The sequence below is a fragment of the Mesorhizobium sp. B2-3-6 genome, from assembly GCF_006442305.1.
In the GTDB taxonomy this organism is placed as follows: Bacteria; Pseudomonadota; Alphaproteobacteria; order Rhizobiales; family Rhizobiaceae; genus Mesorhizobium.
The window spans coordinates 166,172-222,874 of the sequence record NZ_VFVW01000007.1 but is presented as its reverse complement, the minus strand read 5'-3'; the positions used below and the strand labels follow the sequence as shown (position 1 = coordinate 222,874).

The following is a 56,703-nucleotide window of genomic DNA, read 5'->3' as shown; positions in this document are numbered from 1 at the left end:
CACCATGGGCTATTCCGGCATCCTCGTGGCGCCCTCGGCGATCGGCTTCGTCGCCGAGCATTCCAGCTTCGGCCCGATCTTCATCGCCATGTCGGGTCTGCTGATCGTCGTCCTGCTGATGGCCGGATTAGCTCATCGCGCCGAATTCGCTCCCGACGCGGCGCCGGCCGAATAGCGTTTCAGTTCCTCGTGAAGGAAATCCGCCACGCGTCGGATGCGCACGCTGGTGCGCACGTCGCGATGCATGGCCAGCCACACCGGCAGCTTGGGCAGCGGCAGGCCCGGCAGCACATCCTCCACCAGGGGGTCCCGCTTGGCCAGCGGCTCCTGGCCGAGGCCGATGCCGATTCCCGCCCGCACCGCCTCCCAAAGCACGATCTGGTTGTCGGCCCGGAAGCGAAAACTGTTCCGCGTGACCGATATGCCGAAATGCGTAAAGCCTCGGATCATCTCGTCGCTCCGGTCGAAGCCGATCAGCGCGTGGTCGAGCAGGTCGGCCGGCTCGCGCGGGCGGCCGCACCGGTCGAGATAGGCTAGGGAAGCACAGGCGCAGAGCGCGATATCGCAGACCTTGCGCGCCACCAACTCGTTCTGTGTCGGCTTGACCATGCGGACGGCGATGTCGGCATCCCGGCGCAGCAGGTTCTCGACCTGGTTGGAAGCGACGATCTCGACCTCGATGCCGGGCTCCTCGATGCCGAGCCGCGCCATCATGTCGGGCAGCACATAGGCCGCCACCACCTCGCTGGCGGCGATGCGCACCGTCCCTTCGATCGCTTCGACCGAACCCAGCGCCAGCCGTGAAAAAGCGCTCGCCTGCTCGCTCACCGCCTTGCCGCGCTCTAACAGAGTGGCCCCGGCTTCCGTCAGCGCGTAGCCGCTTCGCCCGCGCCGGAAAAGGATGACGCCGAGCGCCTGTTCTAGTTCCGAGATGTGGCGGCCAAGCGTCGGCTGACTTGCCGACAGCTTTCTCGCCGCGGCCGACAGGCTGCCGGTCTCAGCGACCGTGACGAAGCTTTTGATCAGGTTCCAGTCGATATCAGCCATTCACAACTGAATATCAGAACTGCACACATGGTCAATTTCAATTCATTGGTGAGGCAATCATATTCGGCCTGCAAACATCGATACGCCCTGCAACAAGCCAATCAGGAGTAACCCAAATGACCAAGATTGCACTCACCGCCGCTTCCCTCCTCATCGTCGCCAACGCTGCTTTCGCAAGCAGCGACAAGTTCGGCTCGAACAATGCCAGCCAGACGCCTGTCGCCAGCAAAGACAAGACGATCACCACATCGATCGAGAAGTCGAATGCAATCATCCGGAAGCCGGTCGTCCAGGGCAGCAACCGCGACCTCTTCGGCAACCGCTGAACAGACGCCGAGATATCCCCAAGGCGGTGGGCTTGTCCCGTCGCTTCACAGCAAACAGGAGACGAAGAATGACCAAGATTGCAATCCTCGGCGCCAATGGCCGGCTCGGCCGCGTGGTCGCCAAGGCCTTCATCGACGCGGGCTATGATGTCCGCGCCATCACCCGCACCGGCAAGGTGCCGGCTGAGCTTGCAGGCGCGACGGCCGTCGCCGGCGATGCGCTGGACGGCGAGTCTCTGATCCGCGCGACGCAGGGCGTCGACATCATTTTCAACGGCCTGAACCCGATCTACACCGACTGGGGCAAGTGCCTGCCGATGGCCGAGAATGTCATGACCGCCTGCCGAGCCAACGGCACGCTGCATCTCTTCCCCGGCACCGTCTACAATTATGGCTCGCCGATGCCGGCGGTGATCACGGAAGACACGCCGTTCCATCCGGCGACCGAGAAAGGGCGGATCCGCTGCGCCATGGAGGAGCTGTTCCGCCGTGAAGCTGAGGCGGGTCGGGTGCGCACGATCATTCTGCGCGCCGGCGATTTCTTCGGCGGCACCGGCAACGGCTCCTGGTTCGACCTCGTCGTCGCCGCCAAGATGAGCAAGGGCATCTACACTGCGCCCGGCCCGGCCGATCTGGTGCATGAATGGGCCTATCTGCCGGATTTCGCTGTCGGTTTCGTCGCACTGGCGCGCAATCTCGACAAGCTCGGCTCTTACGAGGCGCTGAATTTTCCGGGCCATGCCGTCACCGACATCGAGATCAAGACGGCCGCCGAAAAGGCGCTCGGACGCAAGCTTAAACTAAGCTTCATGCCCTGGTGGGTGCTGCGCGCCGGCAGCCCGTTCGTGGCGATGTGGCGCGAGATCGTCTCGATGTCCTATCTGCGTTTCGAGGCGCACCGGCTGGCCTCGGCGCGGCTGAACGAGATCATCGGTGAAATCCCGCACACCCCTCTGAACCAGGCGGTGCACGAAGCCTTGCAGGATATCGGCGTCGCCGTCGCGCCGGCCTGGCACCAAGCAGCGTGATTGCCGAGCGTGCCGAAAAGATGAGAAGGCGGGCCCGGCCGCAAATCGTTGCCGGTCAGATCCGGCCCATCAGAAGCAGGATAAGCACCACGACGAGCACGACGCCGACGATGCCCGACGGCCCGTAGCCCCAGGAGCGCGAATGCGGCCATGCCGGCACCGCGCCGATCAGGATCAGGATCAGGATGATGATGAGAATCGTGCTGATCGTCATTTTAGAGCCCTCGCCGTCTGGTTGAATCCGAGGGAACAATGCAAAAGGCCGCCCGGTAGTTCCCGGGCGGCCTTTTGACCTGGCTTGCGAAACCGCTCTATTCGGCGGCCTTCGGGAAGGCGACTGCCGGCTCGGCGTCGCCATCGGCCGCTGGCTCCTGCGGCGAGATCTCTCCCTTGCCGCGTCGCAACAGCCGGCTGAACCACCCTCGCCGCGCGCCGGGCTTGACCTTGGCGCGGGTGAACACCATCAGCATCGACGGCGTCACCACCAGCGTCAGCACGGTGGCGAAGGACAGGCCGAACACGATCGCCGAGGACAGCGAAATCCACCATTGCGTCGAAGGCGCGTTGATCGTCGTCTCATGATGGAAGATTTCGAGGCCGAGGCCGAAGGCGATCGGCAGCACGCCGAGGATAGCCGAAACCGCCGTCAGCACCACCGGGCGGGCACGCTCGCGGCAGGTCTGCAGCACAGCTTCCATCTTGTCCCAGCCCTCCTCGCGCAGCCGGTCATAGGTGTCGATCAGCACGATGTTGTTGTTGACCACCACGCCGGCCAGCGCGATGACGCCGATGCCCGACATGACGATGCCGAACGCCTCGCCTGTCAGAAGCAGGCCCAGGAACACGCCGATCGTCGCCATGACCACGCAGGACAGCACCAGCCAGACGCTGGTGAACTTGTTGAACTGCGCCAGCAGCACCAGGAAGATCAGGAAGATCGCCGCGCCGAAGGCCTTGCTGAGGAAGGCGCTCGCTTCCGCGCTGTCCTCGTTCGAGCCGGCGAGCTTCCAGCGGATGCCGCTGCCGAGATCCATGTCCGAGACCGCCTTGGTCACCTGCTCCTGTACGGCGGCGACCTGCGCGCCGGCGGCGACGTTGGCCTGCACCACCACGGTGCGCGCGCCGTCGATGCGGTTGAGGATGCCGACCGTCGGCTCGGGCTTGCGCACGACGAAGTTCGAGATCGGCACCGACCCTTGCGACGTCTGTACCCTGAGTTCGTCGAGCGTCGACAGCGTGCGCCGATCTTCCGGAAGGCGCAGGCGGATGTCGACGGCATCGTCCGCGCCCGCCGGCCGGTATTCCGACAGCTTCAAGCCGTTGGTCACCAGCTGCACCACGGTGCCGACCGAGGTCGGGCTGATGCCGTATTGGGCGGCCTTGGCGCGGTCGACCTCGAGCGCCCAGTCGACGCCGGGCGGCGGCAGGCCGTCCGAAATGTCGATGACGTTGGGCACCTTGGCGATCCGCGCCGCCACTTCGCGCGCCTTGTCGTCGAGCCCGGCGGGATCGGCGGCCGAAAGCCTGATCTGGATCGGCTTGCCGGTCGGCGGGCCGGCCTCCGGCACGCGCACCTCGACGTCGACGCCGGGAATGCCGGCCATGACGCCGCGCAGGTCGCTGAGGATCTGGTTGGCGGATTTGCGCTCGCGCCAGTCGACGAACTCGTACTGGATCACGCCGACGACGTCCTCGGGAATGTCCTGGCCGCCGCCCTGAGTCTTGCCGGCGCGTGTATAGACCGATTTTACGCCCGGCCAGCCGAGCAGCCTGTTCTCCGCCGTCCTGGTGGCGGCATCCATCTCGGCCAGCGAAAGATTGCCGCGCGCATGCACGTAGAGCAGGCCGTAGTCCGGCTCGACGCTGGGGAAGAACTCGACGCCGGCGCCGTATTTCGAATAGGCGTAGCCGACGCCGAACAGCAGCGCCACGGTGAGCACCAGGACGGTGATCGGGAAGCGCACCGCCTGCTTGACGATGGCCATGTACCAGCCGTCGCGGTTGTCGTCCTCGTGATGCTTCGGCGCCTTGGCGAAGATCGCGCCCAGCGTCGGCGCGAACACCAGCGCATAGAGCATCGAGGCCGACAGCGTGACGATCAGCGTGATCGGCATGTATTTCATGAAGTCGCCGATGATGCCGGGCCAGAACAGCAGCGGCGAGAACGCGGCGATGCGCGTCATCGTCGCCGCGATGACCGGGCCGGCCATGCGCTTGGCGGCGAGCGCGAAGGCATCCGCCTTCGGCATGCCTTCGCTCATGCGCCGCTCGGCGAACTCGGTGACGATGATGGCGTCGTCGACCAGCATGCCGACAGCCAGGATGAGGCTGAACAGCACGATCATGTTGATCGTGTAGCCCATCATGGCAAGCAGCAATATGCCGATCAGGAAGGACGATGGTATGGCCAGCCCGATGAGCAGCGAGGCGCGGCCCGACAGCGCGTAGAGAATGACGATGAACACCAGGATCACGGCGATCATGACGTGGTTCTGGAGGTCACCCAAGAGCTGGTTGACGAAGACCGACTTGTCCTGCGTGTAGGTGACATGCATGCCTTCGGGCATCGTCTTGATGAAGGTGTCGGACACCTCCCTGACATGGTTCAGCGTGTCGATCAGGTTGGCGCCGATGCGCTTCTTCACCTCGATGGCGATGGCCGGCTTGCCGTCGAGGCGAGTGACCGTCTCGGCGTCCTTGAAGGTCGAGCGTATGGTGGCGATGTCCTTGGCCTGCACCACGGCGTTGGGTGTGGCGACGACCGGCAGGTTGGCCACGTCCTCGGGCGTCTCGATCAGCGACGGCACCTTGACCGCGTATTTGCCTTCCGAGCCTTCGAGATTGCCGGCGGCGACCAGGCTGTTGGAGGCGCCGACGCCTTGCATCAGCTGGTCGAGCTGCAGCCCGTAGGAGGACAGCTTCACCGGATCGATGACCACTTCGACCAGATCGTCGCGCGCGCCCTGCAGCGAGCCTTCCAGCACGCCCGGTACCTCTTCGATACGGTCGCGCAGTTCGCGCGCAGCCGCCGTCAGCACGCGCTCCGGCACGTCGCCCGACAGAGTGACGACGAGGACCGGAAACTCGGAAACGTTGACCTCGTTGACCGTCGGCTCCTCGGCCGCCTGCGGCAGGTCGGCCTTGGCATCCTGCACCTTGCTGCGCGTGTCCTGGAGCGCCGTGGCCAGATTGGTCTGCGGCTGGAACTCGACCAGCACGTAGCCGCCGCCCTGGAAGGCGGCCGAGCGCATCTCCTTGAGGCCCTTCAGGCTCTTCAGCTTGCTTTCCATCGGCCGCAGGAGAAGGCGTTCCGAATCCTCCGGCGAAATGCCCTGGTAGATCAGGCTGATATACATCATCGGGATCGGAACGTCGGGTTCCGCTTCCTTGGGCGTCGACTGATAGGCGACCCAGCCCGCCGCCAGCAGGAACAGCAGGGCGGATATTGTGAGGCGGGCGTTGTGGATTGCGAGTCTGACGATATCCATGACTTGATGCCTGCTGTTTCTTCGGAAGCGGCGAACTGGCGGGAGGCGCCGGAGATCCCGACGCCGGGCTTTGCGCTACTGCGTACCGGCGGTGGCTTCGCCGACCAGCTTGTTGATGGTCGCCTGGTCGGCCTCGACGGGCTTGACGATATCGCCTTCCTTCACCAGTTCCTGGCCGGCGACAATGATGCGCGCATCTTTCGGAATTCCGCCGAGCACGAGACCGTTCGGCGTGTCGTCCACCAGGTCGATCGGGTAGAAGGCCACCTTGTCGTCGCTGCCGACGGCGCGGATGCCGAGATCGCCCTTGTCACCCAGCGTCACCACCGAACGCGGCAGCAGAACCGCGTCGGTCGGCTCGGCGCTGAGCGTGATCTCGGCCGTCATACCGGCGGGGATGCTGCCATCCGCATTTGGGATCGCCACTTCGACACGGAAGGTGCGGGTCTGGGAGGAGGCGTCGCGGCTGATATACCGCACGGTGCCGGTGACCTTCTGGTCGTTGACCAGGCGCACATTGGCCTCTTCGCCGATCTTGATGTAGCGCAGGTCGCGTTCGCTGATTTCGCCGCGGGCGATCACCGGATCGAGCTTGAGGATGGTCGCCACCTCGCCGCCTTGCATGACCGAGCTGCCGAGTTCCACCGGCACCCTGTCGATGACGCCGTCGAACGGCGCCTTGACCTCGTTGCGGTCGAGCTCAGCCTGCGCGGTCTCCAGCATCGATTGCGCCGAGGTCAAATTCGAGCGCGCCGTGTCGAGCTGCAGCTTCGGCAGATTGCCGGTCTTGGCCAGCCGTTCGGCGGCGTCGAGCTCGGCCTTGCGTTGCGCCAGCAACTGCTTGGCGTTGTCGACATTCGAGATTTTCTCTTCGGCCGCCAGCATCAGAACCAGATCGCCCGTCTTGACGTGCTGGCCTTGGCTGACCGGCAGTTTGTCGATGACACCGGCTACGCGCGTTGCTAGCACCGCCCGCTTGTCGGCCTCGGTCAACCCCGAAATGCGGATAGCGCGCGCATAGGTCTTGCGCGGCGGCGTCACCACCGCGACGGTGCGCGGCGCGGCTTTCGGCTCGGCTTGCGCCGTGTTCGGCTTGCCGGCCTCCGGCGTCTTGGCCTTTTCGGCCTCTGCCGCCCTCTGGGCGTCGGCGGCGGCACTGCCAACGGATGAAAACTCGCCCGTCGCCATCCAGGCGGCGAAACCGATGAGCACAACAATGGCAGCAAGCTTGTGAAACCTGATTTTCGGCATCGTCGTTTTTTCCACTGCGGGGTTTGGCCGGGACTGCGTCCTCCTCGAGGAGCGCGTCGCCGATATGGGTGCGCGCCAGGCCGTGTTCAAATTGCCGTGATCGGCGAAGCGCGCTTCTACATCAAGTTTGCAACGCAATATAGTCGGAAAGTTGCAGCAGCATTGCGAAGCTGGACAGAGTATAGCCGTCGCGAAGCATTTTTTTGCCCAAATAGGGTGCGGCTTTAGCGGGGCTCGTTGGCGACCGATGATCGGCCGTTGAAGGCCCGGTGCCGCCGGGCCTGCGTCTGCTCTCGGAGGCACGACGCCGGCGCGAGGCGATTTTCAACCCCACGCGGGTTTCGAGCACGATGATAACCTCGGCCTGACGGACCATCCCGGCGTGCGACATTTCACGCAACACACTGGAATTGCTTGAAGAACGGACCGTTCAACTCTGATCCAGAGCGTCGTTCCCTGGTCAAGCCGGATGCTCCAGGAGCGAGGACGGGTCGCCTCGATGCGTCTGCTCCATTGCGTTCCGCCGTCTAGGCTTGAGACATGATATAGCCTCGAACAAAACGCCTGCTGGTGCTGTTCGTGGCAGTATTCCTCGCCCGCCAGTCACCGTTCCGGATACGGTCGAGGGATGGCGCCCAACAGCGGCGCCCGCACGACACTGGCAGCAGGCGTCAGCATGATGATGCGCGCCTCACACGCGATGGTTGTTGCTGGCGCCGGAAGGAACTTGCTGGCACCGCGCGGCAGATCACGCCCGTGTGACGGATGCGGGTTCAGGCCCGGCGACGCTCCGCTTCGGGGTTCTTGCGCGCGGCCAGGAATTCCTTCACCCGTCGGCCAGGTGCCGGACCCCGCACCGGCTTGAAGCCGTCGTCGAGCTCGCCGGAGAGGTCGAGCGTCGGCCGCTTGCCGACGGCATCGTAGTTCTCCTCCAGCCAGTCGCTGGCGGCGGTGCGGCCAAGATCGCGCAGATAGGCCAGGAATGCCCATTCGGCATTGACCTTCGATGATGCCGACAGGTCCTTGAAGGCCTCATCGGCGTCGATGCGGTGCATGCGGATGTCCCGGTACTCGCCCCGCGGCAGGCGGCCGGCGGCGATCAGTTCCTTGACGAAGGCGATCGAACGGAATTCGCGCAGCAGCCCGGCGTTGAAGGTGATCTCGTCGATGCGGTTCTGGATCTCATTGGCGCTTTTGGGCGTTCCCTCGCGCACGACCGGATTGATCTGCACCAAAAGCACGTCCTCGGTGGCAGCCGTCTTGAAGAACGGATAGAGCGCCGGATTGCCGCCATAACCGCCATCCCAATAGGGCACGCCCTTGATCTCGACGGCGCGGAACAGTTGCGGCAGGCAGGCCGAGGCCATCACTGTGTCGAGGTCGATCTCGCCATCGGAAAACACCCGCAACTGCCCTGTCTCGACATTGGTGGCCGAGATGAACAGTTCCATCGACTTGCAGGCGCGTACATTGTCGAAATCGATCCCCTGCGCGACCACGTCGCGCAGCGGATTGAGGCCGAGCGGGTTGGCGACATAGGGCGAGAACACGCGCGACATGGTGTCGAAGAAGACATAACCCGGCGTGTTCTCGATCGACCAATTGCCCCAGGCGACGTCCCACGGCATGCGCTGCACCGGGCTGAACCGGCCCTTCGCCGCCACCGCATGCCAGAAGTCGTCGAGCTTCTTGCGCGCGCCTTCGACGCCGCCGCGAACGAAGCCGTCGGCCAGCGCCACCGCGTTCATCGCGCCCGCGCTTGTGCCGGACACCGCTGCGATCTCCAGCCGGCCATCCTCCAGAAGCCGGTCGAGCACGCCCCAGGAAAAAGCCCCGTGGGAACCGCCGCCCTGAAGCGCGATGTTGATCTTCTTTACTTCCTCCGCCTTGCCGTTCTTCGTCATGCGTTCCTGTCGATCCCGGTGCCTGACTTATTGCGTGCCCGGGAATCGGGACGTCAGCGTCACGGCAGACCTATGTTGCAGTGCAGCATATAAGGACGCACCAAGGCAAGAACACGAGCACGGTCGCGTGATGGCATGAAATTTCGATCATGCGGAAACGCCCTCCGCCTTGTGGCGGAGGGCGCGGTGTATCTTCCAAACAGGTTTGATGCTCAGGCGACGAGGTCCGGCATCGGTCCGACATAGCGCGACAGCGGCCGGATCAGCCGTCCCGTCGTCTGCTGCTCGCGCGCATGCGCGACCCAACCGGCGACGCGCCCGGCCGCGAAGACATTGCTGAAGGCTTGGCTGGGAAAACCCGCCGCTTCCAGCACCAACGCGGTGTAGAACTCGACATTGGTCTGCAGCGAGCGCTGCGGCTTGGCAATCCGAAGCACATCGAGCGCAGCCTGTTCGACTGTCTCGGCGAAGGCCAGCCGGCGACCGGTCTCGCCCTCCCCGCCGAGTTGCCGCACCACCGCCTTCAGCACATCGGCGCGCGGATCGCGCACGCGGTAGATGCGGTGGCCGAAGCCCATGATGCGTTCACCACGCGCGATCTCGCCGCGCAGCCAGCCGGCGGTGTCGCCATGCGCCTGGATGGCGTCGAGCATCTCGATGACAGGGCCGGGCGCGCCGCCATGCAGTGGGCCCTTGAGCGCCCCGAGGCCAGCCAGCACCGACGATGTCAGCCCGGCCTGCGTCGAAGCGACGATGCGCGTGGCGAAGGTCGAGGCATTGAGGCCGTGGTCGCAGACGGTCACGAGGTAAGTGTCGAGTGCCTTTGCCAGAACCGGCGTCGGCACGGAACCGTCGAGCATCCTCAGCATATCGGCGGCATGATCGGCCTTCCCATCCGGCGCGACCGGCTGCTCGCCGTGCTGCAGGCGCAAGAGCGCCGGCGTCAGCACGGCGGGCGCCGCGATCAGCCCAAGCGCGTCCGTCAGCGTCTCGCCGTCCGGCAGCAGCGCCATGCCGGCGCGCATGGCGCTATAGACGTCGAGCGGCGCCAGCAGGGGCAGGCAAGGCAAGAGCCGGTCGAACACCTCGACGCGCGCCTGGCCCAGTCTCGCGGCCAGTTCCGCGTCTCCGGGAACGTCGTCGAAGAAGCCGTCGAGAAGCAGGCGAACGACCTGCGGATAGTTCCATCGCCCGGCCAGTTCCGGCAGGGAGTACCCCCGGATCGTCAAGCGGCCGCCCAGCCCATCCACGTCGGACAGCACCGTTTCCGCCGCCACCACATCATCGAGCCCGTTCGCCATGGCTTAGTCTCCTTGAGCTTTTTCGACATCAAGGATAAGGATGGGCAACACGCGCATCAATCTTGATCAATAGAATCAACATGGGACCGACATGTCCGAATGGCTGTCGCGGGACGAGGCACTGGAACGGCTCAAGGTGCGGCCGCAGACGCTCTACGCCTATGTCAGTCGCGGGCGCATCGGCATGCGCCCGGACAGTGCCGATCCACGCCGCAGCCAATATCGCGCCGACGATATCGCGGCCCTGATGATGCGAAGAGAGCGCGGACGCAGCCCATCGGCCATCGCCGAAAGCGCCATCGCCTGGGGCGAACCCTCGCTCGTCACCTCGATCTCGACCGTTTCGCACGGCCACCTTGTCTATCGGGGCCGCGACGCCGTTGCGCTGTCCGAACATGCCACGCTCGAAGAGACCGCCGCCGTGCTGTGGGCCCTGCCTGAGCCGGTGAGTTTCGAGGCTCCGGCCTCGGATCAATCCCAACAACTCGGCCGAGCCCCGGCCTTCATGCAACTTGCCATGCTCGCCGGCCAGGGGCGGCCTTCACTAGGGCGCGGCGCCGCCTCGCTGTGCGCCGACGCCGCGCGCGCGATCGGCGTGCTGGCCGGCGCTCTTGGCGCCTCGGCGGGATCAGATCCGGTGCACATGCGGTTGGCGCGAGGCTGGTCGGTGGATGAAGGCGGGGCGCAGGCTATCCGGCGCGCCCTTGTGCTGCTTGCCGATCACGAACTCAACGCATCGACCTTCGCGGCGCGCGTCGCGGCCTCGACCGGAGCCTCGCCCGCCGCCTGCCTGCTCGCGGGTCTGGCGACACTTTCCGGTCCGCGGCACGGTGGCGCCGGCGAGGCGGTGATGCAACTCGCGGACGATGCGGCGCGGCACGGCGCCGATGCGGCGATCCGGCGCTGGCTCGGCCATGACAGGCCTTTGCCAGCGTTCGGCCATCCGCTCTATCCCGAAGGCGATCCCCGCGCCACGGCGCTTTTGGCGGCCATCGACAACACCGACAGAACATTGCGATCGCTGGAAATCGCCGCCATTGCCGCGACCGGCGCCCGCCCGAACGTCGACTTTGCCCTGGCCGTTCTGACGCGCAGCCTCGACCTGCCGCGCGATGCGCCGTTCCAGCTGTTCGCGCTTGGGCGCAGCGTTGGCTGGGCCGCCCACATGGTCGAACAGGCAATGAGCGGCGGCAGCATCAGGCCGCGCGGTCGCTATGAGGGATTATTGCCGTAGGATCGGAAGAAAAGCGCTGCGCGCTCACGACATGGTGTCGAGCTTGCGCTGCATGGCCGCGATCTGGTCCTTCAACTGCTGCAGATCGTCGGGTTTTTCCGGCGTTTCCTTCCTGGCCGGTTCGGCGGGGGCCGCCGCAGGTGCCGAGCCTGCCGGCGGGAAAGGCGTGAACAGCCGCATGGCATTCTGGAACATTTCCATGTTGCGGCGCGTCTGCTCCTCCAGCGCCTTGATCGGCGTGGCCATCTTCATCATGTCGAGTGGTGACTTGCCGATGGCGCCCTTCATCTGCTCGCGGAAGCGCTCCTGTTCCTTGGAGAAGGCGATCATCGACTGTTCGAGGAAGCTCGGCACGATCATCTGCATCTGGTCGCCGTAGAAGGCGATCAACTGGCGCAGGAACGGGATCGGCAGCATGTTCTGCCCGTCCTTGTTCTCCAATTCGAAGATGATCTGGGTCAGAACCGGATGCGTGATGTCGTCGCCGGTCTTGGCGTCCTGCACCGTGAACTCTTCGCCCTTCTTGACCATTTCGGCCAGGTCCTCAAGCGTCACATAGGTGCTGGTGCCGGTGTTGTAGAGCCGGCGATTGGCATATTTCTTGATGACGATCGGATCGTCTTTCGCAGCCATCTGCATCCTCCCCGGACACCGGCGCGCCTGAGTAAGCCGCCGGTAACGATTGCGCCCGTTCAAAGGATATGCGCAAAAGCGTCACAATTCCAAGCAGTTTGTGCAGTGCGGGATTAATTATCGCTGCATGGCCGGTGAAATATGCTGCGCAGCAGCGGACAGCTTGATGTCGCGGCCATGCGCAGCTTGCTTGCGACGCATGGGTGCCCTGCCGATTTCCGGTTTGACTCGGGGTTGGGAAAGGGCAAGAAAAGTCTTCAATGACAGAACATCAGCTTGAAGTTTGGAGAACAGAATGCCCGCTTCCAATGCCATCGTCGTCGCCAGCGCGGCGCGCACACCGGTCGGTTCCTTCAACGGCGCTTTCGCCGCCACCCCGGCTCACGAGCTTGGCGCCGTCGTCGTAAGGGAATTGTTGTCGCGCGCCGCCGTCGAGGCGGCCGAGGTCGACGAGGTCATTCTTGGCCAGGTGCTGACCGCGGCCCAAGGGCAGAACCCTGCCCGCCAGGCTTCGATCCTCGCCGGGCTGCCCAGGGAGACCACCGCCTGGGGCCTCAACCAGGTGTGCGGCTCGGGCCTGCGCGCCATCGCGCTCGGCATGCAGCAGATCGCCACCGGCGATGCCAAGGTGGTTGTCGCCGGCGGCCAGGAATCGATGTCGATGTCGCCGCACGCCCAGCATCTGCGCGCTGGCGTCAAGATGGGCGACTACAAGATGATCGACACCATGATCAAGGATGGACTGTGGGATGCCTTTAATGGCTATCACATGGGCAACACGGCCGAGAACGTCGCCCGCCAGTTCCAGATCACCCGCGAGGACCAGGACCAGTTCGCGCTGGCCTCGCAGAACAAGGCCGAGGCCGCGCAGAAGGCCGGCCGGTTCAAGGACGAGATCGTCGCCTTCACCATCAAGGGCAAGAAGGGCGATACAATTGTCGACCAGGACGAATACATCCGCCATGGCGCGACGCTGGATGCCATGACCAAACTGAAGCCGGCCTTCGACAAGGACGGCACTGTGACCGCCGCCAATGCCTCCGGCATCAACGACGGCGCCGCCGGCGCGCTTTTGATGAGCGAAGCGGAAGCTGCCAGGCGGGGCATCACCCCGCTGGCGCGCATCGTCTCCTGGGCGACCGCGGGCGTTGACCCGGCGATCATGGGCACCGGTCCGATTCCCGCCTCGCGAAAAGCGCTGGAAAAGGCCGGCTGGTCGGTCGGCGATCTCGACCTGATCGAGGCCAACGAGGCTTTCGCCGCGCAGGCCTGCGCGGTCAACAAGGACATGGGCTGGGATCCCTCGATCGTCAACGTCAATGGTGGCGCCATCGCCATCGGTCATCCGATCGGCGCCTCTGGCGCGCGCATTTTCAACACGCTGGTCCACGAGATGCGCCGAAGAGGTGCCAAGAAGGGTCTCTCCACCCTGTGCATCGGCGGCGGCATGGGCGTCGCCATGTGCGTCGAAGCGCTCTAAAAGAGAAGTGAATGGGGAGTAGCGAATAGGGAAGAACGGCGTCGGCGCAATGGGATATCTGATCCCTACTCGTCATTCGCTACTCCCTGTTCACTCTCCCAACCAAAGGGAGGGAGCGCATGACCAAGGTTGCAATCGTCACGGGCGGATCGCGCGGCATCGGCGCGGCAATATCGATGGCGCTGAAGGAAGCCGGCTATTCGGTTGCCGCCAACTACGCCGGCAATGATGAGGCGGCGAGCAAGTTCACGGCCACAACCGGCATCAAGACCTACAAATGGTCGGTCGCCGACTACGACGCCTGCGCCGCCGGCATCAAGCAGGTCGAGGCCGATCTGGGCCCGGTCGCGGTGCTGGTCAACAATGCCGGCATCACGCGCGACGCCATGTTCCACAAGCTGACGCGTGAGCAGTGGAAGGAGGTCATCGACACCAATCTCTCCGGCGTTTTCAACATGACGCATCCGCTGTGGAGCGGCATGCGCGACCGCAAGTTCGGCCGCGTCATCACCATCTCCTCCATCAATGGCCAGAAGGGCCAGGCCGGCCAGGTCAACTACTCCGCGGCCAAGGCCGGCGACATCGGTTTCTCGAAGGCTCTGGCCCAGGAAGGAGCCCGCGCGGGCATCACCGTCAACATCATCTGCCCAGGCTATATCGCCACCGAAATGGTCCGGGCGATCGATGAGAAGGTGCTCAACGAACGCATCATCCCGCTAATCCCGGTCGGGCGCCTCGGCGAGCCGGAGGAGATCGCGCGCTGCGTCGTCTTCCTCGCCTCCGAGGACGCCGGCTTCATCACGGGATCGACCATCACCGCCAATGGCGGCCAGTACTTCGCCTGAGGTCTCGCCGGGCTGCCGGCTTCCCGGTGCCGATTGAAGGAGGGCTCGTTCGCCATCCGCTTCGGATTTCCGTGACGCCGTCCGATGACGGCTGTCGGCCTGCTGTTCCAATCCGGCACGCAAAGGTTAATCGCGGCAGCGGGTATTGTGCAAAACTGCCTGGATAAGCTGTGCATTGTCGGTGGAAAACCTGTGCGTAACACTACATCTTGTCGTGAACAAACAGGGAAAATCCCGACATCGCCGATTCGTCGCCCTTTCGTTCCATGTTTGGCCGCAATGTTAACGAGAGCAGTTGCAATCGCCTATCAAACTGTTATTTCTATTAAGAAAGTTCAACAATTTCATAAGCTTGGATGAAGCAAGGCGGGCTGCCACACGGCTTTGCCAGCGAAAGTTAACGGCGGCTCTCGCCTAGCATGAAACGGGCCAATTCCGTGATTCAGCATGTGGTAAGGATCATCAGCCAAAACTCCACATCTAGCCGTGAACAAAACCTGAATCCGGGCGAGTCAGCGATTCGTCGCCGATTCGTTCCAGACTCGTTCCAACCCTTAATCAGCAGCCGAACCGAAGCTCGACGGAGGTGACTTCGAACCGCCAGCGGAACATTCCGCTTTCGCTTCGCGCCTGAAATCCCTATGTGTCGCCTGTCATACGCGCCACCCGAGGCGTGCTCCCGACAATGAGAGGCCAGAAAGCCTTATTTCCGAGCCGATGAACATCCATCCGAAACCCACCGAGCCGCTGATCCTATCGGGTCGCGACGTGACTGCCGTGCTTGGGCCGACCAACACAGGCAAGACCCATCTCGCCATCGAGCGCATGGTGGCGCATGAAAGCGGCATCATCGGCCTGCCGCTCAGGCTCTTGGCGCGAGAGGTCTACACCCGCGTCTGCGAAAAGGTCGGTGCCCACAAGGTGGCGCTCATCACCGGCGAGGAGAAGATCCAGCCGCCAGGCGCCAGATATTCGGTCTGTACCGTCGAAGCCATGCCGCGCGAGACCGATGCCGCCTTCGTCGCCATCGACGAGGTGCAGCTTGCCGGGGACCTCGAGCGCGGCCACATCTTCACCGACCGCATCCTGCATCTGCGCGGCCGCCAGGAGACGCTGCTGCTCGGCGCCGCCACCATGCACAGCATCTTGCAGCGCCTGTTGAAAGGCGTCTCGGTGGTGACACGACCGCGGCTGTCACATCTGGCCTATGCCGGTTCGAAGAAGCTGACCCGCTTGCCCCGGCGCACAGCGATCGTCGCCTTCTCCGCCGACGAGGTCTATGCCATCGCCGAACTGATCCGCCGCCAGCAGGGCGGTGCGGCCGTCGTGCTTGGCGCGCTCTCGCCCCGCACCCGCAACGCCCAGGTGGCGCTGTTTCAGTCGGGCGACGTCGACTATCTCGTCGCCACCGATGCCATCGGCATGGGCCTTAACCTCGATCTCGACCATGTCGCCTTCGCCCAGAACCGCAAGTTCGACGGCTATCAGTATCGCAACCTGACGGCGGCCGAACTTGGCCAGATCGCCGGGCGCGCCGGCCGGCACCTGCGCGACGGCACCTTTGGCGTCACCGGCCAGGTCGACCCGCTGGACGAGGAATTGGTCAAGAAGATCGAAAGCCACGACTTCGACCCCGTGAAGGTTCTGCAGTGGCGCGCAGCGCGTTTCAATTTCGCCAGCCTCGACGCGCTGAAGCGCTCGATCGAGACCAATGCCCCGGTGGAGGGCCTGACCCGTGCGCTGCCGGCAGTCGATGCGCAGGCGCTTGAGCACCTGTCGCGTGACGAGGACATCAGGGCGCTCGCCACCGACGCAAGGCGCGTCGCGCTGCTGTGGGAGGCCTGCGCGCTCCCCGACTACCGCAAGATAGCGCCGGCCCAGCACGCCGACCTCATTGCGTCGATCTACATGGACCTCGCCAGGCATGGCCATGTCGACGAGAATTACATGGCCGAGCAGGTGCGCCGCGCCGACACCACCGAGGGCGACATCGATACGCTGTCGCATCGCATCGCCCAGATCCGCACCTGGACATTCGTGTCGAACCGGCCCGGCTGGCTGGCCGATCAGGCACACTGGCAGGAAAAGACGCGCGAAATCGAAGACAGATTGTCGGATGCGCTGCATGAGCGGTTGACGAAACGCTTCGTAGACCGCAGGACTTCCGTCCTCATGCGGCGCCTTAGAGAAAATACCATGCCTGAAGCCGAAATAAGCCCAACCGGAACCGTCCTCGTCGAAGGCCACCATGTCGGCGAGTTGCAGGGGTTCCGTTTCACCGCCGATCAGAGCGCTGGCGGCGAAGACGCCAAGGCCGTGCGCGCGGCCGCCCAGAAGGCGCTGGCAGCGGAGTTCGAGGCACGCGCCGAACGCTTCGGCGCCTGCGCCAATGGCGACATCGCGCTCGGTTCCGACGGCACGCTGCGCTGGATCGGCGCGCCGATCGGCACTCTGGTTGCCGGTGAAGACGCGCTGAAGCCGCGTCTGGTGCTTTTGGCCGACGAACAGCTGACCGGCCCGGCGCGTGACAAGGTCGCCGCGCGCGCCGAGCGCTTCGTCAATTTCCAGATCGAATCCCTGCTGAAGCCGCTGGTCGATTTGAAGAATGCCGAGCAGATATCGGGTATCGGCCGCGGCATCGCCTTCCAGCTGGTCGAGAATTTCGGCCTTATCAATCGCCGCGACATCGCCGAGGAGATGAAGTCGCTCGACCAGGAAGGCCGCGCGGCATTGCGCCGGCTGGGCGTGCGCTTCGGCGCCTATCATGTCTTCGTGCCGGCGCTGATCAAGCCGGCGCCCGCGGGATTGGTGACGTTGCTGTGGGCGCTGAAAAACGACGGCAAGGACAAGCCCGGCTTCGGCGACGTCGTCCATGCGCTGGCATCGGGCCGCACCTCGGTGGTCATCGATCCGGCTTTCGACAAGGCCTTCTACAAGCTTGCCGGCTACCGCAATCTCGGCCGCCGCGCCGTGCGCATCGACATTCTGGAACGGCTGGCCGACCTGATCCGCCCGGCGACCAACTGGAAGCCCGGCCTCGGCCAGCGTCCGGATGGCGCCTATGACGGCCAGTCTTTCATGGTGACGCCGCCGATGATGTCGATTCTCGGCGCCACGGCCGATGACATGGAAGAAATCCTGAAAGGTCTTGGCTACCGTGCCGAGCCGAAGCCGGCGGCCGAAGTCAAGGCACGGCTGGAAGCGCAGGACAATGCCGCCCGGGAAGCCGTGGCGGCCAAGCTGGCAGCGGAAGAGGCCGCGCGCGCCGAGCAGGCCAAGGCGGCGGAGGCGGCTGCGACGGACACGCCTGAGGAGACATCGGCGGAAGATCCGCAAACTGCGACTGCCCAGACCGCCGTCGAAATTCCTGCTGAACCCATTGCGGAAGCGGCCGAAACTGTTGCGGAAGAACAACCCGAAGTTCCAGCCGAAGCGACGCAAGAGGTTGCGCCTGTAGCAGAAGCCGTGCCTGAGACTTCTGCCGCCGAAAGCGCCGACGCTCTCACCTCCCCCTCGACGGGGGAGGTCGCGGAGCGAAGCGAGGGGGGTGACAGCGCCGACGCTCCCCAACAGGGACAGGATGAAGCCGGCGTGCCCGCCGCGGAAGCCGAAGAGCCTAAGCCGATCCTGTTGTGGCGGCAGGGTCGCTTCGACCAGCGGCCTCGTCACCGTCACCACGAGAACCGCGCCCGGCCGCGCAACGGCCAGGCGGCGCGCTCCGATGCCCCGGCGGATGCCGCTGTCGGCCAGCCCGGCACCCGGCCCGCCCATGAAGGGCGCCGCGATGGCGCCGGCAAGCCGCGTTTCGATCGCTCGAAGTTCAAGCCCAGGCCGCAAGGCGAAGGCGGGGAACGGCGGGAGGGAAAGCCGCAGGGCGAGCGTTCTGACCGCCGTGAGGGCCGGCCGGGCAGCAGGCCGGAAGGCAAGGGCGGCCCGCAAGGCGGCAAACCCTCGTTTCAGGCAAAACCGCGCGAGGAGCGCCCGGTGCGCTTCGATCCCGACTCTCCCTTCGCCAAGCTCGCCGCTTTGCGCGACCAGCTGAAGAAATAGCCGCACAGGATCCGATGGGCGCCCCGATGGCCACCGACCGCCAGCGTATCGACAAATGGCTGTTCTTCTCGCGCGCGGTGAAATCGCGCTCGCTGGCCGCCAAACTGGTCGTGGCCGGCCGGGTGCGCATCAATCGCGACAAAGCAGCGCAGGCCTCCGACCTGGTCAAGCCTGGCGACGTCCTGACCATCACGCTGGAGCGGCGCATCTTCATCTGGAAGGTGCTCGATGCGGGAAGCCGGCGCGGCCCCGCCGTGGAGGCACGCACGCTCTACGAAGACATGTCGCCGCCTGCCGCACCGACGGGCGAGGCGCCTCCCGACGCGATCCCAGGGCTGCGCGAGGCCGGAAGCGGCCGCCCGACGAAGAAGGAGCGCCGCGAGACCGACCGCTTGCTTGGCGACGACTGACCGCCGGTGCACGGAGGCATGTATGTTCTTCCACACCGCCGACACAACGGTCCGAGCACATGACCGATGCCCGCCATTGCCGACCCGTTGGAATTCCATTCCGGCAATGCGGACATGGCCGGAATGGCCGCCCTTGCAAGCGGGCGCCAAAGGCGTTACCTGACGGAAAAAGCCAACAAAAACGGGACGTCCCGGAGCAGATCGATGACCTATGTCGTGACCGACAATTGCATCAAATGCAAATATATGGACTGCATCGAGGTCTGTCCGGTCGACTGTTTCTACGAGGGCGAGAACATGCTCGTCATCCATCCCGACGAGTGCATTGACTGCGGTGTCTGCGAACCGGAATGCCCCGCCGACGCGATCAAGCCCGATACTGAGTCGGGCCTCGACAAATGGCTGCAGATAAACACCGAATACGCTGAGAAATGGCCTAATATCACCGCCAAGAAGGAGCCGCCGGCCGACGCCAAGGCCTTCGATGGCGAGGCCGGCAAGTTCGAGAAATATTTCTCGGCTGAACCCGGAGAAGGCGACTGACAGCGCTGCCGTTTCAACCGGCATGACGCGGCGTAAGAGGTACGGCCTATTAACCGCCTTGACAGGCGGCGTGAACCTGTGGCCTTCGCTTATGCAGCAAAACCTTGATTCTTCCGACTTTTTGTGTTACATGAGCGAAACATGCCGGTGACACAACGTCGATTTATGGCGCTAACGCCCCAAATCACTGAAAGGTGAAAATCCCATATCGGACCAGAGCGATCTGGGCCAGGTGATCGCAATCGTGCGGTTTGCCGGTCCCGGCTTTTCCGGTGGGTTCATCTGTTGTGCGGCTAATGATCGGTAACCCGATCGCGCGAGTTCAGCCGGCACCGCCGCCGGCCCACAACAAGGAGTTCAGGGCGTAATGGCAACGATCACCCCGCAGAAGAAGTCCACCGCTGCACGTCACGGTTTCAAGACCGGCGAGTACATCGTCTATCCGGCGCATGGTGTCGGCCAGATCGTCTCGATCGACGAGCAGGAAGTGGCCGGGCACAAGCTGGAACTGTTCGTCATCGATTTCCAGAAGGACAAGATGCGCCTCAAGGTGCCGGTCGCCAAGGCAACCTCGATCGGCATGCGCAAGCTGTCGGAAGAGGATTATGTCGAACGCGCACTGAAGGTCGTGCAAGGCCGCGCCCGCGTCAAGCGCACCATGTGGTCGCGTCGCGCGCAGGAATATGATGCCAAGATCAATTCCGGCGACCTGATCTCGATCTCGGAAGTTGTTCGCGACCTCTACCGCGCCGACAACCAGCCGGAGCAGTCCTATTCCGAACGCCAACTCTACGAGGCCGCGCTCGACCGCATGGCCCGTGAGATCGCCGCGGTCAACCGCATGTCGGAAACCGAAGCCGTGCGTTTGATCGAGGTCAATCTCAACAAGGGCCCTAAGCGCGGCGCCAAGGCCGACAATGAGGAAGCCGAGCAGGAAGAAGCTGCCTGAGGCCTTGCGCCTTGTGAGTTTTTGAAAAACCCGGCCTTGCGCCGGGTTTTTTGTTGCAGGCAATATTTGGAAAGTTGGTGCACGCCCCTCGGCGTGGAATCGTCACAGGAACGTTACGCGGGTCGCTTCCTTCTTGCCTTGGGCGAAACCGGCACGGGCCGCGGGGATGCGGGTCGCCAGATCCATCTGGTTGGTGCCCATTGCGGCGCGGGAATCGACGTCAGGCGTGATCACCACCACCTCGCTGCCCTGCTGGCGCAGGGCTTCGACCTCGCTTGCAAGGTCCGCGCCCGGCGGTCTGCGCAGGCCCTCGAACTGGCCTTCCGGTAGCGGCCCGCTCCGTCCGCTGAACGGCGAGAGCACGATCACGTTCGCATAGCCCGAGGCAAGGTCGGCATTATCGGCGGAGCGCACGCCACCGGAGATGTAGCGGACGCCATTGATGCTGTGCGTTGGCCCCGCACCGGGCAGCGCGGTGCTCGCGGTGGCCGCGTCAACCAGATCGACGCCGGAATCGCGGTCGAACGCAGCCAGTTCACCGGTAAGCGCGTCGACGGCCACCAAGATCATCGGCCTTTCCGGCCATTCATGGCGAGGCAATCTGGCGGCGACCAGCGCGCGCCGCTGTTTGGCCACTTCAGGTCCGAATTTGGCATCGCTCTCCAATCCGAATGCGCCCATCGCCCGTTGCAGATCGGCTGCCGAGGTAGCGGCGGCGGAAATGGAACGCATCCGCTCGAATACACTATCCATCGGCGGCAACGGCGGTTGACGGCTCGGTCCGGCCGGTTGAACCGGCAGCGGGGACAGCACCGCGGCCAGCAGCTCGCCCGGCGGTATGCCGCTGCGCACCTGCACTGCCGCATTGGCGCCTGCCGAGGTTCCGATCACCAGATCGGCGGCCTCGGTCAGATCGACACCAGTGTCGGCGAGGCCCGCGATGATGCCGATCAGCCAGGCATTTCCGGCGGCCCCGCCACCACCGAGAACAAGAGCAACGTTGCGAACCATCGGCCCCCACTATTGCAGCGCATGGACACGCCCGTCCATCGAAATAGAAACACCGTGCCTGACGGCGGCTCACGAGGATAAATGCCCGGCAGGGAGCAAGCGCAGCGCAGGCCTAGGACGAGAAATTGCCGCCTTCTCCCCCACCCTCCTTCTCCGCCATTTCCTGCTTTAGCGTCGCGATGAACCGTCTTGTCCGTTCGCGCTCCGGATTGCCGAACAGCACCGCCGCGGGGCCCTTTTCGACGACAATGCCGGCCTCGAGGAACACCACCTCGCGAGCGATCTTTGAAGCAAGCCGCAGATCGTGCGTGGCCATCACCATCGTCGTCCCCTCGCTGGCGAGCCGGCCGAGCACGTCGACGACTTCCTGCGCCAGTTCCGGGTCGAGCGCGGAGGTCGGCTCGTCGCACAAAAGCACCTTTGGCGACGGCGCCAGCGCCCGGGCGATCGCTACCCGCTGCTGCTGGCCGCCCGACAGCGTTGCCGGCCAGGCATCGACCTTGTGCGCCATGCCGACCTTTTCCAGCAGCGCGAGCGCCCGTTCGCGCGCCCGTGCGTGGGGCCACTTCAGCACCGTCACCAGCCCTTCCATGACGTTCTCGATCGCGGTGCGATGCGGGAACAGTTGGAAGTTCTGGAACACCATGCCGGTCTGCAGCCGCAGCCGCTGAATGTCCCGGGCCGCCACCTTCGCTCCCGGATGGAACTCCAGCGCCTGATCGCCGATACGCACTGTGCCCGAAGTTGGGATCTCAAGCAGGTTGATGCAGCGCAGCAGCGTGCTTTTGCCACCACCCGAAGGACCGACCAGCGCGGTGACGCTGCCTTCGGCGATGGCAACCGTCACGCCCTTCAGCACGAGATTGTCGCCGAAGCGCTTTTCGATGTTGGCAAGGTCGATCACGAGCGCGCCTCCAGGAACCCGCCATAGCGATTGAGCCGCGCCTCCAGCCGCGTCTGCAAGGCCGACAGCACCGAACTCATCGCCAGATAGAGGATCGCCGCCTCGACATAGAGGATCAGCGGCTCGTAGGTGGTGGCGACGATGCGCTGCGCGGCCTGGAACATTTCCGGCACGGTGATGGCGGCGGCCAGCGACGTGTCCTTGACCAGCGAGATGAAGGTGTTGGAGAGCGGCGGCACCGCCACGCGCCCAGCCTGCGGCAAGATGGTGCGGCGCATCGCCTGGCTCCAGGTCATGCCGATCGAATAGGCCGCCTCCCATTGCCCCTTTGGCACCGCGCCTATCGCCGCGCGAATGATTTCCGACGAATAGGCGCCGATATTGAGCGTGAAGCCGATCAACGCCGCGGGGAACGCGTCAAGCAGGATGCCTACCGAGGGCAGGCCGTAGAAGATCAGGAACAGCTGCACCAGGAGCGGCGTGCCGCGGAATATCCAGACGTAGAAGCGCGCCACCGCGACCAGGGGCATTGGCCCGAAGAGCCGGATCAGCGCGGTTCCGAGACCGACGCTCAAGCCGAGTACAAAGGACAGAAGCGTCAACGGTACGGTGAAGACCAACGCCGCCCATAGCAGCGAAGGCAGCGATTCCAGCATGAGTTGCAGCCAGTGCGGCACGAAAGGCTCCTTCTTGCGACTGCCGTATATCACGCGAAAGGCGGCGGGCCGTCAAAACGGTCCGCCGCCGGGCGATGTCGCGCGGGCCAACGGCCCGGCCGTAAATTACTTCGAAACGTCCTGTCCGAAATACTTGTCTGCGATCTTCTGATAGGTGCCGTCCGCCTTGATGTCGGCCAGCGCCTTGTTGATCGCGGCAACCAGTTCCGGATCGCCCTTGCGAACGATGACGCCGGAATAGTCGGCGTTCTCTTCCTGGGCCGCGATCTTCACATTGGCATCCGGCTTGTGCTTCTTGAAATCGAGGAAGGACAGGCTGTCATTGATGGTTGCGTCGGCGCGGCCGGTCAGAAGCAGCTGGATCGACTGGTCGAACCCGTCGGTGCCGACCAGTTCGGCGCCGTTGGCCTCGGCAAGCTTGCCGAAATTCGAAGTCAGCGACTGCGCCGACTTCTTGCCTTTGAGATCGGCGAAGCTCTTGATATCGGTGTTGTCGCCGCGCACGATCAGCACTGCCTTGGAGGCGATGTAGGGGTCGGAGAAATCGTATTTCGCCTTGCGGGCGTCGGTGATGCCGACTTCGTTGATGACCGCGTCATAGCGGTTGGCATCGAGGCCCGCGATCAGCCCGTCCCATTTGCCCTCGAGGAACTCTACCTTCACGCCGAGCTTTTCGCCGATCGCCTTGGCGATTTCGACATCGAAGCCGACCAGCGCTCCGCCGGCATCATGATAGGTAAAGGGTGCGTAGGTGCCCTCCGTGCCGACCTTGATGACGCCGGCCTGCTTGATCTGGTCGAGATTGGCGCCGGCATAGCCTGCGGTAACAGCCAGAACCTGCAAAGTTCCGGCGACGATGAGCGACTTGAGCCATTTCATTTTTCTGTGATCCCGTCCTGGCCTGATATCCGGCATGGTGTGTGAGCGCTGGAAATTGACAGATGTGAGTTGAAAAAATAAGGAATGAGATTTCAAAAACATCCATTATTCGGAATCGGATTCTACCACTGACGTTTCTGGCGGTGCCTCGAACCCGCCCGGAGTTTTTTCGCGCAGCCTCCACGCCGCGCCGCCGGCGGCGGAACCTTTCCCGCGCATGGCACGTTTTGCGTTCGTTGTAGGGCAGGACGCCGTCATTTCAAGTCGAGCGGCTGCCGGGTTTCGAAATGACATCCGTATCGCCAGAGCCAGGGAGTGCCTCATGATGGAAGACACGGCAGGACGGATCATGGTCCGCGCGGCAATGAGGGCTCCCTATCTCGAACGCGACGAGGAGTTGCGGCTGGCGCTGCGCTGGAAAAAGGACAACGACCAGAACGCGCTGCACAGCATCACCGTGGCGCATATGCGCCTGGTCATTTCCATGGCCTCCAAATTCCGTCATTACGGCCTGCCGCTTGGCGATCTGGTCCAGGAGGGCCATGTCGGCCTGCTCGAGGCCGCGGCCCGTTTCGAGCCGGAGCGCGAAGTGCGGTTTTCGACCTATGCGACCTGGTGGATCCGGGCCTCGATGCAGGACTACATCCTGCGCAACTGGTCGATCGTGCGCGGCGGCACCAGCTCGGCGCAAAAGGCTCTGTTCTTCAACCTGCGGCGCCTGCGCGCCCGGCTGGCGAACGGCGCCGCGGAGCCGCTGTCGAACAGGACGCTGTACCGCGAGGTTTCAGCGGCCCTCGGCGTCTCCGAAGCCGATGTCGCGCTGATGGATTCGCGGCTCTCGGCGCCCGACTCCTCCCTCAATGTCCCGCTTGCCGACGATGGGGGCGCGACCGAGCGGATGGACTTCCTCGTGTCGGACGATCCCTTGCCCGACGAGGTCGTCAGCGACACCATCGATATCGAACGCCGCTCGATATGGCTGAAGGCGGCGCTTGCCGCACTCAACGCGCGTGAGCTGCGCATCATCGAGGAGCGTCGGCTGAGCGACGAGGGCGCGACGCTCGAAGCGCTCGGCGAGACGCTTGGCATTTCCAAGGAACGCGTGCGCCAGATCGAGGCCCGCGCCATGGAAAAGCTGAAAGTGGCGCTGGTGAAGCAGAACCCGGAATTCCTCGCCACCGCCGCCTAAATCCATTCCAGGAAAACTACCTAGAAATTTCTCGTCCCAAAAACGAGAGAGCGGGTCAGCGCCGACAATAGCTATTTGTCGGTGACGATCTTGACCTTGTCGCCGGCCGAAACCGCGGCCCCCGGCGACAGCGCGTTGAGCACCCGGAACAGGTCGAGTTTGCGGTCGACGCCGACCATCTGCGCCGAAAGCGAACCCATCGTCTGCCCCGGCTGGACGGTGACCACGCGGATATGCAGCGGCTTCAGCGCCGCCTTTTCGGCGGCACTCAGAATGCGGAACGAGCCGCTGACGGAACGCGCCACGGTGTCGAGCGACGTGCTGGCGGATGGTGCCGCCGTCAGCAGCCGGTAGACCTGGCCGCCGGCGCGGATTACCGCGATATCGAACTGCCAGCCTTCGGCGCCTGCATGCGCCGTCGCCGCCTCGTTGCCGTTGATCGTTTCCTGCCTGACGCTCGCATCATCGAGACCGGCCACCCAGCCGCTCCTGATATAATCGGTCAGCGCACGGTTCTTGTCGATCGACACGCCGTCGAAGCGGATCGCAATGTCGCCCGGCCCGGTCGCCGTCACGGCGGCGGCCGAATTGTCGATGATAAAGCCCTCCGGCACCGAGAAGGACACGCCCAGGCCCGGATGCAGAAAGGTCTCGCCGCGCACATAGCCTTCTTCCGGCGTGTCGCCGTAGAGCAGGCCGTCTATGCCGGCGAGGAAGGCGTCGCGATCGCGGGTGCCGACGCCCGGCGGGCCGAACTGGCGGGCATGGCGTTGCGCAAGGTCGATACGCTGTGGCGTATTGGGATGCGTTGCCAGGAAATCGAGGCTGGCGTCGGTGGCGCCGCTGATCGAGCGGAAATCAGTGTAGGCCGACATGGACTGCAAGAAGCGGCCGGCGGCGTAAGGATCGTAGCCGGCTTCGCCGATCGACTTGATGCCGATCGCGTCGGCCTCCAGTTCCTGGTTGCGCGAAAACTGCGCCAGTCTCAGCTTGCCGCGGATCAGCGCCGCCTTGGCGGTCGGGCTGTCGCCGAGCACGTCGGAAACAACCTTGGTGGCGAGCCCCTCCTCGGCCTCGAGCTGCTGGCGCTGCAGGCCGTGGTTGGCGGTAACGTGGCCCATCTCATGCGCGATGACGGCGGCGAGCTCGGCCGAATCATTGGCCAGCGCCAGCAGGCCGCGCGTGACGTAGAGATAGCCGCCCGGCAGCGCGAAGGCATTGACGTTGGGCGAATTGAGGATGGTGATGCGATAGGTCTGGGTCGGATTGGCCGACACCACCGTCAGGCTGCCGACGACCTTGGCGACCATGCGCTCGAGCTTGGGATCGGAATATTCGCCGCCATAGGTCGCCAGTATGCGTGGATGCTGCGCCTTGGCGAGTTCGGCCAATTTGTTATTGGCCGCGACATTGTCGACCGTGATCGGTTTGTCGGAAGGCTGGAAGCCGGATTCCTGGACTTCCGGAGGTGTGAACATCTGGCAGCTTGCCAGGGCCACTACAAAGCCGGCCAGCGCCAGAAAGCGCGCCAGCATTTTCCCTCTTGGTCTTTCCGTGCCGGTCGGCAGAACGGCTTCCTTTCGGGTCTGGCGCATGCCCGCGAAAATCGGGGCGATCCTCGCAAGGGCTCATGCGCAAATCAAAGCATTACAGCATCCACGCCATACCAACGCGCGGCGGATGCTGCAGGCAAATCACGGCCTGCACCGGACCGGTACGGGGCGGACCTAGCCACACTACCTCTGTCATGGCAAGCAATCGCCCCGTCGCCAGGAGCCGGTTTGAGCGTAAATTATGTCCGCTTCCGGGCAATATCTCGTGATCCAGCCTCCCAGGCGCTTGTGCCAACATAGCGCCGGAAAACTTCAGGACCAGCCCCGGCAAAGAAATCATCCGCCTTGCCCTTGGCGGCAACCATGCCGTTGTCGAGGAACACCACCTCCTCACAAATACGGCGTGCGTCCTGTGGCTGGTGCGTAACGAACAGCAGCGTCATGCCCCGCTCGGCATGCACGTCGGCGACAAGATCGAGCATGTCGTCGCGCAAGGCCGGTCCGAGTGAAGCGAAAGGCTCGTCCAGAAGAAGCACCGGGCGGTTGCGAACCAGCACGCGCGCCAATGCGACACGCTGGCGTTCGCCTCCCGAAAGTTCGCGCGGCAGGCGTCTTTCCTTGCCCGCGAGGCCGGTGCGCGCGATCGCCTCCGCGATGTCAGCGCGGTCGGCTTCGGTCAGCCGCAGCGAGGGCGAGCGGCCGAGCCCGACGTTCTCTTCGACCGAAAGATGGGCAAAAAGATTGTTTTCCTGGAACACCATCGACACGGGCCGCGCCGAAGGCGGCGCCGCGCCGACATCGGCGCCGCCGATCAGCACGCGGCCGGACTGCGGCGTCTCGAAGCCCGCCACCAGATTGAGCAGCGTCGACTTGCCCGAGCCGCTCGGCCCCATGATGGCGGTAATTTTCGACGCGGCGAAATCGACATCGAAAATAAGCGGCGCGTCGCCGTAGCTGAACGAGACCGTGTCCAGCCGCACCTCGGCTCCCCTTGTCGCACCATTGGTGGCGCCCGCAGCCATCAGTCTCGTTCCCCCCTTCCCAGCCAGCTCGCCGCCACCACAAGCGCAAGGCAGACCAGACCGAGCAGCAGCGCCAGGCCGGCGGCGTCCTCGGTACGGTAGCTGCCCATGCGCGCCAGGAGAAGGTAGGGCAAAGTCTGCACGGAATCACTGCCGAACAGTGCGATGACGCCGAGGTCGCCAAGCGACAGCGCCATGGCAAACGCGAAGGCGGTGGCCAGCGGCCGTCGCAGCGACGGCCAGTCGACCAGCCGCGACCGGGCCCAGCCTGCTATTCCCAGAAGCGCGCAGAGCCGCTCATGGCGCTCGCTCGCCGCATCATAGGCGGGGCGGATGGCACGGATGGCGAAAGGCATCGCCATGACTGCATTGACGGTGACGACCATGACCGGGGCTATGGCAAAGACATCGCCGACATGGCGCAGCAGAAGGAACCAGCCGGCGCCGATGACGATGGGCGGCACGACTAGGACGAAGCCGGCGCCGGTGTCGGTGGCGTGTTCGAGCACGGTCCGCGGACCGGAGCGGCGCTTCAGGCTCAGCACGCGGCGCGCCATGGTGAGCGAAAGCGACAGCGCAACCGACAGCAACGCCGACAGGAAGGCCAGCACGGCGCTGGTCAGCGTCGCCTGCCGCACCGCCGCCTCGCCGGCGAGACGGCCAAGGTCGGCGCCGAGGCCTGACATCACCGTCGCCGTCATCGGCCCGGCGACAAACAAAAGGGCCAGCACGACGAGCGCGGCATTCAGCGCGGTCTCGGTCCTGCCGGCCGAGACGTAGCGGCGCGGCGCCACCGGCAGATTGGCGTCACCGGTGGTGTTGGCGCCGAGCCGCGTCAACGCCAGCACCACGACAAAGGTCAGCGCGATCTGCAGCAGCGTCAGCGCCACCGCCCGCGCGGGATCGAAATCGAAACGCAGCGCCTGGTAGATGCCGACCTCCAGCGTCGTCGCGCCGGGGCCACCGCCCAGCGTCAGCACGATCGTGAAGGATGTGATGCAGAGCATGAACACCAGGCCGGCGACGCCCGGCAGAGCGGCGCGCAGTGTCGGCCACTCGATCAGCCGGAAAGCCGGTGCGGCACCCATGCCGAGCTGGCTCGCCAGGCGCCATTGGTCGGCTTGGATGGTTTGCAGCACTTCGAGGAACAGCCGCGTGGCCAGCGGCAGGTTGAAGAAGACATGAGCAACGAGGATGCCGGAGAGGCCATAAATGCCCGGCCAATGGTAACCGCCGACGGCACCAAGAAAGCCGGCGAAATAGCCGGCGCGGCCGTAGAGCGCCAGGATGCCGAGCGCCGCGACGATCGCCGGCAACGCCAGCGGCAGGGCGAAGAGCTGCAGGATGAAGCCGCGGCCGGGAAAGCGCGGATGCCGCGACAGCGCGCGAGCCACGAACAGGGCCGGCGCCACCGACAGCAGCGTCGAAAGCGCCGCCTGCCACAACGTAAAGCGCACGACGCGCAGGAGATAAGGATGGAAGGCCGCCCAGGCGCCGGAGAAATCGTTCGCGCCTTCGAAGACAAGGCCCGCAAACGCGCCGCCGATCAGCAGCCCGATCGCCGCAAGCGCGAGGATACCGGCGGAGATGCGGGGGTCAGACGCGCGCTGCACGCTGCGCCACCCAAAGGACCTTTAGCGAGCGTCGCGTTCCTTCGCGCCCCCCTCTGTCCTGCCGGACATCTCCCCCACTTGGGGGGAGATTGGGTGCTTCAGCGCTCCACCCTCTCCTGTGACGTCGCCAATTGGCGAAAGCCGTCGTGACGGCCAATCTCCCCCCTCGTGGGGGAGATGTCCGGCAGGACAGAGGGGGGCGCCGTAGAGCACTCATCATTCGATCATACGACCAAACTACTTGCTCATCACCGCCAGCCATTCATCCACCCATGCCTTGCGGTTGGCCGCGACCTCCTCGGGACTGAACAGCAAGGTTTTGGTCGGTTTGACCAGTCTGTCGAAGGCCGGATTGAGCGGCTTGTCGGTCTTGCCGGCCGGGAACATCCAGTTGGTCTCGGGGATGGCATCCTGGAATTTCGGCCCGGTCATGAAGGCGATGAACTTTTCCGCCAGCGGATTTTTGGCTCCCGTCGTGGTGATGCCGGCGACCTCGATCTGCAGATACTCGCCCTCCTCGAAGGAAGCGGCCTGGTAGCGCTCGGTGTTCTCGGCAACCATGTGGTAGGCGGGCGAGGTCGTGTAGGACAACACCATCGGCGCCTCGCCCTTGGTGAACAGGCCGTAGGCCTCGCTCCAGCCCGGCGTCACGGTCAAGACCTTCGCCTTGAGCTTGGCCCAGGCCTCCGGCGCCTTGTCGCCATAGACCGACTTCACCCACAACAGCAGGCCGAGGCCCGGCGTCGAGGTGCGAGGATCCTGGATGACGATCTTGTCGTCGGCACTGCCCTCGACCAATTCCTTCAGGCTCTTGGGCGGCGTCTTCAGCTTCTGCGTGTCATAGATGACGGCGAAATAACCATAGTCGTACGGGACAAAGATGTCGTCGTTCCAGCCGCCCGGCACATTGAGCCCGGTCACGGCACCATGCGGTGCAAACAGGCCAGTGGCCTTGGCATCGGCGGTGAGATTGGTGTCGAGGCCAAGCACGATGTCGGCCTTGGTCGCGGCCCCTTCCAGCTTGACGCGGTTGAGCAGCGCGACGCCGTCGGCAACCGAGACGAAGTCGACATCGCAGCCGCATTCGGCCTCGAATCCCTTCTTCACCACCGGGCCGGGCCCCCAGTCGGCGGTGAAGCTCTCGTAGGTGTAGACGGTGAGCTTGTCCTTGGCCAAGGCCGGCCCGGAGAGAACCACGACCAATGCAGAGACAAGGGCGTATAAAAGCGTGCGCATCGGCGCCTCCTTCGTTCGCGTTAAAGGAATTGAGGCGTCGGACTGTCCGAAACGTCTAATCCCTCCGCCGGTACAAACCGGATCAGGTTCAGCGGGTTGGCGAGACTGCCTCTCAGCCGGTCCGCGAAATATCGCGTCCGGCACCCCGTTAGAGCGCCTCGACACATAGGCCCGGCCGGTGAACCGCGCAAGTGGCTGTTTGCCGGCCTTCCGTTTCCGCTGCCGGGCTGGTAAGGGCCACACGATATGAGCACATTCACCATCCTGCTTGGCGGCGATCTCGTCCGCACGCCACGGCTCGACCGTCAGGTCGAGGGAACCCGCGTCATCGCCGCCGATGCCGGCATCGGCCATGCGAGGACGCTCGGCCTTGTGCCGGAACTGTGGGTCGGCGATTTCGACTCCGTGCCCGCCGGCCTGCCGGATGAGTTGGCCGCCGTGCCGCGCCGGACCTTTCCGGCAGAGAAAGACGCCACCGATGGAGAACTCGCGATATCGGCCGCCCTGGAGCGCGGCGCTACCAGCCTCGTGCTTGCCGGCGCCTTCGGCGGCAAGCGCGCCGACCATGCCTTCCTGCACATGGCGCTCGCCCTGCGGCTGGCCGGGGCCGGGACAAAGGTGCTGTTGACCAGCGGCGCGCAGGAAGCCGTGCCCCTGGCGCACGGCACGGCCCGCTTCGACTATGCCGACGGCACCCTGTTCTCGATCCTGGGTTTTTCCGAGCTTGCAGGGCTGACCGTCGCCGGTGCGAAATGGCCGCTTGACCGCGTCAAGGTCGCGTTCGGCTCGTCGCTGACCATCTCCAACGAGGTCAAGGGCAGGCTCGAGATCGCGCTGGGAGCGGGCCGCGCGCTGCTGCTCGCCCATCCCTATCCCTTGCCAGAAAGCTGACATGGCGCCGCCTCTTCTCAATCTCGACGGAATAAAACTGACCTTCGGCGGCACGCCCCTGCTCGACGGCGCCGACTTGGCTGCGTCGGCCGGCGACAAGATCGCGCTGGTCGGCCGCAACGGGTCCGGCAAGTCGACGCTGCTCAAGATCGCCGCCGGCCTGATCGAGCCGCAGGACGGCGAGGTGTTCCGCCAGCCATCGGCGACCGTCCGCTATCTGCCGCAAATGCCCGACATGGACGGCTTCGCAACCGTGCGCGCCTATGTCGAGGCCGGCCTCGGTCCCGCCGACGATCCTTATCGCGCCAGCTACCTGATGGAGCACCTCGGCCTCTCGGGCGAGGAGCAGCCGGGCGACCTCTCCGGCGGCGAGGCCAGGCGCGCCGCCCTTGCCCGCGTCATGGCGCCCGAGCCTGATATCCTGCTGCTCGATGAGCCGACCAACCACCTCGATCTCTCGGTGATCGAATGGCTGGAAGAGGAACTCGTCCGCACCTCCTCGGCCCTCATCGTCATCTCGCACGACCGCCGTTTCCTTGAGCGCGTCTCGCGCGCCACCGTGTGGCTCGACCGGGGCCAGACGCGCCGGCTGGATAAGGGCTTCGGCCATTTCGAGGAATGGCGCGACCAGGTGCTTGAGGAAGAAGAGCGCGAACAGCACAAGCTCGGCCGCCAGATCGTGCGCGAGGAACACTGGCTGCGTTATGGCGTGACGGCGCGGCGCAAGCGCAACATGCGCCGCCTGGGCGAATTGCAGACCATGCGCCAGCGTTTTCGCGGCCATCGCGGCGCCGAAGGCACCGCGACCATGGTGGCCAGCGACGCCGCCGAATCCGGCAAGCTGGTGATCGAGGCCAGGAACATCGAGAAGAGCTTTGGCGACCTCACCGTGGTCAAGGGGTTCTCGACCCGCATCCAACGCGGCGACCGCGTCGGCCTCGTCGGGCCGAACGGCGCCGGCAAGACGACGCTTCTGAAGATGCTGACCGGAGAATTGCAGCCGGATGCCGGTTCGGTGCGGCTCGGCACCAATCTGGAGATCGCCACGCTCGACCAGAAGCGCGAGGCGGTCGATCCGCAGGAGACGCTGGCTCAGTATCTCACCGACGGGCGCGGCGAGAACCTTGTCATCAATGGCGAGCAGCGCCACGTCGTCTCCTACATGAAGGACTTCCTGTTCAAGCCGGAGCAGGCACGCACGCCGGTGCGCGAGCTGTCGGGCGGCGAGCGGGCACGGCTGATCCTTGCGCGCGTGCTGGCCCGGCCGGCGAACTTGCTGGTGCTCGATGAGCCGACCAACGATCTCGACATGGAAACGCTGGAGTTGCTGCAGGAACTGGTCGCCGGTTTTGCCGGTACGGTCATCCTGGTCAGCCACGACCGCGATTTCCTCGACCGCACCGTGACCAGCGTGATCGCGCCGGGAGGCGGCGGCCGCTGGGTCGAATATGCCGGCGGCTATTCCGACATGCTGGCGCAGCGCGGCGGCACCAGGCTCGACGACCGCAAGGCGCGGGCGAAGGCGGATGCAAGCGAGGCGCCGACGGCGAAGGCGGACAGCCCCACCGCCAAAGCCCCGGCAAAAAAACTCTCGTTCAAGCAGAAATTCGCGCTGGAATCGCTGCCCAAGAAGATCGAGGCGGTGACAGCCTCGATCTCGCGGCTGGAGAACAACATCGCCGATCCGGCCTATTACGAGCGCGATCCGGCCTCGTTCCAGAAGACCATCGCCGCCCTCGACAAGGAGCGCGCGACGCTGGCGGCACTGGAGGAAGAGTGGCTCGAACTGGAGATGTTGCGCGAGGAAATGGAGGGGTGAGCATTGCATGCGCTACGTTATGCGTCTATATTATGCGCATAAAATAGGGCTCTCTCCGTGCTTCAATCGACGCCAAAGCCTCAGCGAAAGTCGGTCAACACATCCATTGACGCTCAGCTGATCAACGACGCCAAGGCGTTGGGCATCAATCTCTCCCGCGCCGCCGAGGCAGGTATCGCGAAGGCCATCGCGGTGGAAAAAACGCGTCGGTGGCAAGAAGAGAACAAGGAAGCGATCGAAAGCTCGAACGCTTATGTCGAGCGTAACGGGTTGCCATTGGCCAAACGCCGGCTGTTTTGATGGCACGCTACGATCTTTATCGGAATAGCGACGGCAACGGTTATCTTCTCGATGTCCAGTCCGACCTTCTTGAGCGGCTGAGCACGAGAGTGGTCATTCCACTGATGCCGCCTGATATAGCCCCGGTTCCTGGCCGCCGACTGAACCCGACCTTCCCTATAGATGGCAAGGATCATGTAATGGTCACCCAGTTCATGTCGGCCTTGACGGCCTCCGAATTGCTGGATGCCGAGGGGAATCTCTCCAGGCATCACGACGACATCGTCGCCGCAATCGACATGCTGTTCCAAGGTTTCTGACCGAAGTCGACTTTATCTCAGCCCGCCGTCTTCGCCTGCCAAGCCTTGATCGCCTCGTCGAACACCTTCTCGCCGGGAATGCCTTTTTCCATCGTCAGCAACGCTCGTCGTCCGGTCTTGTAGACGACCGGCACGTCGATCCAGTCCTGTCCCCGAAGCAAGGTCAGATTGGCGTCCTCGTCGGCCTTGGTATCGTTGAGCGCGACGAGGAAGAAGCCGTCGGCGATCTTGGCCGGAATGCCGATCAGCGGGCTGCCGGCATCCTGCTCGGAACTCTTCATGGCCACGCGCAGGATGTTGTCGACGCCGCCGCCTTCGAAACCGTCGGGCGTCAGGAAGATCATCTCGATGATGTGGCTGGCCGGCAGCGTCTGGTCAGTGTTGCGGCGGATGGTCATGCGCAACTGGATGTCCTTGCCGGGAATGGTCGCCTCGGCGCGGATCGCCGGCTCAGGCGGCCGGTCGCCGCCGGGCGATTCCTGCACCAGCGACCAGACGATGTTGCCCGGCTCGGCCGAACCCTGCGCGGTGCTGGTGCGCTCCTCATAGAAGATCGCCTTCTGGCCGACCGGCAGAGAGGTTTGCGTCGGCGCACCGGCAGGCGAGGGCGGCGTGGCGGCGTTGTCAGCCGGCGCCGCGGGTGCGGTCCCATTGGCGGGTGGCGCCGCCGGCGCAGCGCCCGGTGCAGGGGGCGTGGTCCCGGCGGGCGCGCCTGCGGCCGGCGTGCCTCCTGCCGGAGCCGACAAAGCCGGGGCGGTCGTGGCTGAAGGCGGCGTCGTCAGCGCCGCGACGGACTCGCCCTCGCCCACACCGCTCTGTCCGCCGGCCGGGCCAGGATCGACCTCGCTTCCTTGCGGTGTCAGTCTTTGAGTGAACTTCGGTGTCCCTTCGGGCTCGGCACCGCTAGCCGAAGGTGCCGGGGGCGTTGCCGCCGCATCGCTCGCCGGCTTGGCGGGTGTCGATTTGACCGGCTCGGTCGTCGCGACCTTGCTGCCGCCGCCCAGACCCAGCATCTTGCCGAAGGCATCCTTGTTCAGCCAGATGCCATAGCCGCCGCCGGCAATGACCAGCAACGCAACGGCAGCGGCAATCAGCCCGCCATAGCTGCGCTTGCGTTCAGCCGGACGCAAGCGCTGGAAAGTGTCGGCGGCCGCAGCCTCTTCGTCGCTCGCAAAGACATCGGCATGCTCGTCGTCCTGACCCACATCCATGCCAGGCTGAGCCCTGTCGTCGAACTCCGGGGCCGGCTGCACCGGTACGGGCTTTTGCCAGTTCGGCTCGACCTCGGCGACGGGCGATGCAGGCCTGGAGATGTCGGGCTCCGGAGCGAGGGGCGGCGGCTTGTAGGGTTCAGCCTTCGAGGCAGGCGCTGCCGGCCAGGCCGGCTCCGCCTTTACCGGCTGTTTGGTATGGTTCGACTGGTTCTTGTTGCGATCGATGGAGGAAAATATGTGCTCCAGTTCGGCAAGCGGATCGGTCTCCGGCACGCTTTTGGCATATTCGCGCTCGAGCCTCGATATGGCGTCTTCCAGGCCGCGCTTCTGCCTTTCAGCTTCCGACGGCGAAAGCGGCGGCTCGCGCTCGGCAATCTTCTTTGCAATCGTCGAGCGCGCTTTGTCGTAGACTTTGGCCCGCAGCTCCGGCGTAGGATCGCCAAAATTGTTTATCGTATCCCTCAGAGCAGAAACGAAATCTTTCGCCATGCGTCAGTCGACCTGTATTGTGCTCCGGGCCGGCCTCCGCAAATCAGCCGCAACGCCCGGAAAGGCTTGAGAAACTAGTCTTGAAACGGATCGGTCACAAGTATCGTGTCGTCCCGTTCCGGGCTGGTGGAGAGGAGCGCGACCGGCGCGCCGATCAACTCCTCGATATGGCGGACATATTTGACGGCCTGGGCCGGAAGGTCGTTCCAGCTGCGCGCGCCGGCGGTGGTGCCTTTCCACCCCTCCAGCGTCTCGTAGATTGGCTCGACGCGGGCCTGCGCGCCCTGGCTGGCCGGTAGATAGTCGATCGTCTCGCCGTCGAGGCGGTAGCCGGTACAGACCTTGATCTCGTCCAGCCCGTCGAGCACATCGAGCTTGGTCAGGGCGATGCCCTTGATGCCGTTGACGGCGACGGCCTGGCGCACCAGCACCGCGTCGAACCAGCCGCAGCGGCGCTTGCGGCCGGTGACGACGCCGAATTCATGGCCGCGCGTGCCGAGGAATTCACCGATCTCGTTCTGCTGCTCGGTCGGGAACGGACCTTCGCCTACGCGCGTCGTATAGGCCTTGGTGATGCCAAGCACATAGCCGATGGCGCCCGGGCCCACGCCGGCACCGGCTGCCGCCTGGCCGGCGACGGTGTTGGACGAGGTGACAAACGGATAGGTGCCATGATCGATGTCGAGCAGCGTGCCTTGCGCGCCCTCGAACAGGATGCGCTCGCCGGCCCGGCGCTTGTCGTCGAGCACCTTCCAGACCCGGTCCATGTAGGGCAGGATTTCGCCGGCGACCGAGGTCAGCTCTTGCATGACCGCGTCATGCGTGGCTTCGGCATGGCCAAGGCCGCGACGCAGTGCATTGTGATGCGTCAACAGCCTGTCGACCTTCAAGGGTAGTGTTTCCAAATCCGCCAGATCCATCACCCGCACCGCGCGCCGGCCCACCTTGTCCTCATAGGCGGGGCCGATACCGCGGCGGGTCGTGCCAATCTTGGTCCCGGAATTTGAGGCGGCGTCCTCGCGGAAGCCGTCCAGTTCCCGGTGCAGGGACAGGATAAGCGCTGTGTTTTCGGCTATTTTCAGGCGCTCCGGCGTTACCTCGACGCCCTGCCCCTTGAGCTTCGCCACTTCGGCGACGAATGCGTGCGGATCGAAGACGACGCCATTGCCGATGATGGACAGCTTGCCCTGCCGCACGACGCCCGACGGCAACAGCGACAGCTTGTAGACCTTGCCGTCGACGACCAGCGTGTGGCCGGCATTGTGGCCGCCCTGGAAACGCACCACGACATCGGCGCGCTCCGACAGCCAGTCGACGATCTTGCCCTTGCCTTCGTCACCCCATTGCGAGCCGACGACCACCACATTGGCCATGTTTCTTTTCCTTCGAGGCGCCGCCGCGCGGCTTGGATACGGTTCGAAACGACAGGCCTCTATAACGTCAAGAGCAGGCCGATGCGACCTTTCTTTGCCGCCGAAAATGGGCTGAGGCACAACAATTTTCAGCTTTGACATCATTTACTTGTCCAGGCGGGGGCAATAGGCCGGCAGGCACGCCCCATTCACCTCCTCCCCGCTGCGACCCGCCATGCACCGAAGCGCCTACATGTTCCTGCTGCTCACCACCTTGCTGTGGGGCGGCAACTCGGTGGCCGGCAAGCTGGCGGTCCATCACGTCTCACCGATGACGCTGGTCTTCCTGCGCTGGGTGCTGGCGGTAGCGATCCTGCTGCCGATCGGCTGGAATGCGCTGAAAAGAGATTGGCCCGTCGTGCGCAGGCACTGGTTCGTGCTCGCCGCACTTGGCGCCAGCGGCTTCACCTTGTTCAACACGATCTTCTATACGGCGCTCAATTACACGACCGCGATCAACGTTTCGATCGAGCAGGCGGCAATGCCTATCCTGATCATCGTAGCCAATTTCATCTTCTTCCGCCTGCGCGTGAACTGGGCGCAGATCGCCGGCGTGGTGCTGACGATCTTCGGCGTCATCCTGACCGCCTGCCACGGCGATCCGCGCCGGCTGCTGACATTGGAGCTCAATTTCGGCGACGCCATCATGCTGGTCGCGGTCATTCTCTACAGCGGCTATTCGGTCGGATTGCGGCTGAAGCCGGCCATGCAATGGCAGAGCCTGATGCTGGCCATGTCGCTCGCCGCGCTCGTCACCTCGCTGCCGTTCTTCCTATGGGAAATCGCGGCCGGCAAGGTCATCGTTCCCGACGCACGCGGCTGGGCGGTGATCGTCTATACTGCGATCGGCGCCTCGGTCGTCTCGCAGATATTCTACATCAGGGGCAATGAGCTGATCGGCGCCAACCGGGCCGGCCTGTTCATCAACCTGGTGCCGATCTTCGGCACCCTGCTATCGGTGCTGATCGTCGGCGAGACATTCCAGCTCTACCAGGCGTTGGCGCTCGTCCTTGTGCTGGGCGGCATCGCGCTTGCCGAATATAGCGGCCGCAAGGCAGCCATGCCGAGGCGCCAGTAAACTCGCTTCGCGCCCCGATCGTCAGCTTCAAGGAGAGCGTCGGCTCGCCCGGCAATTCGCAGGACTACTGCAATTCCTTGCGCACCGCCGCCACGTCGTCGGACGAGACTGCCGGGGCGGCGTTGCCCCAGCTGCCGCGCACGTAAGTGAAGACGTCGGCGATCTCCTGATCCTTCAGGCGCCCCGCCAGCGAGGGCATCGCCGGCGTCGTCGGCGCGCGGGCCGTATGCACGGCCTGGCTTCCCGCCAGAACGGCCCGGGCAAGCGTTTCGGTGCTGGCCTGTGCTACGATCGAATTGCCGGCGAGCGGCGGGAAAAGAGCCCCGGCGCCGGCGCCGTCTCCACCATGGCAGGCCGAGCAATTATCATGGTAGATCGCCTCGCCAGCGGCCATGCGGGTTTCGTCGGGCTTGGGCGCCTGGGAAACCATGCGCTGCTTTGCACGCTGCGAAAATGATCAGGCATCGGGGCAGCTAAGGTCAGCAGCAGACGCCCCGCTATCGCGAAGGCAAGTATCCTCAGACGGACGATCAAGACCATCTAGGCTTGCCGGAAAACACTCGATGCGCGGAGCATCGCGATCGTGCAGTTGCAGCCTGTGCGGGAAGAGCCCTACACGCTGCCGACGTCGAACTGTAGCCGCTTGGCCGAATCGATCGATTTGTGCGCCCGCACCTGCTCCAGCACTTTTTCCGGGAACGGTGCGTCGAGATAGAGCAGCGCGATGGCATCGCCCCCTGGCCGGTTGCGGCCGAGCTGGAAGTTGGCGATGTTGACGCCGTTCTCGCCGCACACCGTGCCGAGCAGGCCGATAATGCCCGGCGCGTCGGCATTGGTCGTATAGAGCATGTGCTGGCCGACCTCGGCATCGAGATTGATGCCCTTGATCTGGATGAAGCGCGGCTTGCCGTCGGAAAAACAGGTGCCGGCGATCGAGCGCGTCATATGCTCGGTCTTGACCGTCAGCTTGATATAGCCGTCGAACACGCCCGATTTGTCGCGCTTGACCTCGGCGACGATGATGCCGCGCTCCTTCACCATGATCGGCGCCGACACCATGTTGACGTCGGCTACCTGCGGCCTGATCAGCCCGGCAAGGGCCGCGCTGATCAGCGCGCGCGTATTCATCGTCGCGGTCGAGCCGTCGAACAGGATTTCCACCTCCTTGATCGGGTCCTCGGTGACCTGGCCGACAAAGGCGCCAAGCACTTCGGCGAGCTTGACGAAGGGTTTGAGCCGCGGCGCTTCCTCCGCGGTGATCGACGGCATGTTGATGGCGTTGGAGACGGCGCCCTTGATCAGGTAGTCGGCCATCTGTTCGGCGACCTGCAGCGCGACGTTCTCTTGCGCCTCCGCCGTCGAGGCACCGAGATGGGGGGTGGCCACCACATTCTCCATGCCGAACAATGCGTTCTGTTCGGCCGGCTCGGCCTCGAACACGTCGATGCCGGCGCCGGCCACTTTGCCGCTCTTCAGCGCCGCCACCAGGTCGGCTTCGACGACCAGCCCGCCACGGGCGCAGTTGATGATGCGCACGCCGTCCTTCATTTTGGCGATCGCGGCGGCATCGATGATGTTGCGCGTCTTGTCGGTCAACGGCGTGTGCAGCGTGATGAAGTCCGCGCGGGCGAAGAGCTCGTCCAGTTCAACCTTGTCGACGCCGAGTTCCTCGGCGCGTTTGTCCGACAGGAACGGATCGAAGGCGACGACATGCATCTTCAGGCCGACGCCGCGCGTGGCGACGATCGAGCCGATATTGCCGCAGCCGATGACGCCGAGCGTCTTGCCGGTGATCTCGACGCCCATGAAGCGGTTCTTTTCCCATTTGCCTGCATGCGTCGAGGCGTTGGCTTCCGGGATCTGGCGGGCGAGCGCGAAGATCATCGCTACCGCATGCTCGGCTGTCGTGATCGAATTGCCGAACGGCGTGTTCATCACGATAATGCCCTTGCGGCTGGCCGCCGGTATGTCGACATTGTCGACGCCGATACCGGCCCGGCCGACGACCTTGAGCCTGGTGGCGGCATGGATCAGCTTCTCGGTAACCTTGGTCGCCGAGCGGATGGCGAGGCCGTCATACTGGTCAATCACTTCAAGCAGCTTCTCCTTGTCCTTGCCGAGATCTGGAAGATAGTCGACCTCGACGCCGCGATCCCTAAAGATCTGAACAGCGGTGGTGGAAAGTTTATCCGAGACGAGAACGCGAGGCATGGGATTGGTCCTTGTTGCTTACCCCACCCGCCTTCGCTTCGCTCAGGCACCTTCTCCACGGGGGAGAAGGTCGGGCGCCAATCTTTCTCCTCTTGTGGGAGAAGGTGGCCGCGAAGCGGCCGGATGAGGGCTGTTCCAGAAAATAACTGTTGAGTTTCAGGCCGCCGCTTTCAGCGACGCCTTCTGGCCGGCGAAGGCCCAGTCGAGCCAGGGCAGCAGAGCTTCGAGATCGGAGGTCTCGACCGTTGCGCCGCACCAGATGCGCAGGCCAGGCGGCGCGTCGCGATAGGAACCGATGTCATAGGCGACACCTTCCTTGTCGAGCGCTGAAACCAGACCCTTGGCGAAGGCCGCCTGTGCGTCGGCGTCGAGTGCAGCGACTTGTCCGTCGGTGAAGGACAGGCAGACGGACGTGTTCGACCGCGTCGCCGGCTCTACGGCGAGATGGCCAAGCCAGGAGGATTTCGCGACGAAACGGTCGAGCACGGCCGCGTTGGCGTCGGCCCTGGCGACCAGCGCATCGAGGCCGCCGATCGATTTCGCCCAGCTGAGCGCGTCGAGATAGTCCTCGACGCACAGCATCGACGGCGTGTTGATGGTTTCGCCCTTGAAGATGCCTTCGATCAATTTGCCGCCCGAGGTCAGGCGGAAGATCTTCGGCAGCGGCCATGCAGGCTTATAGCTCTCCAGCCGCTCGACGGCGCGGGGCGACAGGATCAGCATGCCATGCGCGCCTTCGCCGCCCAGCACCTTCTGCCAGGAGAAGGTCACGACATCGAGTTTCTCGAAGTCGAGCTTCTGCGCGAAGGCGGCCGATGTCGCGTCGCAGATGGTCAGACCCTTGCGATCGGCCGGGATGAAATCGCCGTTCGGCACGCGCACGCCCGAGGTCGTGCCGTTCCAGGTGAAGACCACGTCGCGGTCGAAATCGATCTTGCCGAGATCCGGCAGTTCGCCGTAACCGGCCTCGAGCTTGCGCACATCGGCAAGCTTCAACTGCTTGACCACGTCGGTGATCCAGCCGGAGCCGAAACTCTCCCAGGCGACCATGTCGACGCCGCGCGCGCCCAGCAGCGACCAAAGCGCCATCTCGACGGCGCCTGTGTCGGACGCCGGCACGATGCCGATGCGGTAGTCGGCAGGAACCTGGAGAATTTCGCGCGTCAGCGCGATCGCCTGTTCGAGCTTGGTCTTGCCGATCTTGGCGCGATGGGAACGGCCGAGCGCGGCAGCTTTCAGCGCCTCGACCGACCAGCCGGGACGTTTCGCGCAGGGACCTGAGGAAAAATTGGGGTTTGCCGGACGGAATCCGGGCTTCGTATGCGTCGTCATCGTGGTCTATCCTTCCAGATAGTGGCCCCTCGTTGGGGAGGGGTGGCCCACGGACGGCGATATGCGCTCGGGCTTCGGGCGTCAAGGGGAAAGTTTTTGTCGCGGGCAGGATACTGGCGATCCGCGATCAGGATCTCGTGAGCTTCAAACGCAAACGGCGGACCGAAGAGATCCGCCGCCAGGGTTCATGTATGTCAGCCTACTACCAGAGATCGTAGCGTAGCCCGAGCTTAACCTGATGATTGCTGATTCCCTTGTGGACCGGAAACGAGGTCAGGCTCTCGGCCGTCACATATTCAGCGTCGGGCGCCGAGAAATACTGATAGCCGAGATCGACGGAAACATTCTTCGACACCTGATAGGCAAGGCCGGCATTCAGCGTGTAAGCGAAGGAATACTTGGTCTTGTCGTCACTCAGGCCGAAGTCGTCGGTTGGATCGCCATTGTCGGTGAAATAGCTCGCCGAGAGCTTGTGCGTGCTCCTGACGATGCCGATGCCGGCGCCGAGATAGGGTGTTATGCCGACATAGGTACCAAGGTCGACATAGCCGTTGAGCATGCCTGAAAAGGCATAGTTCTTCAGGGACGCCGACGCTAGGGTCGCCTCTGCCGCGGTCGCTGAATCGTCATAGCCAATGCCGATCTTGTTGCCGGGAAGGTAACCCAGATTGAGATCGGCACGCAGATAATCGTTGAAGTGGTAGCCGAAGCCGATGCTGGCGAAGACCGGGTCTTCCTCGTTGTCGAAGCTCGCCGGCGTGAAGGCGAAATCCTCATTCTTGAAGCTCTTCTCTACCAGGTAGGAGACATCGCCGCGCAGATACCAGCCCGAGCCGACCTCGACCGGCACGTAGTCGGGCGCCTGGTCGACATAGACCGGGGGATCATAGTCGGCGGCCAGCGCAGGCGTCAGCGGCATGATGGCGAATGTGGCAAGCACCGGCGCCATACGCGATGTGAGTTTCATGATCCCCTGCTCCCGATTTCGGCGCCACCAGACGGCAGCCATCGTTTCAGGAAGCATTGTTAACCATAGTGGTTAAGTCGGGGTTAAGGCTAACAGAGCGTTAGCGAATGATTTTCGGGCAGCCAGACAAGCGAAAACCGCCCGGCTGATGCCGGGCGGTTTCGGACCGTTGGATGGTCGGATGTTACTTGGTGTAGATCGGCTCGGGTTCGGGCTGATAGGCCACCGTCGGCGCGACGCAACCGTTGTTGCCGCCGAACTGGTACCGCAGGCCGCCGCGCACCTCATGCGTGTCGATGCCGCGGTCGAAGCCCGGCCCGGCGCTGCTGATATCCCACTCGAACATGCGGCCACCCTGGATGTGGCTGTAGCGATAGCCCGCGTCCAGGATCAGCTTGTCGGTCAGGCAGTAGGAAGCGCCGGCCATGAGCGCGTAGGCAAAGCGCCAGCTTTTCGCACCGGGGTTGAACTCGGTGGTGTTCGGGTCCCTGACATCGTCCCATCTGACATGCGCGCCGCCGATGCCGGCGCCGACATAGGGCGTGATGCCGTGATAGGTGCCGAGATCGACATAGGCGTTGGCCAGCAGCAGCAAGGCGCTCATTTTCGACACTTCGGTCGACGTCGAGAAAGCGTCCGAGGTTCCGCCGTCGAAGTTCGACTTGAACCAGTAATCGGCGGTCAAATCCGTACGAAAATGATCGTTGATCTTGTAGCCGACGCCGGCGCCGAGCGAGAAGCCGCCCTTGAGCTTGCCGAAATCGAAGCTCCTGTCGCCGGGAATGACGTTACAATTACAGGGATCGATGGTGTAGGTCGTGTAATCGATGCCGCGCACTTTCGACTTGTGGTAGTCGAGATCGCCGCGAATGTACCAGCCGCCGACATCGACTGGCTGCTCGTATACCGGCGGCGGCGCCTCTTCGACCACCGGCTCCGGAAGGTCGGCCGCGAACACCGGCCATGCCAGGCCCGCGAACAGCGCGGCGAACAGGGCCTTTCTTGCTGTATTGAACATGCTTGTCACCCCTAGAAACCCTCGGAACAGCGGTCGCGTCCGAATGAGATTGGCTTTCAGGCGTGGATAATGAATTGCAAAGGTTAAAAGGCATTTAACCCTGTCTATTAACCACGAATCTCGAGCATTTGAGGAATTCGGATGGTTCCACGTGTCTCGAGCCAGTTTCGCAGGCAAACAAAAGCCCGCCGGACGGGCGGGCTTCTAAGCAATCAGAGCGGCGTCGGCCCTCCGAATGCACCTGAGATCAGGCGGCGCTGCGTGTTTCCGAGATGACCTCAACGATGTCGTTGACGACGGCCTCGACCAGCTGCGGGTCGTCGCCCTCGGCCATGACACGGATCAGCGGCTCGGTGCCGGACGGGCGGATGACGAGCCGCCCCGCCTTGCCGAGGCGTTGACGGGCGTCCTCGATCGCAGCCTTGACCGGAGCTTCCTCGAGCGGCTTGCCGCCGGCGATGCGGACGTTCTTGAGGAGTTGCGGCACCGGCTCGAACTTCTTCGACAATTCGCTGACCGGCCGGCCCTGCCGCTTGATGCAGGCCAGCACCTGCAGCGCCGAAACCAGGCCGTCGCCCGTGGTCGAGAAGTCCGACAGCACGATGTGGCCCGACTGCTCGCCGCCGACATTGAGCCCGTGCGCGCGCATATGCTCGACGACATAGCGGTCGCCGACCTTGGTGCGGTGCAATTGCAGCTTCATGTCGCCGAGGAAGCGTTCGAGGCCGAGATTGGACATGACCGTCGAAACGACGCCACCGCCGGCAAGCCGCCCGCTCTGGTGCCAGGACTCGGCGATCATTGCCATGATCTGGTCGCCGTCGACGATCGCGCCGTTCTCGTCAACGATGACGACACGGTCGGCATCGCCGTCGAGCGCGATGCCGATGTCGGCGCGCACCTCGTGGACTTTCTTCTGCAGGCCTGCCGGATGGGTCGAGCCGCATTCCTTGTTGATGTTGAAGCCGTTGGGCTCGACATTGATGGCCACCACTTCGGCGCCCAGCTCCCAAAGCGCCTCGGGGGCAACCTTGTAGGCGGCGCCATTGGCGCAATCGACGACGATCCTCAAACCTGAAAGCGACATCGAACGCGGCAAGGTGCGCTTTGCAAACTCGATGTAGCGGTCATGCACGCCATCGACGCGCTTGGCGCGACCAAGTCCGTCGGAATCGGCGAGTGCCAGTTCGATATCCTTGTCCAGCATGCTCTCGATGCGCTCTTCGATCTCGTCGGAGAGCTTGTAGCCGTCGGGACCGAATAGCTTGATGCCATTGTCGTAATAAGGATTGTGCGAGGCCGAGATCATGACGCCGATATCGGCGCGCAGCGAACGCACCAACATGGCGACCGCCGGCGTCGGGATGGGGCCGAGCAGGAACACGTCCATGCCGGCGGCGCAGAGGCCCGCCACCATGGCGTTCTCGATCATGTAGCCGGAAAGTCTGGTGTCCTTGCCGAGCACCACACGGTGACGATGGCTGCCGCGCTGGAAGGACAGGCCGGCCGCCATGCCGACCCTCATCGCGATTTCCGCCGTCATTGGAAACTTGTTGGCGCGCCCGCGAATACCGTCCGTGCCGAAATAATTTCCTGCCATGCTAGTCAGTGTCCCCGGTGGTTCTTGCCCGGTACGTCATGCCATAATTGGCCGGCGCACTACGATCACATTTCGTGATTATCTGTTACCAATCCCTTAGAAAACCCTTGTTGTGCATTGCACACAGACTGGCGCAACCTAGCGTGATGGCGCTGCCTCGCCACAATATACCATGCCTGTGGACCATTCGACATGGATTTACCCACAAATTCTTGTCTTCCACCCGGCAACAGGCAACGATTTCATCACCTTGCCGGCCGAAGCCGGGTTTCGGCGATGTATACGCCACTTAGCATCTGGCGCAACCGACCGTTGAGCGTTATTGATTTGCTGGGACGTATAATGGGCTGCTGCAACGGAGAAACGCTATGCTCATCCACCGACTTGCCACTTTGACCGGCCTTGCGGTCGCGACGTTATTCCTGGCCGCGCCAGCCAACGCGCTGACGATGGCCGAGTGCAGCACGAAGTATAACGCGGCCAAGGACGCGGGGACACTTGCCGGCCAGACCTGGAACCAGTTCCGCAAGGCGCAGTGCGGCACTGATGCCGCCGCGACAGCCAAGCCCGACGCCAAGGCAGCGGACACCAAGGCGGCCGATACGAAGCCGGCCAAGGCGACCAAGGCTGCGGCCGCCGCCGACGACGGAGCCAAAGGCCTGACCGCAAAGGAATGCAGCACCAAGTACCAGGCGGCCAAGGCCGCCGGCACGCTCAACGGCATGAAGTGGAACGACTTCCGCAAGAGCGAATGCGCCACCGGCGCGTCCGCTGCCGCCGGCGCATCCGCTGCCGCCGCCACCAAACCGGCGACCACCAAGGCGGCGACCACGGCTGCGGCGACCGACAGCTCGGGCAAGGGCCTGAGCATGGCCGACTGCAGCAGCAAGTACCAGGCTGCCAAGACCGCCAATACGCTCAACGGCATGAAGTGGAACGACTTCCGGAAGGCCGAATGCGGCGCCAGCGCCTCGGACGATGACACCGTCCCGGCTCCAACAGAGGCGACCTACACCAAGGAGCCGGCAAAGCCGACTGTCGCTGCGCCGAAGGGCGTGAGTTTCCCGACCGCAATCTCGCCGAAATTCGCCACCGAAACCCCGGCCAAGGCCCGCATGCATACCTGCCTCCAGCAGTACTATGCCAACAAGGACGCCAACACGCTTGGCGGCTTGAAGTGGATCCAGAAGGGCGGCGGCTTCTACAGCCTGTGCAATGCCAAGCTGAAGAGCTGAGCGACAGCACTATTTGAGGAAAGTAAGGTCCGGGAACCGCAAGGTTCGCGGGCCTTTTTTGCCCGCGGCTTCAGCAGGGATCCCCGCTGTGCTGATGAGAGGCGCGTTGTCGCGACGCTGCAATCTCCCTCGTAGAGGAGATTGCCGGCAGGCCAGAGGGGCACGAAGGATCGTTGCCTGCTCCCGGCCAGGTTGCCTCGCATTCACGAAAAGCTGGGCGAGGGTGGCTCGAGGAATCGTCGAACGGCAAGAGAGATCCTCCCCCGCAGCCCGGAAGGCCTAACTCGATTTGTCGGCGGACGCTGCCCCCGCTGAGCTGCCCGGCATCTTCCACAAAGTGGGAAGATTGGCTGCTGCCACGCCGGCTTCCGCCAATCGCCTAACCAACCTTGCAGGCGCAGGCCACGGAGAAACTCAGCAGCCTGCCCCAAACAAAAACGCCGCGGTCGAACCGCGGCGTTTCTCAATTTGTTCTTGGCCGAGTTCAGCTCGACGGCTGCGGTTCCATGCCGCCCTCGGGCTCGGGACCCTTTTTGCGGCGGCCCGACTTCGGCACGGCCGAACCACGGCTCGGCGGCGTGTCGTCGCCGAGATCGCGCGCGGGCTTCTCGCCGGCGATCAGCTGCTTGATCTCGTCGCCCGACAGCGTCTCGTATTCGAGCAGGCCCTGCGCCAGCGCGATCCATTCCTTCTTCTTCTTGGTCAGCACCGACCTCGCGGTCGAATAGGCCTCGTCGATCAGGCGGCGCACCTCGGCGTCGATGATCTGCGCGGTTTCTTCCGAGATGTTCTGCGTGCGCGCCACCGAATGGCCGAGGAACACTTCCTCCTGGTTGTCGCCATAAGCGACATGGCCGAGCTTGTCGGAAAAGCCCCAGCGCGTGACCATGGCGCGCGCCAGCTTGGTCGCCTGCTCGATATCGGAGGAAGCGCCCGACGTGATGTTCTCCTTGCCGAACTTGAACTCCTCGGCGACGCGGCCGCCCATCATGATGGCAAGCCGTGAGATCATGTACTTGTAGCTCATCGAATAGCGGTCGCCTTCCGGCAACTGCATGACCATGCCGAGCGCGCGGCCGCGCGGAATGATTGTCGCCTTGTGCAGCGGATCGGCCGACGGCACGTTGAGCGCCAGTATGGCGTGACCGGCCTCGTGATAGGCGGTCAACTCCTTCTCGGCCTGGGTCATGGCCGAGGAGCGGCGCTCGGCGCCCATCATGATCTTGTCCTTGGCGTCCTCGAACTCGGCCATGGTCACGAGGCGCTTGTTACGCCGCGCCGCCATCAGGGCGGCCTCGTTGACGAGGTTCATCAGATCGGCGCCGGAGAAGCCCGGCGTGCCGCGGGAGACGACCTTGAGGTCGACATTGGGCGCCAGCGGCACGTTGCGCACATGCACTTTCAGGATCTTCTCGCGTCCGACGATGTCGGGGTTCGGCACCACCACCTGGCGGTCGAAACGGCCGGGCCTCAGCAGCGCCGGGTCGAGCACGTCGGGCCGGTTGGTGGCGGCGATCAGGATGATGCTTTCGTTGGACTCGAAGCCGTCCATCTCGACCAGCAGCTGATTCAGCGTCTGCTCGCGCTCATCATTACCGCCGCCGAGACCCGCGCCGCGGTGACGGCCGACCGCGTCGATTTCGTCGATGAAGATGATGCAGGGCGCGTTCTTCTTGGCCTGGTCGAACATGTCGCGCACGCGGCTGGCGCCGACGCCGACAAACATCTCGACGAAGTCCGAACCCGAAATGGTGAAGAACGGCACGTTTGCCTCGCCGGCGACCGAGCGGGCGAGCAGCGTCTTGCCGGTTCCCGGAGGGCCGACCAAGAGCACGCCGCGCGGGATCTTGCCGCCGAGCCGCTGGAATTTCTGCGGATCGCGCAGGAACTCGACGATCTCCTCCAGGTCTTCCTTGGCCTCGTCGACGCCGGCGACGTCCTGGAAGGTGACGCGGCCATGCGCCTCGGTCAGAAGCTTGGCCTTCGACTTGCCGAAGCCCATGGCACGACCGGAGCCGGACTGCATCTGGCGCATGAAGAATATCCATACGCCGAGGATCAGGATCATCGGCAGCCACGAGATCAGGTACCCGAACAGCGAGTTTGAACCGTCGGTCTCCGGCCGCGCATTGATGGTGACGTTCTTGTCCTGCAGCCGCGAGACCAGCGACGGATCGCCGGGCGAATAGGTCTGGAAGCCGCTCGAATTGTCGGTGTAGGTGCCGGAGATGCGGGCGCCGGCGATGGTCACCGTCTTGACCCGGCCCGCCGCGACATCCTGCAGGAACTGCGAATAAGGTACATCGCTCGAAGCCCCACGCGTCTGCGGCGTCTGGAACAGATTGAAGAGGGCGATGAGCAGGACCGCTATGATCGCCCAGAGCGCGAGGTTGCGATAGTTCGGATTCATCAATTGTCCCGTTGGCGTCCGCGGGCGGACACGCGTCGTGAGAGGAAACTTGAGCCTAACATAGGGAGAGCGCCCCCCCTTGCCAAGCAGAACAGCACGTGTGGGTTAAGCTTTCGCCCATGACCGACCGGCGCTATGGCCGCTTGAAAGGCAGGGCGGGAGGCAACGGTGCGCCGATCAATTCGGCGACGACCCGCGCCGGCGCCAGGTCGAAGGACGGCAGGAAACGGACAAAGGGGGCGACGACGGCCTGTGCCGTGAACCCCGGCGACGCCTGCCCACCCTGAGGCAGGCCAGGGTTTTCAACGGCTTGCCGCGATGCTGGCTCGCATGCCCGCGCGGCGCGCACGAGGCTGCGCGGCGTTTCGCCTTCCGCGATCGCCAGACGCTTCGCCGCCGCTGCCCCGAACGGCGCGATCAACAATGCACTGCCGCCGTCGTCCAACGTGATGTGCCGGCGGCCGTCCCAGAGCAGCCCGCCGGTGGCCGCGACCACAGGCGGCAAGCCTCGCGTCTCGCGGCGCAGAAAGATGCCGGCGCGCCTGGAATCGACCACCGTCCGCGACAATGTGGCGCAAAGAAATCCAGCCTTCAGCCTACCGAACAGCGCCTCGCATCGCGCCTGGTCCGGCAGAAACGCAACGCCCCCGCTTGTGGCGAGGAGGATGCGCAGCGCATAGACGGCCGCCGGATCGTCGCCGGCCGAAAGCAGGGTCGGATCGAGGCGGACAAGACCCGGCGCCGGCTGGCTGGCGAAGCGCGCGATTAAATCCGCGGCGCGGATGCCAAGCCGGCTGCGCGCCTCGCTCTCGCGCGCCGCCAGCGTCAATGCGTCATCGATGCGCTGCGCACCGTCAGCGCCGGCCAGTGCCGCGCGCATGCGCGGTCGCTCGAAGGCCGCGTCGGCATTGGTCGGATCCTCGGCCCAGCCGACATGCTCGCGCCGCAGGAAGTTGCGCAAAGCCGCGCGCCGAATGCCAAGGAGCGGCCGCACGATCCATTCGTGCCAGTCGTGCAAGGTGATCGGCGCCATGCCGGCAAGGCCGCGGGCGCCCTTGCCTCGGACTAGCCGCATCAGCACCGTCTCGGCCTGGTCGTCCGCCGTATGACCGGTCACGATCAGACCGAGGCCTTCCTCCCGCGCCGCCTCGGCCAGCAGCCGGTAGCGAGCCTCCCGCGCGGCGGCCGGCAGCCCGGTCGACGGCTTGCGTCCGGACCAGGCGACGATGCGGTGCGCGATGGCGTGCGCGGCGCAAAGCCTGGCCACCGCTTCCGCTTCGGCCGCCGCGCCCTGCCGCAAACCGTGGTCGATCGTCACCGCCAGCAGCTTCGCGGACGGCGCGGTTCGGTCGAGATGTCGTTTGAGAAGGAGAAGTAGGGCGGTCGAGTCGCTGCCGCCGGATACGGCCGCAACGGCGCCGCTGGTAAAGTCGATGTGCGAAAAAAGGTCTTTCGAAAGATCAGGCTCGGTGTCGAGCATCAATGCATGTCGCCCGAACACGGCTCCGAAGGCAGGGCAACGGCAGGCAGGAGAAGGGCTAGCACGCCGCCAGGGCCTTTTCCTGCTTCACGCGCTCCTTGAGCGTGTTGGAAATGTCGGGGTAGCGCTTGCCGACCTCGCTGAAGGTGGCGCAGGCCACGTCGTGCTGCTTCAGGCCGACCAGCGACACGCCGAGCTTCAGCAGCATGTCGGGGGCCTTCTTGGCCTTGGGATAGTCCTTGCTGGCGGCGAGGAAGACCTCCGCGGCATCGCGATATTTCTGCTGGCCAAGCAGCGATTCGCCCAGCCAATAGTGCGCATCCGCCGTTTTCGCGTCACGGGGAAAACGCGCGATGTGGTCGCGAAAACCCTGTTCAGCGGTGCCGTAGTCGCCCGAAAGGATGAACTGGTAGGAGTTGCGGTAGAGCTCCTCGGGATCGTTCGTGGAAGGCAGCGCCGCAACCACCGTGCCGTCGGACTTGCCGCTCTTGGCCGGAGCGCCGGTGGCTGGAGCGACATCCTGCGCCGGTGCGGTCGCCTGCGTGCTGCCGCCGGCATCGACCACATTGCCGTTCTTGTCGACGGTGATGCTGCCGAAGGTCTTTTCGGGCGCTCCCGTTCCGGGGATCACCTTGCCCGGATCACCGTCAGAGGATTCGACGATGACGTCCTCGACGCTCTGGCCGCCGCCAGCCGACTGGCCGGCCGCTGCCCGATTGTCGGCCTCCGCGGGCGGTTGCGTGGCCGGCGCCTCGGCCACGCTGTCATCGCTGTCGGCGGGCGCGGCCTGTGACTTCTTCTGCCCGGCCGGCTGCTGCGCACCCTGCGTACCGCCTTCGAGCTGCTGGAAGCGGAACTCGTTGTCTTCCTGCTGTTTGCGGATCTGCTCCTGCATTTGCAGGATCTGGAAGTTCAGTTCCTCGATCTTGCCGTTCATCTGGCGCAGTTGGTCCTCGAGCCCGGTGGCGCCTGTGCCAGTCGACTGCTGCGCGAACTGAACCTGGTCCGACTTCTTCTTTTCGCTGAAAACGCCAGGCAACTCGATGCTGGGCAGATGGAACGAGAAGCCGCTGTCGGCTGGCTGTCCCGTGCCATCAGTCCCTAAGCCACCCGCCATCGCGGTGACGCCTGAAAGGAGCAGCAGCGCAAGCGTGCCGCTCAGAACTGATCTCAAATGCATATGCCTCTCGCCGTGTCGTTAGCTTGTTCGCGCCTTCCAATCGGTATGGGACCAGCCAAGCGCCCTCGGCTCATAGCAGGACGCGAGACTTCGGCCAAATTTTGTTTGAAGGGACCAAACATGAAAAAGGCGGCCTTTCAGCCGCCTTTCGCAAACCTGTGTTGCATTTTTGTCGTCGTGTTTTTCGCGCGTCGCTCGACGCGCGAAAAATGTCAGGAACCGGCGCCGCTGAGCGTGGTGACCGCGCGGCGGTTCTGCGACCAGCAGGAGATGTCGTCGCAAACCGCGACCGGCCGTTCCTTGCCGTAGGAAATGGTCTTCAGGCGGTTGGCGGAGACGCCCTTGGAGACCAGGAAGTCGCGCGTGGCGGCGGCACGGCGGGCACCGAGCGCCAAATTGTATTCGCGCGTGCCGCGTTCGTCGGCATGGCCTTCAACGACGATCGCATACTGCTTGTACTGGTTCAGCCACTGCGCCTGGCGCGACAGCGTCGTCTGGGCGTCGGCGCGGATCGAGGAGGAGTCCGTGTCGAAGAAGATGCGGTCGCCGATATTGACGGTGAAGTCCTGCGCCGATCCGGGCGTTGCGGCACCGGCGCCGTTGAGGCCGAGATCGGCGGCGCTGTTGGGCGTCTTCTTCGAAGCGCAACCGGCAATGGCGAGCATCGCCACCAGCGCGATCATGACGGGATTTCTGGTAAGTGCTGCGATACGGCTCATGCCGCCTCTCCTTCGCATTCGAGTGATTTCGTTGATCACCCAGTAACCACGTTTGGGTTAACCGGCATTCAAGAAACACGGTTAAAATTTGGTTTAGGCCGCCCGTCCGCAGCCCTTTGATCCGGGCCACAGTTGGCGCGGACCCTAGGCGGAAATGCGGCCAAAACGCGACAAAGAGGTGGAAATGGAGAATTGAGGAATTGAAGAAATGAGGAAAAGGGTCATTTCAACTTCTTCCTGAGATTCACCAGCATTCCATAGATATGGACATAGGATTGCAGCCATTCATCGCGCTGCGCGTGGGTGATGTAGCCAAGGTCGAACGCATACGAAATCCACGTCTCTACTTCGCTGCATGATCCCATGGCCATCGAAATGAAACGCGCAAATTCGGGCCTGGAATGGGTCTGTTTGGCAAATCCTTCAGCCAGATTGGCACAGATCGCCTTGCTGGATCGCCGCATTTGGTCAGCCAACGCGTATTGTTCCATTTTCGGAAAAACAAGCGTGGCCTTGTGGACGTCGAGGAAACCCCATAAGCGTGCCTATAGACATCCAAATCCTTCGCGCGCTTGATGTAACCCGCTTCTCTCTCCATCCCTCAATTCTTCATTTCTTCATTTCTCCAATTCCTCTCACTCCAGCAGCGGCGACCAGGCCGGATCGGAGGCAAAGTTCGCGGTCGGGATCGACTGCTCGTTGCGGCCGGTGAGATCGACAGAAACCAGTTTCGGGCCGCCGGCGGAATCGCGGAAGAACATCAGCACGCGGCCGTTCGGCGCCCAGGTCGGTCCTTCCTGCTGGAAGCCGGATGACAGGATGCGCTCGCCCGAACCGTCGGTCTTCATAACGCCGATCTGGAATTCGCCGCCGGTCTGCTTGGTGAAGGCGATGAGATCGCCGCGCGGCGACCACACCGGCGTCGAATAGACCCCGTCGCCGAAGGAGATGCGGGTCTGGCCCGAACCGTCGGCGCCCATCACATAGATCTGCGCGCGGCCGCCGCGGTCGGAGGTGAACACCACCTTGCTGCCGTCGGGCGAATAGGAAGGCGAAGTGTCGATGGCGGTCGAGTTGGTGAGCCGGGTCGTCGAGCGGCTCCTGAGGTCCATGGCGAAGATGTTGGAATTGCCGTCGTCGCGCAGCAGGCTCATGATCACCTTCTGGCCATCCGGCGAAAAGCGCGGCGCAAACGTCATGCCCGGAAAATTGCCGACCAGTTCGCGCTGGCCGGTCTCGATCTGCAGGAGATACACCCGCGGCTGGCCGCTCTCATAGGACATGTAGGTGATTTCCTGCCGGTTCGGCGAGAAGCGCGGCGTCAAGACGATCGCCCTGCCGTCCGAGAGATAGCGCACATTGGCGCCGTCCTGGTCCATGATGGCGAGGCGCTTCTTGCGCGCATTCTTGGCGCCGGACTCGTCGATGAAAACGACGCGCGTGTCGAAATAGCCCTTCTCGCCGGTCAGCCGCTCGTAGATGGCGTCGGCGATGATGTGAGCGACGCGTCGCTGATTGGCGTCGTTGGCGAAGAATTGTTCGCCCGACATCTGCTGTCCCGCGAACGTGTCCCACAGCCGATACTGCGCGCGGATGCGCCCGTCGGCCTCCTTGCTGACGCTGCCGGTGACCAGAGCCTGGGCATTGATCACCTTCCAGTCGTCGAAGCGAGGCGCTGCGTCAGGATTGGCGATCTTCTCGATGAAGGCGCTTTTGTCGATCGGTGCGAACAGGCCCGAGCGCTTCAGGTCGGCGGTGACGATGCCGGAAATCTGCGCGCCAAGCCCATCGCCCGACTGGAAATCGGTGATAGCGATCGGCAGCGGCTCGACATTGCCCTTGTTGACGTTGATCTCGACGAGCGCCCACGCGGGCATGACGGCGCCGGCCATCGAGCCCAGCGCCATTGTCGCGACCATCAGGAGCGGCTTGAGGATGAATTTCATGTCTTCTCGCTTCTCTTCACTGATTCTGCGGAGGGCAGGCCTCAAAGGCCAAGCATTTCCCTCGGATCGAAAGTGACACGGACCTGGGCCCAGATGTCCTGTTTGCCCGCCGGAACCTGAAGGCCGGCCATGTTGCATTTCTGAACCGCACGCACGGCGCTTTCATCGAATTGGCGATTCCCGCTCGATTTCTCGACGGTGGGCCGGCCATCCAGCTTGCCCGAGGGGTCGAGGTTGAACATGACCACGGCGACGAAATTCTCCGAGCCCTCCAGCCCCGCCGGCAATGTCCAGCAACCGCCAAGCTGATCCGACAGGGCGCCCAGTTCTGATCTCGACAGCTTCTGGCCCTGGTCCTTCTCGCCGCCGAGCGAAGCCTGCTGTGTCGAACGCTTGGCGCCGCCGCCGGAGGGCTTCTGCTTGTCCAGCAGGGCCGAGATCTCGTCGGAATTGAACTGCTTGTCCTCCGATTTCGGCTTGGATGAAGCCTCCTTGACCGGTTTGTCGGCGTCCTTGCGCTCCGGCGCCTTGGCGCTTTCGGCCTGTGCCGGCTGCGGCTTCGGCCGCGCCTGAGGCGCGGGCGCGGAGTCCGGCAGTTGGGCATCGTCAGGCTGGTCCTTGGCGATCGCCTGGGCGACCGCGTCCGGCTTCACCTCGGGCGTCGGCTCGATGGCCGCGGTCTTGTCCTGTGGCGGTGCGGGCGTCGGCTCCTTGGCCGGCGCCGGCTTCGGCTCGGTCTGCTTGACCGGCTCGGGCTTGACCTCTTCCTTGGGCTGCGGCGCGGGAGCCACTTCCGTGGCCGGCGTCGGCTTGGGCTTTTCCTGCGGCTTCGGTACGTCCTCGGTCTTCGGCTTTTCGATCGGCGTTGGCGCCGGCGGCGGAGCCGACGTCATGTCGACCGGCTTCGGCTTGGCCTCGGGCGTTATCGGCTTGTCGGTATCGACGCTGTTCTCGCCGACCTTCTGCGCATCCGGCACCACATCGGGACGCTGCGTGGGCAAGGGCGCCGGCTTTTCATGCACGACCGATTTCTTGTCGCCCTGCAGCACCTGGGCAGTGGCTTCGATCGGCACGATGTCGACAGCGACCGACTCGACGTCGGCCGACGGAAGCGCGGCCGGCGCCGACAGCGTGAACAGGCCGAAGCCTATCAGCGCCGCATGCATGATCACCGATGTGGTGAGGCCGGTCCTCATAGTGGGTCTATTGATCCTGTTCCTGCAGTGAAACCAGCCCGATATTCTTGTAGCCGGCGGCCGAAATGCGGGCCATCACCTTCATCGCCGTGCCATAGTCGGTGGACTTGTCGCCGCGGATGAAGATGCGCTCGTCATAGCCGGTCTTCGAGATCGCCTGCAGCTTCGCCACCAATTCCTCGATCGGGATTTCGGTCTCCTGAAGATAGATCTGGCCGGCGGCATTGATCGAAACGGTGATCGGCTGGGTGTCGGCATTCATCGCCTTGGCCTGCGTATCCGGCAGATCGATCGGCACGCCGACCGTCAAAAGCGGCGCCGCGACCATGAAGATGATCAACAGAACCAGCATCACGTCGACCATCGGCGTGACGTTGATTTCGGCGATGAGGCCATGATGGCGGCCGCGCCGCCTGTGGCCGCGCCCGCCGCGTCCAGCCATGCCTACGGACATTCCCATCGGCTTACTCCTCAGGCCTTCGGCGCTACTTTTTCATCGATTTGGCGCGAGAGTATGGCGGAGAACTCGTCGGAGAACCCTTCCATGCGCACCGCGATCTTGCTCGCATCCGATGACAGCTTGTTGTAGGCGATGACGGCCGGAATGGCGGCGAGCAGGCCGATGGCGGTCGCCAGCAGCGCCTCGGCGATGCCGGGCGCGACCACCGACAGGCTGGTGTTCTTGGAGCCGGCGATCGCCTGGAACGACGTCATGATGCCGATGACGGTGCCGAACAGGCCGATGAACGGGGCCGCCGAGCCCGTGGTTGCGAGGAAGCCGAGGCGGCCTTCGAGCTTCTCCATCTCGCGGGTCAGCGCCAGGTCCATCGCCTTGTCGATGCGGGTTTGCAAGCCGAGCGGCGTCTTGGCGCCCTTTTCGAAACTCTTCTTCCACTCGCGCATGGCGGCGACGAAGATGGCGCCCATGCCCGATGTCTTGCGGTCGGCCAACGTGCGGTAAAGCTCCTCCAGCGACTGCCCCGACCAGAACACCTGCTCGAACCGGTTCAGCGCCAGCCGCATGCGGGCATAGGATACGAGCTTGTCGACGATGATCGCCCAGGTCCAGACCGAGGCGCAGAGCAGCCCGATCATGACCAGCTTGACCACCCAGCTGGCCTGCATGAACAGCGCCCAAATCGACAATTGCGCGCCCGGTTCGGCGAGTGCGATATTTTCCATCGTAACGTCCTTAAGATTTCCGGGCGAAGCTGGCGGCTGGCCCCTGGCATCCCTTGTGGTCGGTTCGCGCGAAGCTACCGGAACAACCCCAAAACGTGCCTTTCGCGGCCTTTTCGGGGCAAATGTTGGTGAAAGGAAGGCGCTGGATAGCG

At 64.1% G+C, this 56,703-nt stretch carries 52 protein-coding genes and 1 riboswitch (1 of these 53 running past the window's edge); of the genes, 18 read left to right on the top strand and 34 right to left on the bottom strand.

The window, feature by feature from the left end; all coding sequences use genetic code 11:
* On the top strand, positions 1-175 hold the 3' end of the coding sequence (locus tag FJ953_RS21205) for an MFS transporter (protein WP_140625000.1). Its footprint begins 1,007 nt before the window's first position; only the last 175 of its 1,182 coding nucleotides appear in the window; its start codon lies beyond the left edge, outside the window; it ends in the stop codon at positions 173-175.
* Here the strand turns inward: FJ953_RS21205 and FJ953_RS21200 are convergent.
* Positions 133-1,047, bottom strand: coding sequence for a LysR family transcriptional regulator (locus FJ953_RS21200; protein WP_140624999.1), 915 nt, complete (start codon positions 1,045-1,047; stop codon positions 133-135). The genes FJ953_RS21205 and FJ953_RS21200 overlap by 43 nt on opposite strands.
* Positions 1,048-1,163: 116 nt before the next feature.
* Between FJ953_RS21200 and FJ953_RS21195 the strand changes: the two genes are divergently transcribed.
* Together FJ953_RS21195 and FJ953_RS21190 are read left to right on the top strand one after the other, a co-directional pair.
* Entirely contained in the window at positions 1,164-1,373 is a 210-nt protein-coding gene (locus FJ953_RS21195) for a DUF680 domain-containing protein (protein WP_140624998.1), read from the top strand.
* 68 nt (positions 1,374-1,441) lie between these two features.
* Entirely contained in the window at positions 1,442-2,401 is a 960-nt protein-coding gene (locus FJ953_RS21190; protein ID WP_140624997.1) for an SDR family oxidoreductase, read from the top strand.
* A 55-nt stretch (positions 2,402-2,456) separates the two neighbouring features.
* Here FJ953_RS21190 and FJ953_RS21185 read toward each other — a convergent pair whose 3' ends face one another.
* The 6 genes from FJ953_RS21185 to FJ953_RS21160 form a co-directional block, all read right to left on the bottom strand.
* On the bottom strand, positions 2,457-2,615 hold the full coding sequence (locus FJ953_RS21185; protein ID WP_140493366.1) for a DUF3309 family protein: 159 nt from the start codon (positions 2,613-2,615) through the stop codon (positions 2,457-2,459).
* A gap of 97 nt (positions 2,616-2,712) precedes the next feature.
* Entirely contained in the window at positions 2,713-5,889 is a 3,177-nt protein-coding gene (locus tag FJ953_RS21180) for an efflux RND transporter permease subunit (RefSeq protein WP_140624996.1), read from the bottom strand.
* A gap of 75 nt (positions 5,890-5,964) precedes the next feature.
* Positions 5,965-7,140, bottom strand: a complete 1,176-nt coding sequence (locus tag FJ953_RS21175; protein ID WP_140517579.1) for an efflux RND transporter periplasmic adaptor subunit — start codon at positions 7,138-7,140, stop codon at positions 5,965-5,967.
* 121 nt (positions 7,141-7,261) lie between these two features.
* Positions 7,262-7,543, bottom strand: a complete 282-nt coding sequence (locus FJ953_RS21170; RefSeq protein WP_140554936.1) for a hypothetical protein — start codon at positions 7,541-7,543, stop codon at positions 7,262-7,264.
* Between the two features lie 370 nt (positions 7,544-7,913).
* Positions 7,914-9,044 (bottom strand): patatin-like phospholipase family protein, encoded by a 1,131-nt coding sequence (locus FJ953_RS21165; RefSeq protein WP_140517577.1) that lies wholly within the window; start codon positions 9,042-9,044, stop codon positions 7,914-7,916.
* Positions 9,045-9,256: 212 nt separating this feature from the next.
* Entirely contained in the window at positions 9,257-10,345 is a 1,089-nt protein-coding gene (locus tag FJ953_RS21160) for a citrate synthase/methylcitrate synthase (RefSeq protein WP_140624995.1), read from the bottom strand.
* Between the two features lie 91 nt (positions 10,346-10,436).
* On the opposite strand from FJ953_RS21160, the gene FJ953_RS21155 reads away from it, so the two are divergent.
* Entirely contained in the window at positions 10,437-11,579 is a 1,143-nt protein-coding gene (locus FJ953_RS21155; protein ID WP_140517575.1) for a citrate synthase, read from the top strand.
* A gap of 24 nt (positions 11,580-11,603) precedes the next feature.
* Here the strand turns inward: FJ953_RS21155 and phaR are convergent, their stop codons facing one another.
* Entirely contained in the window at positions 11,604-12,212 is a 609-nt protein-coding gene (gene phaR, locus FJ953_RS21150; protein ID WP_140493348.1) for a polyhydroxyalkanoate synthesis repressor PhaR, read from the bottom strand.
* Positions 12,213-12,329: 117 nt separating this feature from the next.
* On the bottom strand, positions 12,330-12,527 hold the full coding sequence (locus FJ953_RS21145; protein WP_140493345.1) for a hypothetical protein: 198 nt from the start codon (positions 12,525-12,527) through the stop codon (positions 12,330-12,332).
* On the opposite strand from FJ953_RS21145, the gene FJ953_RS21140 reads away from it, so the two are divergent.
* The 7 genes from FJ953_RS21140 to FJ953_RS21110 all read left to right on the top strand — a co-directional run bounded on the left by FJ953_RS21140 (position 12,508) and on the right by FJ953_RS21110 (position 20,489).
* Entirely contained in the window at positions 12,508-13,692 is a 1,185-nt protein-coding gene (locus tag FJ953_RS21140; RefSeq protein WP_140624994.1) for an acetyl-CoA C-acetyltransferase, read from the top strand. The genes FJ953_RS21145 and FJ953_RS21140 overlap by 20 nt on opposite strands.
* Before the next feature lie 119 nt (positions 13,693-13,811).
* The gene (gene phbB, locus FJ953_RS21135; RefSeq protein ID WP_140493339.1) at positions 13,812-14,537 is read left to right on the top strand and encodes an acetoacetyl-CoA reductase; all 726 of its coding nucleotides are present in this window, start codon (positions 13,812-13,814) and stop codon (positions 14,535-14,537) included.
* An 84-nt stretch (positions 14,538-14,621) separates the two neighbouring features.
* Entirely contained in the window at positions 14,622-14,897 is a 276-nt protein-coding gene (locus FJ953_RS21130) for a hypothetical protein (RefSeq protein ID WP_140624993.1), read from the top strand.
* Between the two features lie 357 nt (positions 14,898-15,254).
* Positions 15,255-18,587 (top strand): helicase-related protein, encoded by a 3,333-nt coding sequence (locus tag FJ953_RS21125; RefSeq protein WP_140624992.1) that lies wholly within the window; start codon positions 15,255-15,257, stop codon positions 18,585-18,587.
* Positions 18,588-18,613: 26 nt separating this feature from the next.
* On the top strand, positions 18,614-18,997 hold the full coding sequence (locus tag FJ953_RS21120) for an RNA-binding S4 domain-containing protein (protein WP_140517614.1): 384 nt from the start codon (positions 18,614-18,616) through the stop codon (positions 18,995-18,997).
* A 204-nt stretch (positions 18,998-19,201) separates the two neighbouring features.
* Positions 19,202-19,540 carry a ferredoxin FdxA gene (fdxA, locus tag FJ953_RS21115; RefSeq protein ID WP_140493333.1) on the top strand — a complete coding sequence of 113 codons (339 nt, stop codon included), beginning with the start codon at positions 19,202-19,204 and terminating at the stop codon, positions 19,538-19,540.
* Positions 19,541-19,907: 367 nt separating this feature from the next.
* A complete protein-coding gene (locus tag FJ953_RS21110) occupies positions 19,908-20,489 on the top strand; it encodes a CarD family transcriptional regulator (protein WP_006327799.1) in 582 nt (193 codons plus the stop codon).
* Between the two features lie 102 nt (positions 20,490-20,591).
* Here FJ953_RS21110 and FJ953_RS21105 read toward each other — a convergent pair whose 3' ends face one another.
* The 4 genes from FJ953_RS21105 to FJ953_RS21090 all read right to left on the bottom strand — a co-directional run bounded on the left by FJ953_RS21105 (position 20,592) and on the right by FJ953_RS21090 (position 23,960).
* Positions 20,592-21,500: a patatin-like phospholipase family protein gene (locus FJ953_RS21105; protein WP_140624991.1), complete on the bottom strand. Its 909-nt coding sequence runs from the start codon at positions 21,498-21,500 to the stop codon at positions 20,592-20,594.
* Positions 21,501-21,612: 112 nt separating this feature from the next.
* Positions 21,613-22,404 (bottom strand): amino acid ABC transporter ATP-binding protein, encoded by a 792-nt coding sequence (locus FJ953_RS21100; protein ID WP_140566896.1) that lies wholly within the window; start codon positions 22,402-22,404, stop codon positions 21,613-21,615.
* Positions 22,401-23,081, bottom strand: coding sequence for an ABC transporter permease subunit (locus FJ953_RS21095; RefSeq protein ID WP_140624990.1), 681 nt, complete (start codon positions 23,079-23,081; stop codon positions 22,401-22,403). Before FJ953_RS21095 ends, FJ953_RS21100 begins: the two co-directional genes overlap by 4 nt.
* 105 nt (positions 23,082-23,186) lie before the next feature.
* Positions 23,187-23,960, bottom strand: coding sequence for an amino acid ABC transporter substrate-binding protein (locus FJ953_RS21090; RefSeq protein WP_140624989.1), 774 nt, complete (start codon positions 23,958-23,960; stop codon positions 23,187-23,189).
* Between the two features lie 322 nt (positions 23,961-24,282).
* Between FJ953_RS21090 and FJ953_RS21085 the strand changes: the two genes are divergently transcribed.
* On the top strand, positions 24,283-25,149 hold the full coding sequence (locus FJ953_RS21085; protein ID WP_140493315.1) for an RNA polymerase factor sigma-32: 867 nt from the start codon (positions 24,283-24,285) through the stop codon (positions 25,147-25,149).
* 71 nt (positions 25,150-25,220) lie between these two features.
* On the opposite strand, the gene FJ953_RS21080 is transcribed toward FJ953_RS21085, so the two are convergent.
* The 4 genes from FJ953_RS21080 to thiB all read right to left on the bottom strand — a co-directional run bounded on the left by FJ953_RS21080 (position 25,221) and on the right by thiB (position 30,573).
* A complete protein-coding gene (locus FJ953_RS21080; protein WP_140493312.1) occupies positions 25,221-26,684 on the bottom strand; it encodes a M48 family metalloprotease in 1,464 nt (487 codons plus the stop codon).
* Positions 26,685-26,941: 257 nt separating this feature from the next.
* On the bottom strand, positions 26,942-27,724 hold the full coding sequence (thiQ, locus tag FJ953_RS21075) for a thiamine ABC transporter ATP-binding protein (protein WP_140624988.1): 783 nt from the start codon (positions 27,722-27,724) through the stop codon (positions 26,942-26,944).
* Entirely contained in the window at positions 27,724-29,337 is a 1,614-nt protein-coding gene (gene thiP, locus FJ953_RS21070) for a thiamine/thiamine pyrophosphate ABC transporter permease (protein WP_140624987.1), read from the bottom strand. The genes thiQ and thiP overlap by 1 nt, the downstream gene beginning before the upstream one ends.
* Before the next feature lie 237 nt (positions 29,338-29,574).
* Positions 29,575-30,573, bottom strand: coding sequence for a thiamine ABC transporter substrate binding subunit (gene thiB, locus FJ953_RS21060; RefSeq protein WP_140624985.1), 999 nt, complete (start codon positions 30,571-30,573; stop codon positions 29,575-29,577).
* 42 nt (positions 30,574-30,615) lie between these two features.
* A riboswitch (TPP riboswitch) is annotated at positions 30,616-30,731 on the bottom strand.
* Positions 30,732-30,819: 88 nt separating this feature from the next.
* Here thiB and FJ953_RS21055 point away from each other — a divergent pair.
* From FJ953_RS21055 to FJ953_RS21040, 4 genes are read left to right on the top strand one after another with little or no spacing between them, the layout of a single operon-like run.
* Entirely contained in the window at positions 30,820-31,464 is a 645-nt protein-coding gene (locus tag FJ953_RS21055) for a thiamine diphosphokinase (protein WP_140493297.1), read from the top strand.
* A gap of 1 nt (position 31,465) precedes the next feature.
* Positions 31,466-33,283: an ABC-F family ATP-binding cassette domain-containing protein gene (locus FJ953_RS21050; RefSeq protein WP_140624984.1), complete on the top strand. Its 1,818-nt coding sequence runs from the start codon at positions 31,466-31,468 to the stop codon at positions 33,281-33,283.
* Positions 33,284-33,340: 57 nt separating this feature from the next.
* A complete protein-coding gene (locus FJ953_RS21045) occupies positions 33,341-33,583 on the top strand; it encodes a type II toxin-antitoxin system CcdA family antitoxin (protein ID WP_140566882.1) in 243 nt (80 codons plus the stop codon).
* Complete coding sequence (locus FJ953_RS21040) at positions 33,583-33,882, top strand: CcdB family protein (RefSeq protein WP_140566879.1); 300 nt, start codon at positions 33,583-33,585, stop codon at positions 33,880-33,882. The genes FJ953_RS21045 and FJ953_RS21040 overlap by 1 nt, the downstream gene beginning before the upstream one ends.
* A gap of 17 nt (positions 33,883-33,899) precedes the next feature.
* On the opposite strand, the gene FJ953_RS21035 is transcribed toward FJ953_RS21040, so the two are convergent.
* Entirely contained in the window at positions 33,900-35,585 is a 1,686-nt protein-coding gene (locus FJ953_RS21035) for a hypothetical protein (RefSeq protein ID WP_140624983.1), read from the bottom strand.
* Positions 35,586-35,659: 74 nt separating this feature from the next.
* Positions 35,660-36,958, bottom strand: coding sequence for an adenylosuccinate synthase (locus tag FJ953_RS21030; protein ID WP_140493285.1), 1,299 nt, complete (start codon positions 36,956-36,958; stop codon positions 35,660-35,662).
* A gap of 214 nt (positions 36,959-37,172) precedes the next feature.
* Here FJ953_RS21030 and FJ953_RS21025 point away from each other — a divergent pair, with 214 nt between their 5' ends.
* Complete coding sequence (locus FJ953_RS21025; RefSeq protein ID WP_140554926.1) at positions 37,173-38,075, top strand: DMT family transporter; 903 nt, start codon at positions 37,173-37,175, stop codon at positions 38,073-38,075.
* Between the two features lie 64 nt (positions 38,076-38,139).
* Here FJ953_RS21025 and FJ953_RS21020 read toward each other — a convergent pair whose 3' ends face one another.
* From FJ953_RS21020 to glmM, 6 genes are all read right to left on the bottom strand, one after another.
* Positions 38,140-38,505 (bottom strand): cytochrome c, encoded by a 366-nt coding sequence (locus FJ953_RS21020; RefSeq protein WP_224618070.1) that lies wholly within the window; start codon positions 38,503-38,505, stop codon positions 38,140-38,142.
* 182 nt (positions 38,506-38,687) lie between these two features.
* On the bottom strand, positions 38,688-40,286 hold the full coding sequence (gene serA / locus FJ953_RS21015) for a phosphoglycerate dehydrogenase (protein ID WP_140560797.1): 1,599 nt from the start codon (positions 40,284-40,286) through the stop codon (positions 38,688-38,690).
* Positions 40,287-40,442: 156 nt separating this feature from the next.
* Positions 40,443-41,618, bottom strand: a complete 1,176-nt coding sequence (locus tag FJ953_RS21010) for a phosphoserine transaminase (protein WP_140624982.1) — start codon at positions 41,616-41,618, stop codon at positions 40,443-40,445.
* Positions 41,619-41,820: 202 nt separating this feature from the next.
* Positions 41,821-42,585 (bottom strand): outer membrane protein, encoded by a 765-nt coding sequence (locus FJ953_RS21005; RefSeq protein WP_140493272.1) that lies wholly within the window; start codon positions 42,583-42,585, stop codon positions 41,821-41,823.
* Between the two features lie 184 nt (positions 42,586-42,769).
* Positions 42,770-43,603: an outer membrane protein gene (locus FJ953_RS21000; protein WP_140624981.1), complete on the bottom strand. Its 834-nt coding sequence runs from the start codon at positions 43,601-43,603 to the stop codon at positions 42,770-42,772.
* Between the two features lie 247 nt (positions 43,604-43,850).
* On the bottom strand, positions 43,851-45,203 hold the full coding sequence (gene glmM, locus FJ953_RS20995; protein WP_140493266.1) for a phosphoglucosamine mutase: 1,353 nt from the start codon (positions 45,201-45,203) through the stop codon (positions 43,851-43,853).
* Between the two features lie 368 nt (positions 45,204-45,571).
* Here glmM and FJ953_RS20990 point away from each other — a divergent pair, with 368 nt between their 5' ends.
* The gene (locus tag FJ953_RS20990; protein WP_140493263.1) at positions 45,572-46,438 is read left to right on the top strand and encodes a hypothetical protein; all 867 of its coding nucleotides are present in this window, start codon (positions 45,572-45,574) and stop codon (positions 46,436-46,438) included.
* Positions 46,439-46,922: 484 nt separating this feature from the next.
* On the opposite strand, the gene ftsH is transcribed toward FJ953_RS20990, so the two are convergent.
* The 9 genes from ftsH to tolQ all read right to left on the bottom strand — a co-directional run bounded on the left by ftsH (position 46,923) and on the right by tolQ (position 56,551).
* On the bottom strand, positions 46,923-48,848 hold the full coding sequence (gene ftsH, locus FJ953_RS20985; RefSeq protein WP_140493260.1) for an ATP-dependent zinc metalloprotease FtsH: 1,926 nt from the start codon (positions 48,846-48,848) through the stop codon (positions 46,923-46,925).
* 133 nt (positions 48,849-48,981) lie between these two features.
* On the bottom strand, positions 48,982-50,328 hold the full coding sequence (tilS, locus tag FJ953_RS20980; RefSeq protein WP_140624980.1) for a tRNA lysidine(34) synthetase TilS: 1,347 nt from the start codon (positions 50,326-50,328) through the stop codon (positions 48,982-48,984).
* A 58-nt stretch (positions 50,329-50,386) separates the two neighbouring features.
* Complete coding sequence (gene ybgF / locus FJ953_RS20975) at positions 50,387-51,508, bottom strand: tol-pal system protein YbgF (RefSeq protein ID WP_140624979.1); 1,122 nt, start codon at positions 51,506-51,508, stop codon at positions 50,387-50,389.
* Positions 51,509-51,720: 212 nt separating this feature from the next.
* Positions 51,721-52,227, bottom strand: a complete 507-nt coding sequence (gene pal, locus FJ953_RS20970; RefSeq protein WP_140493251.1) for a peptidoglycan-associated lipoprotein Pal — start codon at positions 52,225-52,227, stop codon at positions 51,721-51,723.
* Between the two features lie 221 nt (positions 52,228-52,448).
* Positions 52,449-52,703 carry a four helix bundle protein gene (locus FJ953_RS20965; RefSeq protein WP_246674862.1) on the bottom strand — a complete coding sequence of 85 codons (255 nt, stop codon included), beginning with the start codon at positions 52,701-52,703 and terminating at the stop codon, positions 52,449-52,451.
* A gap of 159 nt (positions 52,704-52,862) precedes the next feature.
* Positions 52,863-54,173: a Tol-Pal system beta propeller repeat protein TolB gene (gene tolB, locus FJ953_RS20960; protein ID WP_140493245.1), complete on the bottom strand. Its 1,311-nt coding sequence runs from the start codon at positions 54,171-54,173 to the stop codon at positions 52,863-52,865.
* A gap of 41 nt (positions 54,174-54,214) precedes the next feature.
* Entirely contained in the window at positions 54,215-55,369 is a 1,155-nt protein-coding gene (locus tag FJ953_RS20955) for an energy transducer TonB (protein WP_140493242.1), read from the bottom strand.
* A gap of 7 nt (positions 55,370-55,376) precedes the next feature.
* Positions 55,377-55,829 (bottom strand): protein TolR, encoded by a 453-nt coding sequence (tolR, locus tag FJ953_RS20950; RefSeq protein WP_140493239.1) that lies wholly within the window; start codon positions 55,827-55,829, stop codon positions 55,377-55,379.
* Between the two features lie 11 nt (positions 55,830-55,840).
* Positions 55,841-56,551, bottom strand: coding sequence for a protein TolQ (tolQ, locus tag FJ953_RS20945; protein ID WP_140493236.1), 711 nt, complete (start codon positions 56,549-56,551; stop codon positions 55,841-55,843).
* Between the last annotated feature and the right edge of the window lie 152 nt (positions 56,552-56,703).

Excerpts from the sequence above, each read along its gene's own strand:
- FJ953_RS21200 (WP_140624999.1), bottom strand. The coding sequence starts at position 1,047 with ATGGCTGATATCGACTGGAACCTGATCAAAAGCTTCGTCACGGTCGCT.
- FJ953_RS21195 (WP_140624998.1), top strand. The coding sequence starts at position 1,164 with ATGACCAAGATTGCACTCACCGCCGCTTCCCTCCTCATCGTCGCCAAC.
- FJ953_RS21190 (WP_140624997.1), top strand. The coding sequence starts at position 1,442 with ATGACCAAGATTGCAATCCTCGGCGCCAATGGCCGGCTCGGCCGCGTG.
- FJ953_RS21185 (WP_140493366.1), bottom strand. The coding sequence starts at position 2,615 with ATGACGATCAGCACGATTCTCATCATCATCCTGATCCTGATCCTGATC.
- FJ953_RS21180 (WP_140624996.1), bottom strand. The coding sequence starts at position 5,889 with ATGGATATCGTCAGACTCGCAATCCACAACGCCCGCCTCACAATATCC.
- FJ953_RS21175 (WP_140517579.1), bottom strand. The coding sequence starts at position 7,140 with ATGCCGAAAATCAGGTTTCACAAGCTTGCTGCCATTGTTGTGCTCATC.
- FJ953_RS21165 (WP_140517577.1), bottom strand. The coding sequence starts at position 9,044 with ATGACGAAGAACGGCAAGGCGGAGGAAGTAAAGAAGATCAACATCGCG.
- FJ953_RS21160 (WP_140624995.1), bottom strand. The coding sequence starts at position 10,345 with ATGGCGAACGGGCTCGATGATGTGGTGGCGGCGGAAACGGTGCTGTCC.
- FJ953_RS21155 (WP_140517575.1), top strand. The coding sequence starts at position 10,437 with ATGTCCGAATGGCTGTCGCGGGACGAGGCACTGGAACGGCTCAAGGTG.
- phaR (WP_140493348.1), bottom strand. The coding sequence starts at position 12,212 with ATGGCTGCGAAAGACGATCCGATCGTCATCAAGAAATATGCCAATCGC.
- FJ953_RS21140 (WP_140624994.1), top strand. The coding sequence starts at position 12,508 with ATGCCCGCTTCCAATGCCATCGTCGTCGCCAGCGCGGCGCGCACACCG.
- FJ953_RS21145 (WP_140493345.1), bottom strand. The coding sequence starts at position 12,527 with ATGGCATTGGAAGCGGGCATTCTGTTCTCCAAACTTCAAGCTGATGTT.
- phbB (WP_140493339.1), top strand. The coding sequence starts at position 13,812 with ATGACCAAGGTTGCAATCGTCACGGGCGGATCGCGCGGCATCGGCGCG.
- FJ953_RS21130 (WP_140624993.1), top strand. The coding sequence starts at position 14,622 with ATGACGGCTGTCGGCCTGCTGTTCCAATCCGGCACGCAAAGGTTAATC.
- FJ953_RS21125 (WP_140624992.1), top strand. The coding sequence starts at position 15,255 with ATGAACATCCATCCGAAACCCACCGAGCCGCTGATCCTATCGGGTCGC.
- FJ953_RS21120 (WP_140517614.1), top strand. The coding sequence starts at position 18,614 with ATGGCCACCGACCGCCAGCGTATCGACAAATGGCTGTTCTTCTCGCGC.
- fdxA (WP_140493333.1), top strand. The coding sequence starts at position 19,202 with ATGACCTATGTCGTGACCGACAATTGCATCAAATGCAAATATATGGAC.
- FJ953_RS21110 (WP_006327799.1), top strand. The coding sequence starts at position 19,908 with ATGGCAACGATCACCCCGCAGAAGAAGTCCACCGCTGCACGTCACGGT.
- FJ953_RS21105 (WP_140624991.1), bottom strand. The coding sequence starts at position 21,500 with ATGGTTCGCAACGTTGCTCTTGTTCTCGGTGGTGGCGGGGCCGCCGGA.
- FJ953_RS21090 (WP_140624989.1), bottom strand. The coding sequence starts at position 23,960 with ATGAAATGGCTCAAGTCGCTCATCGTCGCCGGAACTTTGCAGGTTCTG.
- FJ953_RS21085 (WP_140493315.1), top strand. The coding sequence starts at position 24,283 with ATGATGGAAGACACGGCAGGACGGATCATGGTCCGCGCGGCAATGAGG.
- FJ953_RS21080 (WP_140493312.1), bottom strand. The coding sequence starts at position 26,684 with ATGCTGGCGCGCTTTCTGGCGCTGGCCGGCTTTGTAGTGGCCCTGGCA.
- thiQ (WP_140624988.1), bottom strand. The coding sequence starts at position 27,724 with ATGGCTGCGGGCGCCACCAATGGTGCGACAAGGGGAGCCGAGGTGCGG.
- thiB (WP_140624985.1), bottom strand. The coding sequence starts at position 30,573 with ATGCGCACGCTTTTATACGCCCTTGTCTCTGCATTGGTCGTGGTTCTC.
- FJ953_RS21055 (WP_140493297.1), top strand. The coding sequence starts at position 30,820 with ATGAGCACATTCACCATCCTGCTTGGCGGCGATCTCGTCCGCACGCCA.
- FJ953_RS21050 (WP_140624984.1), top strand. The coding sequence starts at position 31,466 with ATGGCGCCGCCTCTTCTCAATCTCGACGGAATAAAACTGACCTTCGGC.
- FJ953_RS21040 (WP_140566879.1), top strand. The coding sequence starts at position 33,583 with ATGGCACGCTACGATCTTTATCGGAATAGCGACGGCAACGGTTATCTT.
- FJ953_RS21035 (WP_140624983.1), bottom strand. The coding sequence starts at position 35,585 with ATGGCGAAAGATTTCGTTTCTGCTCTGAGGGATACGATAAACAATTTT.
- FJ953_RS21030 (WP_140493285.1), bottom strand. The coding sequence starts at position 36,958 with ATGGCCAATGTGGTGGTCGTCGGCTCGCAATGGGGTGACGAAGGCAAG.
- FJ953_RS21025 (WP_140554926.1), top strand. The coding sequence starts at position 37,173 with ATGCACCGAAGCGCCTACATGTTCCTGCTGCTCACCACCTTGCTGTGG.
- FJ953_RS21020 (WP_224618070.1), bottom strand. The coding sequence starts at position 38,505 with ATGGTTTCCCAGGCGCCCAAGCCCGACGAAACCCGCATGGCCGCTGGC.
- serA (WP_140560797.1), bottom strand. The coding sequence starts at position 40,286 with ATGCCTCGCGTTCTCGTCTCGGATAAACTTTCCACCACCGCTGTTCAG.
- FJ953_RS21010 (WP_140624982.1), bottom strand. The coding sequence starts at position 41,618 with ATGACGACGCATACGAAGCCCGGATTCCGTCCGGCAAACCCCAATTTT.
- FJ953_RS21005 (WP_140493272.1), bottom strand. The coding sequence starts at position 42,585 with ATGAAACTCACATCGCGTATGGCGCCGGTGCTTGCCACATTCGCCATC.
- FJ953_RS21000 (WP_140624981.1), bottom strand. The coding sequence starts at position 43,603 with ATGTTCAATACAGCAAGAAAGGCCCTGTTCGCCGCGCTGTTCGCGGGC.
- glmM (WP_140493266.1), bottom strand. The coding sequence starts at position 45,203 with ATGGCAGGAAATTATTTCGGCACGGACGGTATTCGCGGGCGCGCCAAC.
- FJ953_RS20990 (WP_140493263.1), top strand. The coding sequence starts at position 45,572 with ATGCTCATCCACCGACTTGCCACTTTGACCGGCCTTGCGGTCGCGACG.
- ftsH (WP_140493260.1), bottom strand. The coding sequence starts at position 48,848 with ATGAATCCGAACTATCGCAACCTCGCGCTCTGGGCGATCATAGCGGTC.
- tilS (WP_140624980.1), bottom strand. The coding sequence starts at position 50,328 with ATGCTCGACACCGAGCCTGATCTTTCGAAAGACCTTTTTTCGCACATC.
- ybgF (WP_140624979.1), bottom strand. The coding sequence starts at position 51,508 with ATGCATTTGAGATCAGTTCTGAGCGGCACGCTTGCGCTGCTGCTCCTT.
- pal (WP_140493251.1), bottom strand. The coding sequence starts at position 52,227 with ATGAGCCGTATCGCAGCACTTACCAGAAATCCCGTCATGATCGCGCTG.
- tolB (WP_140493245.1), bottom strand. The coding sequence starts at position 54,173 with ATGAAATTCATCCTCAAGCCGCTCCTGATGGTCGCGACAATGGCGCTG.
- FJ953_RS20955 (WP_140493242.1), bottom strand. The coding sequence starts at position 55,369 with ATGAGGACCGGCCTCACCACATCGGTGATCATGCATGCGGCGCTGATA.
- tolR (WP_140493239.1), bottom strand. The coding sequence starts at position 55,829 with ATGGGAATGTCCGTAGGCATGGCTGGACGCGGCGGGCGCGGCCACAGG.
- tolQ (WP_140493236.1), bottom strand. The coding sequence starts at position 56,551 with ATGGAAAATATCGCACTCGCCGAACCGGGCGCGCAATTGTCGATTTGG.